At 38.0% G+C, this 57671-nt stretch carries 48 protein-coding genes, 1 pseudogene and 1 riboswitch (1 of these 50 running past the window's edge); of the genes and pseudogenes, 5 read left to right on the forward strand and 44 right to left on the reverse strand.

The window, feature by feature from the left end:
- Positions 1-296 (forward strand): hypothetical protein (locus RWN13_RS00005; RefSeq protein ID WP_314059189.1); only part of this gene is annotated, 296 nt, incomplete at its 5' end.
- A gap of 257 nt (positions 297-553) precedes the next feature.
- Here the strand turns inward: RWN13_RS00005 and RWN13_RS00010 are convergent.
- Positions 554-1765: an amidohydrolase gene (locus tag RWN13_RS00010; RefSeq protein WP_314059194.1), complete on the reverse strand. Its 1212-nt coding sequence runs from the start codon at positions 1763-1765 to the stop codon at positions 554-556.
- A gap of 24 nt (positions 1766-1789) precedes the next feature.
- Positions 1790-2404 (reverse strand): ankyrin repeat domain-containing protein, encoded by a 615-nt coding sequence (locus RWN13_RS00015; RefSeq protein WP_314059196.1) that lies wholly within the window; start codon positions 2402-2404, stop codon positions 1790-1792.
- Between the two features lie 251 nt (positions 2405-2655).
- Here RWN13_RS00015 and RWN13_RS00020 point away from each other — a divergent pair, with 251 nt between their 5' ends.
- Positions 2656-3528 carry a LysR family transcriptional regulator gene (locus RWN13_RS00020; RefSeq protein ID WP_314059197.1) on the forward strand — a complete coding sequence of 291 codons (873 nt, stop codon included), beginning with the start codon at positions 2656-2658 and terminating at the stop codon, positions 3526-3528.
- Positions 3529-3820: 292 nt separating this feature from the next.
- Here the strand turns inward: RWN13_RS00020 and RWN13_RS00025 are convergent, their stop codons facing one another.
- Together RWN13_RS00025 and glmS are read right to left on the reverse strand one after the other, a co-directional pair.
- Positions 3821-4786 carry an LD-carboxypeptidase gene (locus RWN13_RS00025; protein WP_314059198.1) on the reverse strand — a complete coding sequence of 322 codons (966 nt, stop codon included), beginning with the start codon at positions 4784-4786 and terminating at the stop codon, positions 3821-3823.
- Between the two features lie 72 nt (positions 4787-4858).
- Entirely contained in the window at positions 4859-6673 is a 1815-nt protein-coding gene (glmS, locus tag RWN13_RS00030; RefSeq protein WP_314059200.1) for a glutamine--fructose-6-phosphate transaminase (isomerizing), read from the reverse strand.
- Positions 6674-8144: 1471 nt separating this feature from the next.
- Between glmS and RWN13_RS00035 the strand changes: the two genes are divergently transcribed.
- On the forward strand, positions 8145-8603 hold the full coding sequence (locus RWN13_RS00035; RefSeq protein ID WP_314059202.1) for a GNAT family N-acetyltransferase: 459 nt from the start codon (positions 8145-8147) through the stop codon (positions 8601-8603).
- 525 nt (positions 8604-9128) lie between these two features.
- Here the strand turns inward: RWN13_RS00035 and RWN13_RS00040 are convergent.
- From RWN13_RS00040 to RWN13_RS00145, 22 genes are all read right to left on the reverse strand, one after another.
- Positions 9129-9635, reverse strand: coding sequence for a GNAT family N-acetyltransferase (locus tag RWN13_RS00040; RefSeq protein WP_314059902.1), 507 nt, complete (start codon positions 9633-9635; stop codon positions 9129-9131).
- A gap of 233 nt (positions 9636-9868) precedes the next feature.
- Positions 9869-10012 (reverse strand): hypothetical protein, encoded by a 144-nt coding sequence (locus tag RWN13_RS00045; RefSeq protein WP_314059204.1) that lies wholly within the window; start codon positions 10010-10012, stop codon positions 9869-9871.
- 621 nt (positions 10013-10633) lie between these two features.
- Positions 10634-10756: a hypothetical protein gene (locus RWN13_RS00050; protein ID WP_314059207.1), complete on the reverse strand. Its 123-nt coding sequence runs from the start codon at positions 10754-10756 to the stop codon at positions 10634-10636.
- A 673-nt stretch (positions 10757-11429) separates the two neighbouring features.
- Positions 11430-11909, reverse strand: a complete 480-nt coding sequence (locus RWN13_RS00055; protein WP_314059210.1) for a hypothetical protein — start codon at positions 11907-11909, stop codon at positions 11430-11432.
- A 10-nt stretch (positions 11910-11919) separates the two neighbouring features.
- Complete coding sequence (locus RWN13_RS00060) at positions 11920-12198, reverse strand: hypothetical protein (protein WP_314059212.1); 279 nt, start codon at positions 12196-12198, stop codon at positions 11920-11922.
- Positions 12199-12524: 326 nt separating this feature from the next.
- Entirely contained in the window at positions 12525-12824 is a 300-nt protein-coding gene (locus tag RWN13_RS00065) for a DUF4176 domain-containing protein (RefSeq protein WP_314059216.1), read from the reverse strand.
- Between the two features lie 35 nt (positions 12825-12859).
- The gene (locus RWN13_RS00070) at positions 12860-13507 is read right to left on the reverse strand and encodes a DUF443 family protein (protein WP_314059219.1); all 648 of its coding nucleotides are present in this window, start codon (positions 13505-13507) and stop codon (positions 12860-12862) included.
- A gap of 352 nt (positions 13508-13859) precedes the next feature.
- The gene (locus RWN13_RS00075) at positions 13860-14336 is read right to left on the reverse strand and encodes a hypothetical protein (protein ID WP_314059221.1); all 477 of its coding nucleotides are present in this window, start codon (positions 14334-14336) and stop codon (positions 13860-13862) included.
- On the reverse strand, positions 14320-15690 hold the full coding sequence (locus tag RWN13_RS00080) for a hypothetical protein (protein WP_314059224.1): 1371 nt from the start codon (positions 15688-15690) through the stop codon (positions 14320-14322). Before RWN13_RS00080 ends, RWN13_RS00075 begins: the two co-directional genes overlap by 17 nt.
- A complete protein-coding gene (locus RWN13_RS00085) occupies positions 15687-16043 on the reverse strand; it encodes a DUF3958 family protein (protein ID WP_314059225.1) in 357 nt (118 codons plus the stop codon). Before RWN13_RS00085 ends, RWN13_RS00080 begins: the two co-directional genes overlap by 4 nt.
- Positions 16040-16327, reverse strand: a complete 288-nt coding sequence (locus RWN13_RS00090; protein WP_314059227.1) for a TIGR04197 family type VII secretion effector — start codon at positions 16325-16327, stop codon at positions 16040-16042. Before RWN13_RS00090 ends, RWN13_RS00085 begins: the two co-directional genes overlap by 4 nt.
- A 2917-nt stretch (positions 16328-19244) precedes the next feature.
- Positions 19245-19463 carry a hypothetical protein gene (locus RWN13_RS00095; protein WP_314059230.1) on the reverse strand — a complete coding sequence of 73 codons (219 nt, stop codon included), beginning with the start codon at positions 19461-19463 and terminating at the stop codon, positions 19245-19247.
- A complete protein-coding gene (locus tag RWN13_RS00100) occupies positions 19444-19818 on the reverse strand; it encodes a helix-turn-helix transcriptional regulator (RefSeq protein WP_314059233.1) in 375 nt (124 codons plus the stop codon). Before RWN13_RS00100 ends, RWN13_RS00095 begins: the two co-directional genes overlap by 20 nt.
- Positions 19819-20853: 1035 nt before the next feature.
- Positions 20854-22212 (reverse strand): phosphoglucosamine mutase, encoded by a 1359-nt coding sequence (glmM, locus tag RWN13_RS00105; RefSeq protein ID WP_314059235.1) that lies wholly within the window; start codon positions 22210-22212, stop codon positions 20854-20856.
- Between the two features lie 46 nt (positions 22213-22258).
- Positions 22259-23326, reverse strand: coding sequence for a CdaR family protein (locus RWN13_RS00110; RefSeq protein WP_314059236.1), 1068 nt, complete (start codon positions 23324-23326; stop codon positions 22259-22261).
- Complete coding sequence (gene cdaA, locus RWN13_RS00115) at positions 23326-24207, reverse strand: diadenylate cyclase CdaA (RefSeq protein WP_314059239.1); 882 nt, start codon at positions 24205-24207, stop codon at positions 23326-23328. Before cdaA ends, RWN13_RS00110 begins: the two co-directional genes overlap by 1 nt.
- Positions 24208-24630: 423 nt before the next feature.
- On the reverse strand, positions 24631-25809 hold the full coding sequence (locus RWN13_RS00120; protein WP_314059242.1) for a glycosyltransferase family 4 protein: 1179 nt from the start codon (positions 25807-25809) through the stop codon (positions 24631-24633).
- A gap of 526 nt (positions 25810-26335) precedes the next feature.
- Positions 26336-27967, reverse strand: a complete 1632-nt coding sequence (locus RWN13_RS00125) for an alpha-glucosidase (protein WP_314059244.1) — start codon at positions 27965-27967, stop codon at positions 26336-26338.
- A gap of 45 nt (positions 27968-28012) precedes the next feature.
- Positions 28013-28834 (reverse strand): carbohydrate ABC transporter permease, encoded by an 822-nt coding sequence (locus RWN13_RS00130; protein WP_314059245.1) that lies wholly within the window; start codon positions 28832-28834, stop codon positions 28013-28015.
- Positions 28834-29703, reverse strand: coding sequence for a sugar ABC transporter permease (locus tag RWN13_RS00135; RefSeq protein ID WP_314059246.1), 870 nt, complete (start codon positions 29701-29703; stop codon positions 28834-28836). The genes RWN13_RS00130 and RWN13_RS00135 overlap by 1 nt, the downstream gene beginning before the upstream one ends.
- 4 nt (positions 29704-29707) lie before the next feature.
- Entirely contained in the window at positions 29708-30940 is a 1233-nt protein-coding gene (locus RWN13_RS00140) for an extracellular solute-binding protein (protein ID WP_314059247.1), read from the reverse strand.
- 57 nt (positions 30941-30997) lie between these two features.
- Positions 30998-32005 carry a LacI family DNA-binding transcriptional regulator gene (locus RWN13_RS00145; protein ID WP_314059249.1) on the reverse strand — a complete coding sequence of 336 codons (1008 nt, stop codon included), beginning with the start codon at positions 32003-32005 and terminating at the stop codon, positions 30998-31000.
- Between the two features lie 185 nt (positions 32006-32190).
- Between RWN13_RS00145 and RWN13_RS00150 the strand changes: the two genes are divergently transcribed.
- Positions 32191-32748, forward strand: a complete 558-nt coding sequence (locus RWN13_RS00150) for a bifunctional transcriptional activator/DNA repair enzyme AdaA (protein ID WP_314059251.1) — start codon at positions 32191-32193, stop codon at positions 32746-32748.
- Between the two features lie 82 nt (positions 32749-32830).
- Here the strand turns inward: RWN13_RS00150 and RWN13_RS00155 are convergent, their stop codons facing one another.
- The gene (locus tag RWN13_RS00155; RefSeq protein ID WP_314059253.1) at positions 32831-33352 is read right to left on the reverse strand and encodes a VanZ family protein; all 522 of its coding nucleotides are present in this window, start codon (positions 33350-33352) and stop codon (positions 32831-32833) included.
- 197 nt (positions 33353-33549) lie between these two features.
- Here RWN13_RS00155 and RWN13_RS00160 point away from each other — a divergent pair, with 197 nt between their 5' ends.
- The gene (locus RWN13_RS00160; protein ID WP_314059255.1) at positions 33550-34701 is read left to right on the forward strand and encodes an AI-2E family transporter; all 1152 of its coding nucleotides are present in this window, start codon (positions 33550-33552) and stop codon (positions 34699-34701) included.
- A gap of 113 nt (positions 34702-34814) precedes the next feature.
- Here RWN13_RS00160 and RWN13_RS00165 read toward each other — a convergent pair whose 3' ends face one another.
- From RWN13_RS00165 to rsfS, 17 genes and pseudogenes are all read right to left on the reverse strand, one after another.
- Positions 34815-36119 carry a hemolysin family protein gene (locus RWN13_RS00165; protein ID WP_399553616.1) on the reverse strand — a complete coding sequence of 435 codons (1305 nt, stop codon included), beginning with the start codon at positions 36117-36119 and terminating at the stop codon, positions 34815-34817.
- A gap of 192 nt (positions 36120-36311) precedes the next feature.
- The gene (locus tag RWN13_RS00170; RefSeq protein WP_314059257.1) at positions 36312-37439 is read right to left on the reverse strand and encodes a polysaccharide pyruvyl transferase family protein; all 1128 of its coding nucleotides are present in this window, start codon (positions 37437-37439) and stop codon (positions 36312-36314) included.
- A gap of 44 nt (positions 37440-37483) precedes the next feature.
- Positions 37484-38872: a polysaccharide biosynthesis C-terminal domain-containing protein gene (locus RWN13_RS00175; RefSeq protein WP_314059258.1), complete on the reverse strand. Its 1389-nt coding sequence runs from the start codon at positions 38870-38872 to the stop codon at positions 37484-37486.
- 14 nt (positions 38873-38886) lie between these two features.
- Positions 38887-39678 (reverse strand): GNVR domain-containing protein, encoded by a 792-nt coding sequence (locus RWN13_RS00180; protein ID WP_314059259.1) that lies wholly within the window; start codon positions 39676-39678, stop codon positions 38887-38889.
- 13 nt (positions 39679-39691) lie between these two features.
- The gene (locus RWN13_RS00185; RefSeq protein ID WP_314059262.1) at positions 39692-40468 is read right to left on the reverse strand and encodes a hypothetical protein; all 777 of its coding nucleotides are present in this window, start codon (positions 40466-40468) and stop codon (positions 39692-39694) included.
- Positions 40452-41690, reverse strand: a complete 1239-nt coding sequence (locus RWN13_RS00190; RefSeq protein WP_314059265.1) for a hypothetical protein — start codon at positions 41688-41690, stop codon at positions 40452-40454. Before RWN13_RS00190 ends, RWN13_RS00185 begins: the two co-directional genes overlap by 17 nt.
- A gap of 1 nt (position 41691) precedes the next feature.
- Entirely contained in the window at positions 41692-42750 is a 1059-nt protein-coding gene (locus RWN13_RS00195; protein ID WP_314059268.1) for a glycosyltransferase family 4 protein, read from the reverse strand.
- Positions 42751-42870: 120 nt separating this feature from the next.
- On the reverse strand, positions 42871-43614 hold the full coding sequence (locus RWN13_RS00200; RefSeq protein WP_314059270.1) for a WecB/TagA/CpsF family glycosyltransferase: 744 nt from the start codon (positions 43612-43614) through the stop codon (positions 42871-42873).
- Positions 43611-44291, reverse strand: coding sequence for a sugar transferase (locus RWN13_RS00205; RefSeq protein WP_314059272.1), 681 nt, complete (start codon positions 44289-44291; stop codon positions 43611-43613). The genes RWN13_RS00200 and RWN13_RS00205 overlap by 4 nt, the downstream gene beginning before the upstream one ends.
- Before the next feature lie 25 nt (positions 44292-44316).
- Positions 44317-45567, reverse strand: coding sequence for a nucleotide sugar dehydrogenase (locus RWN13_RS00210; RefSeq protein WP_314059273.1), 1251 nt, complete (start codon positions 45565-45567; stop codon positions 44317-44319).
- A gap of 11 nt (positions 45568-45578) precedes the next feature.
- The gene (locus tag RWN13_RS00215) at positions 45579-46046 is read right to left on the reverse strand and encodes a DUF4352 domain-containing protein (RefSeq protein WP_314059275.1); all 468 of its coding nucleotides are present in this window, start codon (positions 46044-46046) and stop codon (positions 45579-45581) included.
- Between the two features lie 159 nt (positions 46047-46205).
- Complete coding sequence (locus tag RWN13_RS00220) at positions 46206-49859, reverse strand: immunoglobulin-like domain-containing protein (protein ID WP_314059277.1); 3654 nt, start codon at positions 49857-49859, stop codon at positions 46206-46208.
- Positions 49860-50374: 515 nt separating this feature from the next.
- Complete coding sequence (locus tag RWN13_RS00225) at positions 50375-51532, reverse strand: FtsW/RodA/SpoVE family cell cycle protein (RefSeq protein WP_314059279.1); 1158 nt, start codon at positions 51530-51532, stop codon at positions 50375-50377.
- Entirely contained in the window at positions 51529-52455 is a 927-nt protein-coding gene (locus tag RWN13_RS00230) for an LCP family protein (protein ID WP_314059281.1), read from the reverse strand. Before RWN13_RS00230 ends, RWN13_RS00225 begins: the two co-directional genes overlap by 4 nt.
- Before the next feature lie 179 nt (positions 52456-52634).
- Positions 52635-52804, reverse strand: a riboswitch (M-box (ykoK) riboswitch).
- Between the two features lie 174 nt (positions 52805-52978).
- A pseudogene (gene nifJ, locus RWN13_RS00235) lies at positions 52979-56518 on the reverse strand (pyruvate:ferredoxin (flavodoxin) oxidoreductase); the annotation flags it as partial.
- Between the two features lie 388 nt (positions 56519-56906).
- Positions 56907-57644, reverse strand: a complete 738-nt coding sequence (locus tag RWN13_RS00240) for a class I SAM-dependent methyltransferase (RefSeq protein ID WP_314059282.1) — start codon at positions 57642-57644, stop codon at positions 56907-56909.
- Position 57645: 1 nt separating this feature from the next.
- Positions 57646-57671, reverse strand: partial view of a ribosome silencing factor gene (rsfS, locus tag RWN13_RS00245; RefSeq protein WP_314059905.1) — the 3' portion only. 334 nt of this gene lie beyond the right edge of the window; the window shows 26 of its 360 coding nt (coding positions 335-360); the start codon falls outside the window, past its right edge — the gene reads right to left on this strand; its stop codon occupies positions 57646-57648.

Below are 57671 nucleotides of genomic sequence, written 5' to 3' on the forward strand. Positions count from 1 at the left end.
CTGCATGTGAGACGCCAATCTCGTGTGCAGTAGCCAATGGTTTTATCTGTCATTTGGGGTTTATCTTAACGCTTATATTGTATAACCCCTTGAAAACGCTGTCAATCTTTTTTTTATTAAATAACATAAAAACAGGAGTTCTTTTAATGGCTGATTTAGGGCTGTTGGAGGAGCTCTTTTATATTGCAAGAAGTGTGCCAATGGGGGTTTGGTGGGGATTAAATAATTTTGGTTGGGGAACTGAGCAGTGTTTGAAGGCATTTAATTCAGTGATTTATCCCCTTTGTATTTATTAACACGACCTTGAACCTCTCTTTTGGACAACCTTTCTCGGTATTCCACTTCGTTCATCATTTCAATCAATGTAAGTTGTTCAACCTTCGAAAGATCAAAATAGGGTATCAACTTAGGATCAAGGCCTGCATTTTCACTATCCTTAATTTCATAAAAAAACAAAAAAGTCTACTTCCTTTTAGCTAGCATGTTGGATAGTTTCCAATATTCAAAAAACTCTGAGACATTAATCTCAGAGTCCCTTACTAATTATTCGCTTCTACAACTGACCGGCAGTTATTTTACCACCAGCCATCGTAGCCACTCGTCTTGAACGACGTGCTACGGCTTCCGCCGAACAACTTGCCTCTACAAAAACAAAGTCTGCTGCATCACCAACTGCTGGCCAAACCTTCTCCCCTTGATCGTTCAATGGCGTCAGACCTTCCGTGATAAAACCGAGAGTTCTGCTTAATTCGAATTCCGTCACTTGGTTGGTCATTTCACCTAAACGACCTACTCGTTCAAGAATATCGCCATTTCCGTAAGGTGACCAGTTATCAAAGATATTATCACAGCCCACATGAACCTTAACACCTGCTTCCTGCAAGGTTAAAACTGGCGGCATGCTTCCCAAAGGTGCACTAGTGATAATGCTGACACCTTGTTCAGCTAAGCGGCCGAACAGTTCCTTTTGTTGAGCCCCTTTGACATCTGCCAATGCAAAAGCATGACTGACAGCAGTTTTATTTTGCAGCTGGTATTTCTCGACTAACTCTAAGAAATAATCAAAAGTAGCTAGTCCCATTTCATCTCGCTCGTGCAAATGCAAATCAATTCCAGCCCCTTGTTCATAGGCTAATTCAAATGTGGCATCCAAAGATTTTTTCATGTCACCATCGACAGCAGTTGGATCGACGCCACCAACTAAAGAAGCCCCTTTTTTCAATGCTTGTCGGATTAAGTCACGGCTGTCATTCCGCAATAAACCATGCTGTGGGAATGCAACTATTTCCGATTTCAACTCAGAAGAATGAGCCCCCAAAGCATCCATCACTTGATCCAAATAGGCCAAATTAACCCGTGGGTGAACATCCACATGACTTCGTAAACTCGTCACACCAGCTTGCAGAGAGACTTGAATTAACTGTTCAGCGCGTTGAGCCACACTTAAAGGTAAACGGTTCAGCTCGCCAATTTCCATTTCAAAGCGCTCTACGATGGAATCCACCCGTTTAACCGCTTGCCAGTCCGTTCCTAAACGTGATTTATCTAAATGACAATGTTTTTCCGTAAAACCTGGCAGTAACAGGGCACCTTTAGCATCATATCTCTTGCCGACTAATTCAGCATCATCCTCTTTTAACACTTGACTGATGACACCTTCTTCAATAACTAACGTAACTAAATCCGTCACCGTTTCTGTCACAATCCCAGCCACTTTTTTTACACCTGTTTCAATCCGTACTTGTTGAATAATAATGCGGTTCATCTTTCCATCTCCTTCATTTTTCTATTATTCTCGTCCGCCAGCCTCAATTAAAGCTTGGGCAATTTGATCAAATCTCATATCTTTCGCATGTCTCAAAGGACTGACACCTTTTGCATCTTTCATATTGGGATTAGCACCATTGGCTAACAACAGATTGACAATCTCTTGCTGCGTATTACCACCATCACTGAGGATAATCGCTTCTAAAAGAGCGGTCCATCCAAGATTGTTAACATGGTTAACAACGACCTGAGTTTTTTCTAAAAGAAAACAAACTGTCTCTAAATGGCCTTTTTCGGCTGCCGGAATCAAGGCATTCCCCCCAAAACGATTGACTATTCGTTGATCCGGATCGTGTTTAGCCAATTCTTTCAGTACTGCTAAGCGACCTTCCGCTCCAGCAAATAAAAAGGGACTATCCTCTTTATTATCTTGTAAATTAACATTTGCGCCTTTGGCCAATAGTAATTTGACAATAGCTAAATCATCAAGTTCCGTGGCTACCAATAAAGCAGTGGCTTTTTTTTCGTTACGAGTCTCAACCTCAGCTCCAGCCGCTAAACTGGCCTTCACTCCTGCCATATTTTGTTGGGTGACTGCATCCATCAATTGTTGATTGACTTTCTTCTGATTAATCATTAGAACCTCCTAATTTGATAGTCGTTTCGCTCCCTCTATACTTCAAGAGCATGACCAAACAGCCCTTTACGCCAAAGATCACTTCTTTGGTCATTCATGGTTTATTAATTGATCAAACAATCCATAATCTCACAAAATATGAGTCACCTAGTTGCACTTCTCCTACCTTTACTTTATCATGATAGTATTCAGATGGAAAATATTAATAATGTTCGATTGCCATATTATATTTGTATAGGAGGTTTTGTTACATGGATTTACGCCAACTTAAATACTTTGTTGCTATCGCGGAAGCTAAAAATATCACCGAAGCTGCTAAAACCCTCCACATCGCTCAACCTCCTCTCAGCCAGATGTTAAAACAGCTGGAGTTAGAGCTGGAAACCACCCTGATTGAGCGTCAGGGACGTCAGAATAGTTTAACAGACTCTGGAAAGGTCCTGTATAGCGAGGCCCTTAAAATCATCAAACAATTGGAAGAAACGGAGTCACTTGTAAAGGACACATCCTCTGGGACAAAAGGAAATTTAGCCATGGGCATTAATACCTTGTCAGCCGAAGAACTAGTCCCTAGTTTAGTCTCATTTCAACAAAAATACCCAGCTGTCACCTTTGACCTTCATCAAAATGAATCACATGTCTTATGTCAAATGGTCAGAGATCGTCAAATAGATATAGCTCTTATCCGATTTCCTTTACAGGTTGACGATTTCGATGTTATTTACTTAAATAAGGAACCTTTTTACTTTATCTGTGACGGTTCCAGTAAAAAAGGCCCCAATCCTTCTGACTATATCGGGATCGCCAATAGTAAATTAGTCTTGCCAAGTACTAAGGGCCTAGGTGTCTACCATTCAATTATTGAATACTTGGCCAAATTCCAACTTAATCCTCAGTCAATTTCAAGTTGTTCTGATATTAATTTATTGTTTCAGCTGGTTGAAGCTGGCTTCGGAACGAGTATTGTTCCCAAATCTCTTTTAACTCAGCAAAAACACCGAAAGGTCGAAGCACATCGTCTCGACGACCCACTCTTTCATTCTTCTTACGGTCTAATCACCCTGAAAGGTGCCTACCATAGTTCTGTTATGACAAAATTTATTGACGAAGTAACCTCACTCTAATAAAAAAAACAGGGCAGTCACACCATTCATCAGTTGAATGATTTGACTGCCCTTTAACGTCGGCGCTCTATTCTTGATCTAGATTTATTTTAGCTTACGTTCAACATTTACTCAAAAATAAGAGGCTAGGCTTTAACACCTGCCAATTAAAATACTCAACGTCAATCTTGCCGATCCATTAGGATTAGAAATAAAAGACATCGAAACTCGCTCCCCTTACAGTATCTGGTTCCCTGTCTAATTCGTCCTATGAAGAAATAAAACCACTTTTCCCCCAGTTTACTAACAGAGATTAAAACTCAATTAATTTAAGATTAGCTAAAGACGTGTTGAGACTTATCATCCCACCGATAGGCAGGGTCATCATTGGTTGCGTGTGCCCAAAATCCAAATCGTAATAGACAGGAATTGTCTTCAAAATGGGATGCTTATCTAAAATAAAGTGTAACTGTTCTTCCGTCATTTCAGAGGTTTCCTGAAATCGTCCAATTAGCAACCCCTTTAAGTCCTCTGTCACCTGCAGCAATGAGGCTAGATCCCGAGCAAATGTTTCAGGAATGGTTAACTCATCATCTTCCACAAACAAGATGGACCGGCGAACATCAGGCATAAAGTCTGTGCCTTGAAGTAAATTCAAGGTACACAAATTGCCACCAAATAACGTGCCTAGGGCGCTACCATGATTATAAACCTTCCAACTAGTCTTATGATAGACTCGTTTATCCTGATTTAAAAACCATTTATCATCACTCCAATAACTGGATGCCACTAAATCAAAAGGTTCCTCTTGAAAGAAAGACTGCTTAAAATTCGTCGATTGGTAGGATTGTAATTCTGTCATTTGAAAACTGGAGAAATGAGGCCCCGAGTAGGTGACAAAGTCACATTTTGCGGTAATAGCGTTAGCCAGTGCCGTAATATCACTGTAACCACAAAGAATTTTCGGATTAGCCTTAATCAGCTCATAGTCTAAATACGGCAGCAATTCATTGCTATTAAATCCACCAATCACCGTTAAAATCCCTTTGACCTTTTGATCGGCAAAGGCCTCATGCAAATCTGATACTCGTTCCGCAATTGGCGATGAATGCTGTAAATCACAGGTTTCGACATGTTTCCCAAAGGTGACTTTTAAACCAAGAGCTTCTAATCGTTGTGTTGCTAAACTCACGCCTTCATCAGATAAGATTTTTAAGCTGCGACTCGGGGCAATTACTCTCACTTCATCCCCTTGTTTCAATTTATCAGGTATTTTCATTATTCCTCTTCCCTTCTACAAAAAATAACCTCTTATGGTTATGATACCTAAGAGGTTATTATTTAGCAAGGATTATTCAACTGTCACACTCTTAGCTAAATTACGCGGTTTATCAACGTCAAGCCCTCGTTGTAAACTAGCGAAATAAGCAATCAACTGTGTTGGAATGACACTAACTAAGGGACTTAACAGTATATCCACCTGAGGCAAGATGATAGCATCTCCCGGTTTCTCTAAGCCTTCCATCGCAATCACCATCGTTTTGGCTCCACGACTCTCGACTTCTTTCAAGTTGCCCCGTGTATGTGAGCCCATGATTTCTTCGGTAATAATACCGAACACCGGTGTCCCTTCTTCAACTAAAGCAATTGTCCCGTGCTTAAGTTCTCCCGCAGCAAAGCCTTCAGCTTGAATATAAGAAATTTCTTTTAGTTTGAGGGAAGCTTCCATCGACACGTAATAATCAACACCACGTCCAATATAAAAAGCATTACGCGTAGTCCTTAAATTATCCTCTACTAATTGAGCAATGGCTTCTTTCTCATCAATCAGCACGTCCATCCCATTAGCAACAAGTCCCAACTGATGAATTAAATCAAATGTCACCGCTTGTTCCAGACCACGACCTTCTCCTCCTACTTTAGCTAAAATCGCCAGAACAGCAATTTGCGCTGTATAAGCTTTTGTTGAGGCCACAGCAATCTCAGGTCCAGCATGTAATAACATCGTGTGCTTGGCTTCTCTCGAAAGGGTTGAACCAGGTACGTTGGTCAAAGTTAAAGATGGGTACCCTAAATCATTGATTTTAACCAACACTTGACGACTGTCCGCCGTCTCTCCACTTTGACTTAAAAAGATAAAAAATGGTTTTTTGGCTAAGATTGGCATGTTATAACCAAACTCACTCGCTAGGTGAACTTCGACAGGGATTTCAACTAACTGTTCCAATAATTGTTTGCCAACCCACCCCGCATGCCAACTAGTACCACAAGCAACAATATATATTCGTTCGCTAGCAATAAGTTCCTCCACAATCTTTGAATCAACGACTAACTGTTCCTGTTCATCAGTGTAGCGCTGAATTATGCGACGCATAACGGCAGGTTGCTCATCAACTTCTTTCAACATATAGTGAGCATAGGTGCCTTTTTCCATATCTTCCAAATCTAATTGAGCTTCATAAGGTTCACGACGAATTAGGTTGCCCTTTTCATCTTCTATTTCTACTTTATCGGCCCAGATCGTCACTAATTCACCATCAACAATCTCAACAAAGTGTTTCGTTTCTTGAATCATTGCCATAGCATCGCTGCAAATCACGTTAAAATCGGCGCCTAAACCGACTAATAAAGGACTTTTGTTTTTAGCGACATAAATTTGTTCTGGATTTTCTTTATCGACTAAAGCAAAAGCGTAAGACCCTTTGATTATGGTCAGTGCTTTTTTAAAGGCGTCTTTCGCAGACATTTCATCTTGACTCACAAAATAGCTAATCAACTGGACCGCAATTTCTGTATCAGTTTCACCTTTTAATGGGGCTTCATTGATGAAATGAGTGCGGATTTCTTCAAAATTTTCAATGACGCCATTATGTACCAAAACAAAACGGCCATCATTTGATGTATGTGGGTGTGCGTTTGTTTCTGACGGTTTTCCATGTGTCGCCCAACGTGTATGACCAATGCCAATATCACCTTGAACCTCATCCTTTAATTTTGCTTTTAAATCTGCAATTCGCCCCTGTGATTTAACAAGATAGTCCTGATAATCATGACCTGTTACAAAAATACCAGCAGAGTCATACCCCCGATATTCTAATTTTTCTAACCCTTGAATTAAAATCTCTGTTGTATTTTTTTTGCCAATTACGCCTACTATTCCACACATAATGAAATACCTACTTTCTCTTTTTAAACTCATTATATGTTTCTATCTGCCTGACTAAGTTTCTGTTATAACCTCACAGCTATTTTTTAGACTCAATCTTTAGAGTGCAGTCCCTAGAGTCACCCGCCGAAATTTCGATAAACTCTGTCCTCGTCACCTATACAACTAAAATCGCCGAATAGGTCTGGCGCTATCCATTAAAATTGGTATAGTTCACCCTTTCAATTAATTATTCATAGAAACATTATAAATCATAATATTAATAAGATTATTTGTCAACACTTATTTCATTGGTCTATCAGAAGTGAAACCAAAAACCACTAATGGTATACATCCTTAGTAATCGAAGACATAATGAATTAACATCAATAAAACTAGTTTTCAAATGAAAGACAAAACTTTCGTGATGGTTTAACTCGCAATCACCAGCAAACTGATGACACCGTTTGTAAGTATGTAATAATAGCTTTCAACTTAAAAAGGTAACGCTAAAAAACCTTCTCTCACAATGAAGAAACGGTCCCGATCTAAACACCTCATTTTTCTTTTTATACCTCAACTAAAGTGGTTGATTGTCTTAATTTCTTAATAGTTATGAATGGCCATGCTACTTCAGCAACTGCTTGTTTCACAATATAATCATTACTCTAATATAAAAAGTTACTTCTTGGCCCGCATAGTTAACTCTTACCGTTGAGGTAGAGTTTAATATTAAATTTTTCGCATTAGTCTCAAAAACCGAAAAGTCTTCAAATAGGAATATCGATTGAATATGTGGATTAAACATACACGCTCCTCCTTAGATCGAATAATATCTCAATTAATACAGCTAGCATGAGCCTCGTCACTCATTTCGAGCTAGGATTTAATATAGATATAAACTGTTGAAAAAGCAAAAAAATGATATGCTCGCATACCTACTATTCCATTTTTTAAACATTTTAGTATGCCAGTAGATACAACAGATAAAGAAAGCGTGGTTACATTTCTATTTTTTAGATCTATTACCATCCTGTACTCCACTTCCCTTTCACTTTTACGTTAAATACTTTTCCAGATTTACTTTCAAAGTAATGAATAGATACTTTTTTTCCTGATTGATCGTAGCCATCCTTATAAACCTTTTTCCATTCACCAGGTTCAACATTTCTTAATCCATCTAAAACTGACGTATTATTTACTTTTACTTTTTTGTACCATTCTTAACGCCTTCAAAACCTTCTGGATATTGAGGTACATCCTTTTTAAAATTATAAGTATTTTTTATTTCTACGTCATTATAATTATTCCCCCCCTTTTTTTACCAGCCAATTCATCTCTAGTTGACTAATAAAATGCATACCTTCGCTCGCGAGTCAATAATAACACGGGGTTGACATCCTCCCATTACATAGGTTAATTTTAAAACATAAGCTTTCTGACATTGCCATGAACGGTTAGCAAATTTATTTTATACAGGAGAGACGATTTTATGAATATTACCATTACAAAGGGAAGTTTGAAAAATTTAAGCGATTGTGAAGAGGCCCTACTCAATTCAGATTTAGGTCAGAGATATTTTCCAAGCATTGAGAGTGCTTCAAAAGCTGTGAGAGAGGGACTGACCCAAGAAACTTTGTATATTGCCTCGCATCATGATGACTGTGTTGGATTTATTTATTATATACCTGCAGGTGCCTTTCACAGTTTTCCTTATATTCACCTTATCTCAATTAAAAAGGGATACAGAGGTAAAGGGATAGGGACAAAAATGATGACTTTTTTAGAAAAACTGGTTTTTGAAGAGTTTGATAAATTATTTTTAGTTGTCGCAGACTTTAATCTCGCCGCAAAACGTTTCTACGAAAAAATGGGTTATCAACAAGTAGGAGAAATCCCTGATCTCTATAGAGTCGGAATTACTGAATACTTGATGATGAAAAAAAAATAATGAAAGATATTGGGTTCATTCCCTACTGTGTCTAGTTGCAGACTAGCATGTACCTGAAAAATTCTCGAATTGAATCCATCAGTTCGTTTACAAATTTGACCATTTTAGTAGAAAATAAATTGTTCCTAACCCTAATTGTCGCGATGACGAGCCGGAATATATCAGTCAATTCACCCGGTATTTCTCACTCAGTAATTTCGAAGCCACTTTGATTTGAAGATGGTGTCTACTCTGAGTCTTTTGGTAAATGAAAGGATCTTTTTCTAGTTAATACTAAACTACTTGCTAGAACGAGACTTGTAAGTATTATTAATTATTTAGAAAGCTTTCGTTAATACTTACATATACTACACTCTATGTAACTTTACTTGATTTTATTTGGGGCAATATTTTTCTCCTTTTCATAATAATAACTGACCTCTCTTTTATTATGTTTAGCTATATTATGACTAAATAATTGGCTTATTTACTCTTTCTTCACCTTGTTAACTATTATTTACTTTACCTTCTTTTCTTCAAAGAATATTAGCATTCCATAACAAGATCGATGTAATCACCACTAAACTTGGCCTCACCATCATTTTTTCTCATTTGATATTTTATAAACCCGACACTCTGATACATCCGTTGTGCAGGCAACAATTCAACATTGGTTGTCACAATTATTTTTTTCACTTCCTTCTCCTTTATTCTGCCAATAGCTTCTTCTAATTGCTGTTTTCCATATCCTTTCCCTTTGTAGGTTGAACGCAAACAATTGTGTCCGATCTGAACGTAATCTGGTCGCTCCCTTGGATCCCACGAAACTAAACCGATTGGCACACTATCTACCACGGTGATTAAGCCGGCTTTATCTGCAATATCAAGGTTATCAAAGAAAAAATCATCAAAACTCTTCCAATCTGTTCCCCAGACTAACTGATATCGCTCATCATAAGCATATGCATCTGTTAGTAATTCCTTAAGTATCCCACGACTAAAGTCACTAATTTTCTTAAACTCAATCGTCTTTTTAAAAACCTCCTTTATTATATGGCCTCACTTATTCTTTATAAAAAAAAGTGCTACCCATTTTTAATAGCTGGTAGCCTAATTTGTACGATTATCTCATTCTATGTTGAACTTATAGGATAGTATTCATCCCTTTTACAAAAAAAACATCGTAATGAAAGCCAACATCATCATTAAACAAATAACCCAATGCCTTAATCCACGAATATGACAAATCATCCTCCCAACGACGTGGCAACCTTTCATGAGTCAATTCAAAAGACACCCATCTTTGCAATAGCCTCCTGAATAATTGAAACAGCTTTTTGATAGATAGCTGAGGTTTTGTCTGCTGTCTTTATGATAAAACCAACTAAGGTGGCGGTTGGATTATCTCCTTTTTCACCGTGAAATCCCATTTCCTTTCTTTTGAACAATCCCACCAAATATCGTGTGGAGACTCATTATTGATAGGTATTTTTAGAAGCCATCCCTTTTCATTTTGAAACGGTGTGTTTTCTAAATAACTCAAGATTCCTTGGATTATTTCTTGGGGGCAATCAAAAAACACCATGCTTTTGTAATTCAATAGCTCAAGATGTGGCAAGTGGCGACGAATAGTCACTCCATAAATCAGACTCTACTCCATGTAAAACTCGCCATCTTCATCCGATACCACACTAATGCGTTTAGAACTGTTTCTTTGTTATCGCCTTCATTATGATAGTCCCATAATGCTAGATCGAGTGGTTTGACAATCCTTTAATTAAATTTTTTTGCTCGATCAAATGCCTTTACTATCTTATCCCTTCTTTTTTTCAAAATTTATCGCTAATATTATTTGTTCTAATTAGTACCAATTCTTTCATTTTGTTAATTATATAATGAAATACCTAAATTTTCTATCATGTATCGATTTATTGTAACAGTTTGCGAACGAGTTATTATCACTACCCTTATTTCTTAATAGCCCTCCCATAGTTTATTAATAGTCTCTATCAATCTGAAAATGCCATAAACATCTAGTATCATTTTTAGATCTAATTAAACCAAAACATGCTTAGAATTACCCAGCGAGATGAACTAAAAATAGTAAAAATCTCACCGTATTTTTTTTGTTCTGATTCATTTAAATAAATATCTAAGCTTTCTTGAATTGACATAAAAGCCTCCTATAGTTAGTCTAATATTTCTGTATAACCTAGGTACTTTTCCTGTAATAATTCATTTTGTGTCATTTAATTTTTCCTCTTAATTCCAATTCATATAATCTTTAAACTATATTGAAATTGCTATTTTTCTTCTAATGTCAATCTCGACTAGCGATTACCATTACTTCTTTTTTGCAAATAACTTTTTGAAACATTATTCATAGTTGCTACTATTTCAATAATATGGACTCTTACAAATACACCATCACCGAAGTTATCGCAAAGAGCTCATATGACAGATGACGAAATGGGAGCTATGAGGGTACTTGTCATAAAACAATTTCCAAAAGCAGCAGAAGAAAAAGAGAAAGATTAAAATGAAGAGTCTAATCTAAAAACACTATAAAGAAAGTCAATAGACCGCTAGGCTCACCTAACATCGCTATTGACTTTCTTTATTGAGCATGTATTTTGTCAGTTCCCGAGGAAGTCACGAAATGGCTAATACCCTGGTTTGTCCCTCGAGCTTTTTCAGCATAACATGCCCGCCGTTTGCTTTAGTATTTGAATTTGTTCTTTCAAACCTTTTTACTTCACCCTCAGAATCTAATAAAATAGTTTTGGAAAACTGGAGCATTCTTTATACTTTACTAATATACAATCTGCTTCCACACTCATAAATCTATTATTTTTCCAACAAAATTTTTATTTGTCTTTTTGTTGCGGGTATCATTTCTTTCGGTCTTTCAACATACTTATCGTTTTCTATTGTAATTAAGCAATTATCGCAAGTTTTGTAAACAATCGTTTGATCTGTGGAAGATGAAATTTTTAAATTAGCATCTTGACAACTTGGACATAACTCTTCTGTCATAAATGTAGCAACATCCCATACCATATGAATTACATTGCCACAAATCTCTTTTTCAGTTGCTTCGAGCATCTCTTTTGCATAAAATGATGCCAATCCTTCTAAATTATCATCTGTAGTCCCTAAATAAAATTCTTCTTCTTTAAATTTTTCAATGCTATTTAAACTGTTTTCAAAAACAAAATTTCTAAAATTGAAGTCATACTTGTTGATATATTCAATCAATTTTCCGAAAAATATTGAAAGTTCATTTTTTGAAAAATTTTTATACAATTGTACAATTTCTTCGTTCATGTTTATCCTCCTATGGCTTTGGTATCGGATACGTAGTGACTAAATTACCTGCTTTATCTGTTATAATACGAATGTCAATATGGTCTGTTACAATATATATAAGCTTCTCCTTTTTCAAATACTCCATGTCTAAGGTTTCTTTATTAAAATCACTTTTATTCTCTCGCCATCTTTCATCATTTAGCCATTTATCTAAACTAATCGCTAAACCAAACTCTCTTTGAAGAGTCTCTTCGTTGCCAGCGTGGGAAATTTCTATCGACTTGCTATTTTCACCTTTAAACCACATTTTTTCAGCTAACTCTCTATAACCAAACGATATTTTTTTTATTCATATTTTCTTTTATATAAATTTGCACACTAACACCCTCCTTATTTAGTCTTAAGCCAGATATAAGCGTTCCAAATATTGTCAACTAATTCATCCAGTTTACCTTTTGAAACACCTTACTTAACTGACTTAGAAATTAAATCATATATACTATTCTTATCTGTGATTTTTCAATTATTATTCTTTCATCTAGCGGTGAACTTTTCCCTCCACCAGTACTCTTTATTACTGAACAATATTGATAATATTATTCAATAAATTATTTTAGTTATCACTCTTCAACATTATAGTTGATGAGGTACGATGCCTTTGACAACCTTTTTTTCATTTTTTACTAACCATTCTCTGTAGATTTCTTCAAATCTAGTTTCCTCTTCATCAGAAAAGCCGTTAAATATTGCTTTATCGATATTTTCTTCATTAAAATATAATATTTCATCGCTTACTAACCCAAGGGGATAAATACAGCCTGAATAGTCAAACATCGTTTTTTGATTTTCAATAACTACCAAGGGACCTCTATTTAAAATCATAATTTTTTTTGAACCTTCATTTAAATAAACAATACTTCCAATTGCTAACACACTATCACTCCTTTCATTGAACGTTAATAACAGGCTTATTTTGACTTAATGAATTGCACCTTATAATCTTCTCCTAAAATAGAAAAAACGTTTAAAAATAAAATCATTAAAAAAAAGATTAACCAACAAATTAGCATAAGCCAATTTCCATTATTCAAAAACATTGCAGTTGTTGCCCAACATACCAAAACTGTTAATAGATAGCCACCAAAGCATTTAAACATATACGCTATCGAACTAGGAATTATCCTTATTTTTTGTTCACCCATTGCTTCTAGACTCATGATACTTGTCACCATTTTTTTTGCCCGTATGGACATCTGAATTCTAAACGTAATTGCCAAAATTATGAAGACACATAATACAACCCCATTTGCCTTTATAGTTAAATTATTATCAAAATACACGTCAATTCTATTTAAAAATGAACTTATTGCTATGGCAATTGCAGCATAGATAGTCAAAAATGCTGGTTTTTTTTGATAATCATTATATAATACTACTAACTTTTTTTCGTTTTCTTTTGATAATTTCATCATTTTTTTAGGTATAAACCAATCTAAGAACGGGAAAAAATAACTGATACAACCTGATTCCGAGTCCACTAAAAAGCATTCGCCTTCAAAGTAAATTAGACGATACCTTATATTTCTTGTAACACCTTTCACTTTAACATTTTTCATTTTTACCACGCCCAATTCATTGGATTTATTGCATTACCAATATTACACAATACATCTCCTATCAAGTAAAAAAGTACTTATTTTTTATCATTTATAAAAGTGACATTATAAGTCCCATCGAGATCGAAAAAATGCTAAAGTATAATCAAACCAATAACGTTATCATTGAAACGTTTAACATAATGTCATTTCCTTCTAAAAGAAGTGATTCCACTACAATCTATATAACTAAAAAATAAGCTGATCGTCACATTTAGTAGTCTGCGACAACCAGCTTTGCCTATATAATATAGACGCTTATTTTTATTTCTGCACCGCCTATGAACTGTTAAGCCAATAATTTGCTAATAAATTACCTTATTATATATTCAGTAGGCTCTTCAAATGTTTCTAAGTCTGTCTCTATCCAGACTCCTTCACTTTCTCTAAATACATGAAATCTTAGGGTGAGTATCCCCTCATTAAAAGACAAAATGAAACAGATATTATCTACTTCAAATTTTGTCATGATTTTGTCAGATAGAATTTCTATAATGATCTGCCCTAGCATATACTGTCTTTCTTCCGTCAGGCTTCCTTCATTAGCAAAATAATCCACCACACGGATTTCATTATTCGCCGCTTCATATCCAGTTTTATCACCATACATTTTTAGTACTCTTCCAAAGTCCTTTTCACTTATGATGACTGGTTCATCAGATAGTATAATGCATTCATTAATTTCAATAATTCCTATTTTCAGAATTTTTTTTACTAATTTCGGATAATCATACAACGTATCTTCAAATTTTTCTTTAATTTGAAGCATTTTTTTATTTTGTTTTATCATGTCCTAACACATCCAATCCCTTGTTTATTCCATCTTTAATACGTTTATCGTTAAGTTTCTTTTGAATTCTATTTGGAGCTATTTCACCTGTTTTCGGATTAACGAATTCCCCAGTATCTGGTTCATATCTCCACTTTATATTATTACCTTCATGATAGTGTACATCTCCCGGTCGTTTGCCCGGTGCGGGATTTTCGACATCAACCCTTTCGGTCTTACCATTTTTCCAAGTAGTCTTACTTGTTACTTGTGTCCCGTTTTCTCCCAACATGTAGTCATTCTCTTGATCCTGATTTGACTTTATCAAAGTAGGCGCATTACCTATTGTTTTCAATGCTTCTGATCCTGCATGTAAATTATTAATTCCTCTAACAATTTTCCAGGTTTTATCGATAAATTGAGGAAACCCACTGACCCCTGGAAGGATTAGTACTTCACGACGACTGATTTTCATATTAACAATCTTATATAAGCCTTTGTCTAATTGGTCTCCGTACTCGCCCAAAATAGAATAAAGCTCTTCATATTCATTTCTGCTTAAATACTTTCCATCTTTTTTTAGCAACCATTCTTTTTCTATTTTCTCTAAATCTGAATGATATTCTATTTCATATCCTTTTATTATTTTTAGAGCCTTTTCGGCTTTTAGTTTTTGATGTTCTTCTAAACATAGTTCACGCTTCATCCATGATTCATTAATTACCGTTGCCCAATCCATACTATTACCTCTCGGCAATACAAAACTCCCGCTACCAGAATCCCATGATATATTAACCTGTGTAGCGCCTAAAGAAACGGCACTCTTCAAACCATCGATCTCGGCAAAAATATCAGGCGACCGACCATTAAACTCCAACAGTTTATCTAGTTTCTCTTGTAACTTTTGCTTCGCCCTTCCATAAGTTGCCATCAACGAATGAGCGCCAGACATCCGAGACGCGATGGACCCATCTAAGGCACCCTCCTGTTGCTGACGAAACAACATGCTCTGTAAACGACCCTGAAGATCAGACAGTTCTGACATCTGACGATTCAATTGTTCAATTTTTTCTCTCAGGTCTGATTCTCTCAAATCACCACTGTCAACTGCCGCCATATATTCTTCTGGGAATTTCTGGCAAGCTTCCATGACCGCTTCTGATAAAAGTATACCACCTTTTGATAAGGGAATTAAGACCGTACTGAAAAATTGTTTAGCCGAATCGTAAGCCGCTCCCTGCAGTTGTGGGCTACCAACGACAAAGTCATTAATCGCTCGTTGTAACTGCTCGTACCCTTGTTTCTGTTGACGGCAAATAGCCGCGACACTTGAGGCTTGGCTTTGGGAGGATGAGACATACATATCCACACTCATGATAGTTGTTCCTCCTCTTCTCTCATTATTGTTTGTTTGTCTTTGTAAAGGTCATCTAGTTGCTTTTGAAGGGATTGATGTTGGTGTTTCACATCTTTTCTCACACTTGAAAGTGTTTCTTCCATCTTTCGTGAGTCTTGATAGACTTCATGAGATAGTTCTTCAAAAAACGGAGAATCATCTGTCCCACTAAACAAATAACGCATATCACTGAACAAGTGATTAGCTTTTGAAAAATGTCCGAAACAATCCTCTTCCAATCGTTCTAATTTGGTTTCCTCACGATATAAATCGACTTCTCGTTCATTGAGTTGCTGTTCTTGCTTCATCAACACCAATTGTCTATCGGTCATTTAAGGATACCTAATGGATTGATTAAGGAATCCCGCACACCTTTATCCACCGCTTCAAAGCCTTGAGCCACGCTATGAAGATTACTGGTTGCCAGTTGAACTGCGTCTGAAATACTTTTACCGCTATCTAGGGTGGCGTTAACTGCTTCTCGGGCATTTGTATTCCCTTTAACAGTCGTTTGGCTGTCCAAGGATGGTTTGCCTATTCCCGAAAGGGTTCCTAAGGCACTGGCAATTGCCGTCGCTTTTTGTTGTGCTATCCCCAAATCACTTGATATTGTCATTGTCGATCCCCTTTTTTATTGTTATGCCTTAACAATATCGAATAACGGACTAAAAGTATACAGAAAATCATTTATTAATTTTTATTATTAAATTTGAGCAATAATTAACGAGGAAACTGTGTGAAGCGGAGCTTAAATCATGAATTTCAAACACCTATATAGTAAAATACAGTTCAACACTTTCACAACGTAAGGAACGGCGATTTTAAGAGGTAATATTCATAAAATTTATAGATGGTGAAACAGCTGCAGCTCATTTTTAAAAATTTAATACTAAGCTTGCTATTCAGAAAAAGAAGTCAATCCCAATGCAAAAAAAATAGCATTGGGATTGACTTCTTTTTAACATCTACTGATTTTGTTTAAGTCCGAGGGGACCATAAAACAGCCGAACCATAAACTAGTTTCAGATATTTCACCTCTCCTTAGATTTGGCAATTTGTTTTTGCAACTCGTAATCTTAATTATTCAAGTTATTAAAGCAGCCTATAACAGTTACCTTTCTCAAGTAATCTTCTTTGCTAGAAGTATCACGTTCTGATACCTGATAACTTTTTACTTGAGCAAAGAGACTGATACTAAGTAATTCCGAATCTTCAATCAATAAACATACGTTTTTTGATTTTAAGCCCTTGACTACTTTCTTAAAAGTAACACGTCTTGATACCCTTGGTCGTTTTATTGCCGCGCTGGACAATGATATAATCGTATTCTGCTCTTTTCTTTCTATAATATCCCACCATCATACTCAGCAGTGATCCATAACTCTAAATGTGACACATTCTGACATCTCTAAACAATTTATTAACGCTCAAATTTGCATTCTTAAATGATTCCACATCATTAATCACTTAATTTCTGTTGCCCCTTTTAAATAGTTGACTATCTTCTTAAAAGTATCAAGTCTTGATACCTTTGTTCATTTTATTGCCGTGCTGAGCATTGCTATAATCGTATTCTCACCTTTTCATTATATATACGACTGTCGTTGACACATAACTCTAATCGTAACACGTTCTGATACCTCTAAACTATTTATTGTGGCTCAAATATGCATTCTCAAGCCACTCCTAATCTTTAACCAAATAATTTCCGTTGCCCCTTTTAAATAGTCGACTATCTTCTTAAAAGTAACAAATCTTGATACCTTTGATGGTTTTATTACTGCGCTGAGCAGTGCTATAATCGTATTCTCACCTTTTCATTATATATGACTGTCGTTGCTCCCATAACTCCAAACGTGACATGTTCTGATACCTCGAAACTATTTATTGTGGCTCAAATATGCATTCTCAAGCCATTCCCTATCTTTACCCAATAATTTCCGTTACCTCTTTTAAATAGTTGACTACTTACTTAAAAGTAACAACTCTTGGTACCTTTGATTGTTTTATTACTACGTTAGGTTTTGATATAACAGCATTCTGACTTTTTCGTTTGACGTATGACTATCATCTTACTGATTGGTTAATCATAACTCTAAACGTGACACTTTCTGATCCCTTAAAAATATTTAGCGACGCTCCAAGCAAAATTCCTAAGCCACTTCTCTTCTTTTCCCATTAATTGACGTCTCTCATTTTAAGCAGGGACTGCATTCTAAAAGTAACAGCTCTTGATACCTTTGATTATTTTATTGTTGCGCTGAGCATTGATAGAATAGGATTCTAAATTTTTATTTTTAAATATGGTCGTCATCTTGCTCAGCAGATATCGTAACTATAAACGTAACATTTCCTGATACCTCAAACTATTTATTATCGCTCAAAACTTTAGTCCAAAGCCATTAAACATCTTTAGCCTATTTAACTTCAATTTCTCATTTTAAGCAATGGACTATTTTCTTAAAAGTAACAAGTCTTGATACCTGTGATCATTTTATTGCCGTGCTGAGCATTGCTGTAATCGTATTCTCACCTTTTCATTATATATGACTGTCGTTGCTCCCATAACTCCAAACGTGACACTTTCTGATCCCTCAAACTATTTATTAAGACTCAAAGGACTACTACAAAGCTACTTCCTGTCTTTTCCCTACTAACTTTACATTTCTCATTTTAAATATTGGACTCCTTCCTTAAAAGTAACAAGTTTTGACACCCTTAATTTTTTTTTGCGCCGCTAAGCATTGATATAACAGCATTCCACCTTTAACATTTTATTGGATAATGAACCATAATTATACAGGTGACACTTTTTGATACCGTTGATGGTTTTATTGCAACACTGGGCTTTGATAAAATGGTCTTTAATATTTTACATAGAACCATCATCTCAATGAGCAGTGAATCGTGGCTATAAAGGTAACAAGTTCTGATACCTTATCACAATTTTCTATGGCCTGAGCTCTTATTTGACGGTCAATTGCGTGTCTCACCATTGCCTTACCTAGATTTGAAGGAACAGATTTTGATCCCCTATAAATAATTTTATCGATTCTATTCCCCATCTGTCGCGATTCACTCATATTTTGATGGCTATATTTGCCCATCTAACCTTTTGGTCGTGCCTTCAACGTGACAAATGATGATACCTGTCACCTATTTTCTGCCTCCCAACAGCTTGATACAACACGGTTTAACACTATTATTGCATTTGCCAAACATTACCAAATCCTTCACAATATTCTCCGCAATTTCTACCAGAGATTCATAAAGACTGTCTTTCGTAAAATAGTAATACGACGAGCTGCCGTAAACTTTGTCAAATATCGATCGTACGCTCTATGATCTAAAAGTAATTTCATGTCGAGAATCTCGTTCATTTGCTCAACAAGGTAATCTGTATCAACTTCGTCAAAATAGAGTGGCAGATTGACTTTGAATGTTGACCCTATCTGATTCTGGAACTCTAATTGAAGTTTTTTAACGTAGTTCTTGTTTTCATTAAACATGACGCTTCCCCCTTTTATGATTGACTATTGGCCAAGCTTTTCCCTTTTAAGCAATGCCTTTTCGGCCATTTCAATAGCGTCTAGATACATCTCTTGATATGTAACAGCTTTGTCTTTGTAACCGCTCAAGGCTAACCCCAATAACATTTTATTCAGTCGCGATACACTGGCACCTTGTTTTCCAGCAAAATAAAGACTAAGTGCGACTCCAACTTCATGTAAACTACGCCCATCCACTTCCAAAATTGTGTACTCCCATTTTTTCAACTTCTCCAATTGTTTGTTTGCTTCCTTCCTCTATGTCGCCCCTTTGAAAACTAAGAATAATCTGTTGTTCCACTGCCACTGCGGTATAATGTGGAAGCTTCTTTGATTTTTTACTAACAACTAAGCGTTCACCACAGGCTTCTAGTGCCTTCGAAAGCTTCCCTAAATCTAAATTTGCCCCTTCACCTCGCTCCATCCGCTTAACTGTTTGACAACTCACGCCCATTTTTTCCGCCAGGTTTTCTTGCGTCAACTTGTTGTCACGTCTTACCTGAACTAACAATTGTGAAGCTGACTCAAGTAGTTCTTTTTGCGGTTGATTTTTGGCCATCTGACCGTCTCCTTTCCTTTATCCCCTTTACTTCACTCTATCCAAACCTTAAAGGTGGTTTGATAAAATAACAAAAATAACTATTACCCTAAAATTGAAATTTTAGTAAAAAAAGTTTTTTTCGATTAAAATAACACGATATTTCAACAAAATTTTTAGTATTTGCCCCTTTTATCATCTCCATGATTCATGGCGGACACGACTGATACAATCATCTTTGATTATATTTTTTTACTCATTTTTTTGAATTTAACTACCTGTTTTTTCTCATCTCTCACCTTATCTTTGCATTAAGAACAAGGGGCAATAGTGGATTATGAGAAAATTCTTATTATTCTTTTTTTTAGGCTTTTTTAATAACAAAAAAATCGTAGAGTCTTTTTACGGCCGAGGTATTGGTCACTCTTCGAAATACAAAGGACCTAAGACACATTAAGTTTCAAGTGGAAAGCTAGATATGAGGTTAATCCTATCATCTCTTGTTACGAGCATATAATGAGTGGTTTCTCCAACAATTCCTAATCTTTCTTGAGCCATTCAATTTAGATAGACTCCGATGTTTGTTAGATAGGACTGCCATAACCTTTTTCTCTATACTCTTGAAGCTCTTCCAGACTATTATAAGTGTCAATTCTTCGACTCTCGTCAGCCATACAAATAGACTCGATGAAATTTAACAGAACAGTTAATTGACTTCTGAAAATTCAAAACTTTTTATACTAGCACTATCCTCCAGCGTATTACCGTCGCTTTAAATACCATGCAAAACCAATATATTGACTATGACGGTTCCAACGATACGACGGACCAAAGTCTTCAATTACCTGCCTATCACACTCCTAAGGTTATTTGATAACCTTAGGTTCGATTGAAGAAGAACCTCGCCAATCCGTTGAGTATTACGCACCTACCACCTTTTGCCTACAATTTTTCATTAGTTGTCAGCCTACCCTATGTGAACGTGCCATACTTTCCAAATTATTGCCTCAAAAAAAAAACAGTACAACCAATAGTTGGTCATACTGTTCTTAACTGTTAGTCTATTCCAATTTCAGCACGAACCACATCTGCAATTTTATCGACATAGTAGTTCACTTTTTCTTGAGTTGGCGCTTCTGCCATGACTCGCAATAAAGGCTCTGTTCCAGAAGGTCGGACAAGAATCCGTCCATCACCGTTCATTTCAGCTTCAGCTTTATCGATTGCTTCTTTAATCGCAGGAACATCCATAGCGCCATGCTTATCAGAGACTTTAATATTGACTAATTTTTGCGGGTATTCTTCTATTTCACTGGCCAACTCAGATAATTTTTTACCTGTCTCACGCATAACATTAATCAACTGAATTCCAGATAAAAGACCATCACCCGTTGTGTTGTAATCAAGGAAAATCATGTGACCCGATTGCTCGCCACCAAAGTTATAGCCATTTTTGCGCATTTCTTCTACCACATAACGGTCACCCACTTGTGTTGCTAAAGCAACCATGCCTTCAGCTTCAACCGCTTTATGGAATCCTAAGTTACTCATCACCGTTGAGACGATGGTATTTTTCTTCAAACGTCCTTGTTCAAACAAGTACTTGCCACAGATAAACATAATTTTGTCGCCATCAATAATATTTCCTAGTTCATCTACAGCAATCACACGGTCGCCATCACCATCGAAAGCTAAGCCTAAATCAGCTTGTTTTTCGACCACTAATTTAGCTAAAGCTTCTGGATGAGTCGATCCAACACCATCATTGATATTTAAGCCATTTGGGCTGGTTCCCATCGTATAAAAATCTGTTTCCAAGTCAGCAAAAACACGATTAACAAGTGGCGTTGTCGCACCATTAGCGCCATCTAAGCAGACACGAATATTATCAAAATCACCTTCAACTGTATCCGTTAAAAATTGTGAATATTTTAAAATACCTTCTGGAAATTCGTCAACCGTTCCTAAACCAGCTGCCGACGGGCGCGGTAAGGTGTCTACTTCGGCATCTAACAGGGCTTCGATTTCCAACTCTTGGGCATCGACTAATTTGAAGCCATCAGGACCAAAAAATTTAATCCCATTATCCAAAGCAGGATTGTGTGAGGCAGAAATCATCACACCTGCTGCTGCTTTTTGCAGACGAGTTAAATAAGAAACACCTGGCGTAGAAATAACTCCTAACTGGAAGACTTCAATCCCAACAGACAACAATCCAGAAATTAACGCATGTTCCAAAAGTTGACCAGAAATTCGCGTGTCACGTCCAACTAATACTCGAGGTTGTTTATCTGATTCCTGATTATGCTGACATAAGACATAGCCGCCGTAACGCCCTAATTTAAATGCTAATTCCGGTGTAAGCTCTTGATTCGCAATCCCTCTGACACCGTCTGTTCCAAAATATTTTCCCATTTTTTAATACCTCTCCATTACTTCAAAATTTTAACAAGGTTGTTATTTATTGATTAGAATCATCTGTCATTTGACTGTTAGATGAACTGGTTGAACTAGATGAATTTTTCGTACTGCTTGGTTTTGTACTTGACTTCGTTGTTGATTCCGACACTTTCGGCTTATCACTCTTGACTGCGGTGATATTAACTTCAACAGCTACTGGATCGACTTTGACATTTTCTGGCGCAGTGATCGTATACGTATCTGTTTTGCTTTCGGTAATTTTACTGGTATCGATGTATACCTCTAAGCTTTCGATTTGGTCAATAGCCTCACGGGGCCCACTAATTTTCACATTTTCATAGCTAGTGTCAAATTTAAAGGAAGCGATCCCTGATGGAATTGAGCCCGACTGTTTTAGGGTCAGTGGCACTGACTTACTCGGCGCATCCACGGTGACTTTCATGATGACATTTGTTGGATCAATAATCACACTTAATACATTACCATCTTTATCTAAAGCAACCACATCGACGCGTTTCGATAAATCATCCGATAAATCACGATCATCATCTAGTGAAGCCACTACTTGGTCGATTTGATCAAGGGTGGTTGTGCCTGATGTGATAGCAACTTGTGAAGGATCGACACTAATGTTTTCCAGAGAATAACCATTTTTCAATAAATTATCATTGACCTTCGTGGTGACATTAAAATTACGAGTTTCTCGCTTTTCAATTCTTACTTGGATATTTTTATCCTTTAATGTGGCACGAACAGCTTGATTCAATCCCGTTACTTTAAGAGGCACTTCATAGACGCCCACTGAGTAAGAGGTCAAATCAGCCTCGACCTTAAAATTACGAGTTTGACTATTGGACTCAATATCCAATAAAAGTTGGTTGGAACTTTTTAGATAGACTGTCGTAGTCGCTTCGTAACCAGCAACATAGAATTTATTCTCGTCGTACTTCAATTTGATTGGCACATCGTCCACAGATGTTGTCAGTCCCGTATCGCTTGTGGGGCTTTTCAGAGGCTGATTAATCGCCGTTGCATTGAAAAAGAGCAGTAAGGCAAAAAACAGAGCTAAAATCCTAGTAAACCACTTACTATCAGTTATTTTATCCATTATTTGCCACCTCCTTTAGAGATACCATCTAAAAAGGTTTGGAACAAATTCTCTTTTTCCTCATTTTTTTCTTTGACCAATTCTCGTTTCAGCACTTTCAAATACTGTTCCTGCGTTAAATGAGTATCCAAATAATTATTCTGAGCAATGCTAACATCTCCAGTTTCTTCCGATACGATAATCGTCAAGGAATCACTGACTTCACTAATTCCCACTGCAGCCCGATGTCGCGTTCCAAATTCTTTGGGAATCGACTCATTTTCAGATAAAGGTAAGTAAGCTGAGGCTGCCGCAATTTTATCATCACGAATAATCACAGCACCATCGTGGAGTGGTGTGTTGGGAATAAAGATGTTAATTAGCAATTCCCCCGTTATTTCCGCATTAATTGGAATCCCGGTTTCAATGTACTCTTCAAGACCGGTCGTCTTTTGGATCGTAATCAAGGCGCCAATTTTCCGCTTCGCCATGTATTGAATGGCTTTATCAAAGGCATTTACCATCGCTAAATCTTTTCGCTCACTCTTACTGGTTTTTCTAAAAAGAGCACCACGACCTAGATGCTCTAAGCCACGCCGGACTTCTGGTTGAAAAATAATGATGGCTGCTATTACGCCATAAGTGATGACCTGGTCCATCAGCCAAGAGACCGTCATCAATCCAAGAAGGGCGCTGACAATTCTGACAACAATAATCACCGCAATCCCTTTAAGCAACTGGACCGCTTTGGTTCCTTTAACTAAACTAAACAATTTATAAATTAAATACCACACCACTAATATATCTAAGATGTTTATTAAAAAACTTGTTGTAAAAATATAATTGTTAAATAAATCATTCCAGCTATCAAATTTAAAAAGATTCATAAACTGACTCCACATAAGTCTCACTCCTAATCCATAATAGGTTTGTCTTAAATCACCAATCACTGGGCTTATGGTAACAATCCTATTCCCATGGGTCCGTTATTCCCTATTTTCTTGTTACATAGGGCTATCGATAAAAAAGTTATCCAACTAAGTATACCATATTCTCAAAAAGCTGGAAACAAAACAATCAGTCAAATCCTTTTAGATCCTTTCAAAAGAAAAACTATAATTGTCAAACTGATAGACAAAGGTTATAGATAACTCATACTCGTAATTGTAAGACAGATACAACAATAATGACTGACATTAAAAAAACTTAATAATCCTCCTCAAATTACTTAAGGCAAGCCCTATTATGATAGACATCTCATCATAACAGGTGATTTAGCTTATATAAAAAGCAATAGACCTAACGTGCAGGCCTATTGCTTGATATTAAAATACTTTTATTCGATGGTCATAATAGACTGGTTGAATACTTTGGTCACAATCGTGGTAAAAACTCACGATTTTTTGTGCAAACGTATCGCCAGAAATCTCCTCTAACACCTTAGCTCTGACATCTTCAGTCTGGTGGCTGTCACTTGGTTGCAGTTCCTTTAATACCCCTTGGGCAAGCTCTTCATCTGCCACAATTAAGGTACCAAGTTCACTATTGGGACCAACTAATGTGTCGGTATAAGCATTTTTCTTGGCCACAATCGCTGTTTTACAAGCTATTGCTTCTATATAAGTTAAACCTTGGGATTCAGATTCAGACGCACTGACAAAAACATCCGCCTGAGTATAATAATTCGGAACGTCGTAACTTTGCTTCTCACCAGTAAAAATCACAGCCTCTGAAATAGCCAAATCGGAGACAGCTTTTTCCAGTTCTTCCCGCTGAGGACCATCGCCAACAATCACTAAGCGAGCGTCTGGCCGCGACACTAAGACATATGGCATGGCATTAATCACTGCCATAATATTTTTTTCTTCTGACAAACGACTTAATGATAAAATAATTGGCTGGTCCTCTGCCAATTGAAGTTCTTGGCGAATATCATGCCCATCAGTAACAGGCTTAAACTTACTCAAATTCACCCCTGTTGGAATAATGCCGATTTTCGAATAAACCTCATATCCCCTTAACTGATCTTCCACTCGTTTGCTAGGAGCAACAACACCATCAGCTTGATTACAGAAATAACGAGATAAGGCCGCAACGTGACTAGGTCGCAATAACTTTCCACCCGCAATATAATGTAAATAATCCTCATACATGGTGTGATACGTGTGAATATGAGGGATTCCCATCTGTTTTGCTACATGTTTCCCTATAAACCCTAAACTAAACTCGGTTTGTGTATGAATGACATCTAACTTCAACTGGCGGGCAATTCGCAAGGCTTTATAATTGCCGCTAATAGCAATTCGACGATCCTTAAAGGACATAAAGGCGATACTCGGCAATCGAACGATGTTTTCTTCCATTTCATCTGCCTTAGGATCTGTGGTTGTAAAAATATAGACATGATGACCTTGGTCCTCCAAGCTATCTTTTAATGTTTTAATTGAGGTTGATACACCACTAACTTGTGGGAAATAAGTGTCTGAAAAAATTCCAATACGCATAATAATAATCTCCTTTTGATAAAAACAACAGGTTTAAAAGCACCCTAACGCTTCTAACTTCGACGTGTTTTAGTTGATAAGTTAATAATATAAGAATTTTCAGATTTTTGTATCCAACTTAAGTAGGAGTTTTCTTTAAACTATAGTCTGATTTTTTTCTACTTCCTAAAAATTCATTGTTTTTAGAATGATAATTGCTACTCTATAATTGTCACATAGGAGAATTGGTCTATTTATCTCCACTAAACATCTCACTGTCACAAAAATAACATCTTATTGATAAATAAATCCCTCTTTGTGACAAATCTGTTAGATTCAAAGGGCTTATTCCATGTTATACTATTTATATAGTCAAAAGACCACTCACGTTTTTTGGAATGATAAAGGAGGAGATTCGATGACCGGTCTAGCATTGTTCGCTACCTTATTTTTATCAGTTGTACTTATCTGGTTTATCTACACCACCATAAAGAGCTGTAATCCAAAATAAAGAGTCCCCATTTTAATTAAAATGAGGACTCTTTTCTTACTGACATTTATAGACGATGGCTTCATACGGCCGTAATGTTAAATCTTTGAGATCTAATTTTGAGTCGGGATAATTGCTAATAATAATCTCTGTGGCAACGTAAGACTCCGTTTGAAAGCTAGTGGGCTGCTCATAAAAGTTAGCCACCACTAACCAGCGCTCACTCCCCAACGCTCTCTCATAAACGTATAATTGTTCATCATCAGGCAACAATTCCTTGTAAGTCCCCAAGACAACAATTGGCTGTTCTTTCCGCAAGGCAATCAACCGTTGGTAATGATAAAAAAGCGAGTTCGAATCCGCCAAGGCATTTTCGACGTTTAATGTATCATAATGGGGATTCAACGCTAACCAAGGCGTTCCCTCGGTAAATCCCCCATTTAGTTGATGACTCCAATGCATCGGACGTCGAGCATTGTCACGACCTTTTTTATTAATCGACAAAAGGATCTCCTCTTTTGTATAGCCAGCTGCCAGACGCTCCTCATACATGTTTAGACTCTCAATATCATCTAACTGATGACGGTCAGTGACTGGTGTGTTAATCATGCCAATTTCTTCTCCCTGATAAATATATGGGGTTCCTTGTTGCATGTGTAAAATAGTTGCCAGCATTTTACCGCTTAAGATGCGAAATTCTGGCTTATCGTTCCCCCAGCGAGAAATAATTCGTGGGGTATCGTGATTATTCCAAAACAAACTGTTCCAACCATCACCTTTAAAACAGGTTTGCCATTTAGTGAAAATTTGCTTAAGCCGTTTAAAATCAAGTTCTTGCCAATCCCATTTTGCTTTCCCGGGAATTTCATCTAAACCAATGTGTTCAAATTGAAAAACCATTGAGAGTTCATCCCGCTTAGGATCTGAGTATAATTTAGCAATCTCAGGTGTGGCTCCCCAAGTCTCACCGACGGTCATGACATCGTAGTTGCCAAAGGTTTCTCGATTCATTTCATGTAAATAGTCATGAAGTTTCGGACCATTACCCGTCACGTTTAAATCTGGCTGCTTGCCAATTAAATCAATCACGTCCATCCGAAAGCCACCAATGTCTTTTTCTAGCCAAAAATTCATCATCTGCCAAACTTCTTGCCTCACCTTTTTATTTTCCCAGTTTAAGTCAGGCTGTTTCTTACTGAACAGGTGAAGGTAATACTGACCTGTTCGTTCGTCTAGCTCCCATGCCGGGCCACTAAACGTGGAAACCAAGTCATTAGGCATCTCACCCTTGACTGGGTCACGCCATATATAATAATCCCGATACGGATTCTCTTTTGACTGTTGGGATTCAATGAACCAAGGGTGTTCATCTGATGTGTGATTGACCACTAAATCCATAATCAAGCGGATGCCTCGTTCATGACACTGGGCAATCAGTTCCTCCATGTCAGCCATTGTGCCAAACTCCGCCATAATCCCTTGATAATTACTAATATCATAACCATTATCATCATTTGGTGATTCAAAAACCGGGCTTAACCAGAGTGCATCAATGCCTAGTTCTTTTAAATAGTCCAATCGGCTGATAATCCCTTGAATATCGCCAATACCATCATTGTTGCTATCTTGAAAACTTCTTGGGTATATTTGATAGACAACAGAGTCATGCCACCATTTCTTTTTTATCATCTCTAACGCTCCTCACACGTTTTATCTAGGGGCTCTCTTTGAAACTTATTTAATTGATCCCCGTGTCACACCGCCGATAATATATTTTTGGGCAAAAACATACACAATAATCATCGGTAACATGGCCATCAAATAAGATGAAAAAGCCAAGTTAAAATCCGTCCCGAATTCTGATTGGAAAACATATTGTACCAATGGTAATGTATTATTTTTTTGGTCATTTAAAATCAATAAGGGTAGCATAAAATCATTCCAAGCCCACAGACACGTCAGTATCCCTACGGTCGCATTCATCGGTTTGAGCATCGGGAAAATAACTTTCCAATAGGTAGTCCATTGACTTGCCCCATCAATGCTAGCTGCCTCTTCTAACTCATAAGGAATTGATTTTATGTAACCAACGTACAACATCGTGTTAAAGGCCATACCGTATACGACATAAAGGACAACTAAGCCAACTGGGTTATCCATGTGAAAAAAAGAGGTTTGTTTTACAATTGGTAACATGATAATTGGAAACGGGATAAACATCGCTGCAATAAAATAATAGTACAAGGCTTTAAAAAATTTAGAGCGTTTCATCCCTCGTGCTATGGCATAGGCCACCATTGAATTAGTCAGTATGGTTAGAACAACAGCGAAAAACGAAATAATCGCACTGTTCCTAAAAGCGTGAAAAAAATTCGTTTGTTTAATGGCATTGCTAAAATTTTCAAAATGAAACTGACTAGGAATCGCCAAAATAGAATCCGCCATCTGTTGGGGAGATTTAATGGCAATAATAATCACCATATAAAGTGGAAATAAGACAAATATAGAGCCAATTACTATCAAAATAGTTGAGGGAACATTTATTTTTTTTCCCATTACGCATCATCTCCTTCACGGCGTTGTAAGATTCTTAATTGAAATAGTGAGATACCTGTTATCACAATGAAGTAAATCACTGAGTTAGCCGATTGATAAGCCATTTCGCCACCTTTGAACCCACCATTGTAAATCAAAAAAGCAATTGATTCAGTTGATTTAGCTGGACCGCCACCTGTTAACGCAATGATCTGGTCAAACACTTGTAAAAAGTTCTTAAGGGACAGCACCATATTGATGGTAAAGAAAGGCGCAATTGATGGAAAAGTGATTTTCCAAAAATTTTGCCAAGTATTGGCACCATCGATTGCGGAAGCTTCATACAACTCTTCCGGTACTGTTTGCAGTCCTGACAAATAGAGGATAATATTCATGGCACACCCTTGCCAGACGGCAACAATAATGATCCCAATCCAAGCTAAATCGACACTTCCCAATATATTATTTTCTAGAAATGGCACATGGAGAGTGGTTCCCCAGGTCGGCAAGATATTAGCGAAAAAATAATTGAAAATATAGCCGACAATGAGTGTTCCCAATACGTTAGGCAAAAAATAAACAGCTCTGAAAAAATTCTTAAATTTAATCCGTGAGTTTAGCCCAATCGCCACTAGTAAACTAATAATATTGACCAATATAGTGGAAATTATTGCAAATTTAAAGGTAAACAAGTAAGAGCTTAAGACATTACTGTCTTTAAATAAATTCAAATAATTCTTGAGTCCCACCATATCAAAGGTTTTGTTCAGTCCGTTCCAATTGGTAAACGAATAAAACACGCCTTGCAGAAATGGGAATGTGTGAAACACAAAAAATAAAATAACTGCGGGAATTGTCATCATATACATCGTCTTACGATAGTTTCTCATAGTGTTATTCCTTTCTGTTCATGACTTTTGTCCATTCGCGATCCATAGTCGTTAAAAAAGCTGCCTTGTCTTGATTGATCACATAGGTCTGAACTTGAGCATCGAAGGCCACACCGCTGGGAATTAAATGATCGGCAAAATCAACGACTTGATTGTTTTGAATGTAAGGACTCAATGGAAGAAGATTTTTATTTTGAATGGCCATTCCTTTAATAGCCGGGATAGCATCTTGTTCTTCTAAGTAAAGAGAAACATTTTCTTCTTGGTAAAGAAATTTAATCAATTGATCGGCTGCTTCTTCTTTTTTCTTATTCGTGATTTCTGCTGACTGAGCTAACATTAAATCCACGCCTGATACTAAGCGGTTATTTGTGGGGTCATTGTTCACCGGCATGGCAAAGACGCCAATGTTAACTTCCGGATTGGCTTTCTTGATTTCCGGAATGGCCCATATCCCTTGAAGATACATGGCCGACTTCCCATTTGCAAAAGCCAGATTACCATCTGCGTATCCTTGACCATAACCATTTTTTTGGATAAAAGGGAAAAGTTGTGCTAATTTATCAGCGGCTTCGTCGTAGCCCTCAACAAACGTAATCTCTTGATTGCGACGCTTTTCAAAAAAATCAGTCCCCTGTGTATTAGCAACAATTGGATTCATGGCGCCTAATGTCGTCCAGGCATCTTTAATCGTAAAATAAAAGGGGTCAATTTTAAGCTTTTGAAAGGTCTCAGCTGCTGCTATAAATTCATCCCAGGTTTCCGGAACTTTTACCTGATGGTCCTTAAAGAGATCCTGATTGTATAGAACACCACTGGCATTAGCCACGAAAGGCAGTCCATACAAATGCTCCGTTAGGCCAACGTCTTTCAAAATTTGGACATACCCTTCCTGAGATTTAGCCGCCAAATCCGTATGATCAAAATTTTTAAGCTGTTCCGCGCCAATTAATTCTGAAAATAAATAACTGCCACCAATGCCAATGACTTCTGGCATTTGCCGTTTAAAGACTCGTGTGCGCAAAACTGTTTCAGCGTCTGGCGGGTAACTTTCAATGACCTTAATATCTGGATGTTCCTCTTGAAATTTTGCGATTAATTTACGAAAGGTCGGAATTGCCTCGGATTTTGTTTGGAAAAATTCAATCTCTACCTGATGGCTATCCTCTTTCCCACAAGCCGCCATCATGGCCGTAAGACCGATTAAACAGATGATCAACCACGCTTTCTTTTTCATTAATTCATCTCCTTTATATTTTACGTAAACGTTTAACTTAATTCGTAAAGCAAATCATTATTTGCTTTTATGTGCCACCGACCCTCTTTCAACTAGTTTATAAGGAACCATTTGGCTGACTATCTCATAATCTGATTCGCATTTCTTGATAATTTCTGTCACAGCCATATCGCCCATTTGGTACAAGGGTTGATGGATCGTTGTTAATTCTGGAAAGCTCAAAAGCGCTGTCATAGAATCGTCAAACCCACTGACAGAAATATCTTGAGGCACTCTTAACCCGCGTTTGCCACAGGCCTTAATCGCGCCGATAGCCGCCTCATCGCTGCCGCCAAAAATGGCTGTCAAATCAGGGTAACGCGTTAACAAATAGTTAGCACCTACTTCACCCATTTCCACACCGAAATCACCATGTCTGATCCAATCGGGCTTTACACTGAGCTCATGAGCCATCATCGCCTGCTGATACCCTTTAATTCGTGGAATACCAGCCACAGCATCTTTTTTATCGATTCCCACCATCCCTATTTTTTGATGACCCCGTTCAATCAAATAGGTTGTGGCATCATAAGCAGCTTGATAGTCGTCAATTTTAATATACGGATAATTAAAATCAGTGGATTGAGACGAGATAAAGATATGAGCGATGTTAGTCTTGATTAAATGATCGAACTGTAACTGATTGGGTTGAATCGACACGAAGATAATGCCTTCCACACGGCGTTCTGCTAAAGACTGTAAGGAGCGCTCAAAGTACTCCCCATTTTCACCACTATGGGAAAGTAAGACAGAATAACCTAACTCCTGGGCTTTACTTTCAATCCCTTCAACAATTAAGCCATGGTAATTCGTGACAACACTCGGAATAATCACACCGATTGATTGACTAAAATTTTTCTTCAAGCTACTTGCCATTTCATTTTTTTGATACCCTAGCTCTGCAATCACCTCTTCAACTTTTCTTCGGGTTTTCTCGCTAAAGCCTCCTTTGCCATTAATCACACGTGAGACGGTGGCTATGGACACCCCTGCTCCTTTGGCAACTTCCACCATTGATATTGACATTTTTTCACCTCGCTTTACGTAAACGTTTACTGTTTATATGTAGAACTTTATCATTGATTGTATCCGTTGTCAATCACTTTTCAGCAACTGCTCTCATTAAAAAGCAAGATATTGACTCACAACTATTGTATACTTTAAGTGAGCTTGAATTATTTAGCCTACACCTTTTAGAGAGGAGCATAGTCATGACTCAGTTAGACTTAACCGAAGAGCGGTGGCAAGCCATTTTAACCAATGACAGCCAAGCTGATGACCAGTTTTTCTATGCTGTTAAAACCACCCATATTTTTTGTAAACCCAGTTGTGCTTCCCGTCCGCCTAAACGAGAAAACGTCGCTGTTTATTCTGATGAACTAGGCCCATTAGAAGCTGGCTATCGCCCCTGTAAAAGGTGCCAACCACTTGGTAAAGCAGTCTCCTTAGACGCTTGGATAGCGGATATAAAAAACTATTTACAGCTTAATTACCAACGAAAGGTAACACTGGAAAAGATTGCCAATGATATTCACAGTAGCCCCTATTATCTCCATCATGTCTTTAAAGCACAGACTGGCCTTACGCCTTTGGACTACTTAACCAGTCTTCGGATCAACAAAGCCAAAGAACTACTCAAAACAACTTCCTACTCCATTGCGATTATTGCTCGCTATGTGGGAATTTCAAATCCCCCCTACTTTTCAGTGGTCTTTAAAAAAATCACTAAGGAGACTCCTAGTCATTATCGTAAAAAACATGAGACCTAAAACAAGTATTTTTCTTGTTTTAGGTCTCTCTATCATAAGGCACCAGACAATCACTTTCATGATGATCGTACTCTTGACATTCTCAGCTATTAGCAAATTTCAGCAGGCTATATATTATGATAACAGGTACCCCAATCATGGTTGTGGCAATTGCCATAAACGTTTTTAGGCGCTCTTTATTTTTTAAAAATAGAGACAGAATCCCCATAACGATCATCCCAAATAGCCCACCGGTTACATTTAAAATAACATCATCAACGTCCAGCGCCCCGATGTTGAAAATGAACTGAGTCGCCTCAAACCCCACACTTAGAACAAACATTAGGAAAAGTCCTGTCCATTTTCTTTTAAGTAAGATCCTTAGATACATGCCTAAGGGGATAAACAACAAGAGATTGCCCACAACATTAATGTCTGTTAAATCATTCATAAAATAAAAGGGCTCTAAATTAACCCGCCTTGGTCCCACTCTTGAATCGCTTAACATCTCCAGAGGTGATTCCCCTTTAAATAAGATCATCGAGCCCAAAAAATATAAGTATACAACGAACATCAGCCAAAATAGCAACGTGATTACTCGGCTTGTCTTGTTTTTTCTCATCATTAGCGCCCTCCTTCTAGTTTGTCTTTAGTGTACCATCTTTTCTGTCAGTCCTGCTGAGTCTTAAGAAGTAGTTTTGAAACTTTTAAGAACTTAACTCGCTATTAACGCCCTTCCTTAATCATTTGTTTGGAGATAGCTTCTTTAAAATGCTATAATCTAAGATGGAAGTAGTAAAAATAACGTTAGGAATAGATAGAATGAAAAAATTAACCATTGATTGGAATTATTGGATTGTCCGCTTCATCTTTGTTTTGGCTGTAATTGTTGGGTTTAAAGCCATTTCAAACTTTCACCTTTTTACCGATGGTGTCAAAAATATGTTAAGTGTCTTATCACCTTTTATTATCGGCTTTATTGTGGCTTACCTATTAAGTGGTCCCCAAAAGAAGATTCAACAACTCATCTCTAAATTTGAAATTCCCTTTATTCAAAAAAAGAGCCGTGGACTTAGTATTTTGATTCTCTATGTAGTTGCCTTACTTTTTATTTTTTTGACCCTTAATTATGTGGTCCCTTTAATTATCAAAAACTTAATGGATTTATTGAATTTATTGCCCTCTTTTTATGCCTATTTAACTGATTTAGCTAACAGCTTAGAAGATAATGGGATTATTGAACTGATAAAATTGGAAGAATTGTTAAAATCAGTGACTGCTAGCTATTCACCTGAAAAACTTATTTCCCAAGGAACGGCTTCATTAGCATCCATTGGCCTTTTTGCCAAAAGCATCTCCTCCATGGTTCTTAATACGTTCCTAGCTTTTATCATTTCGATTTATGTCTTGATATTTAAAGATGCTATTGCAACCTTTTTTACTCAGTTTTTTAAAAAGTTTCTGTCAGAAACTACCTTCAACCGTACCAAAAGATTTATCCAACATTCAAATGATATTTTTTATAAATTTATTGCCTGCCAGTTTCTTGATGCTTGTATTTTAGGCGTATTAGCTACTCTTTTACTTTCGGTTCTGGGGGTACGTTTCTCTATTACCTTAGGTATTTTACTAGGGCTTTGTAATATGATTCCTTATTTTGGTTCGATATTTGCTTCTATCGTCACAATGATTATTACCTTCTTTACAGGAGGGCTGAATCTTGCTTTAGTGACCGTTGTTTCGCTATTAATTCTTCAACAAATTGATGGAAACATCATCGGTCCCCGCATTATGGGTGGGGCTTTAAACCTTAACCCGATTTTAATTATTGTCTCAATTACTGTCGGTGGGGCTTACTTTGGTATTTTGGGCATGTTTTTATCGGTGCCCGTGGCCGCTATTTTAAAGATTATTGTGATGGAATGGCTTGAAACTCCTAAAAAAAATGACACTGATTTACTGTCTGCAGAATAAATACAGCCTCGAGACTGTACCGACTTCACTAAAGCTAGATTCTTGGTCTAACTTTTGAAGTCACTACAGACATCTCGAGGCTGTTTTTGTGTAAATCAACTTGAGGTGGGAGGCTACTCTTCAGACGGGATTCGTTTCCGATCTTTAATTTTTATTTTGGCAATGGTCACTTTATCCATCTCCATCACTTCCATCTCAAGCCCTTCGTGAACGCAACGGAAACCAACTCGAACGGCTTGTTTATAAGTATCCGTAATTACACCACTCAAACTAATACTTTCAAGAGACTCGGGAAAATCAACGTGGAAAAAGTCTTCAATTTCTGCTAATGGGGTTTTCCCATTTACCATAAATTCTTGCTCTGTTAGGGGCCTAATATTTTCTTCTTCACGGTCTTGTTCGTCTTGGATGTCGCCAACAATTTCTTCCAAAATATCTTCAATGGTGACCATGCCACTTGTCCCGCCATACTCATCAGCTAAGATTGCAAAATGTTTATGGCTTGTTTGCATTTCAGCCAATAAATGTTTAACGGGGATGGTTTCGAAGGCTATAATTGGCTCATTCACCAGATTGGCAATACTTCCTTCTGGTCCAACTAAATACGCTTTGATTAAATCTTGCATGGTGATGTAACCAATGATGTCATCTTTTGTTTTACGAATTACTGGAAAGCGGCTATGGCCCGTTTCAATCGTGAATGTTAAGGCCTCAGCAACGGTGTATTCTTCGGGGATAGCTTCCATATCAAGACGGGTCACCATGATTTCTTTGGCGATTAACTCGTCAAAATCAAACACATTGTTGATGAATTCATATTCATCCTTGTTAATTTCACCGTGTTTCAGACTCTCATTGGCGATCAACAGTAGCTCTTCTTCTGAGTGAGTTTCATCCCCTTCCCCTAGCTTAAGCCCAAACAGTTTTCCAATGCCATTGGCTGAAGTATTTAACAGCCAAATAAACGGATAGGTTGTTTTATAAAAATAATGCAGAGGGGTTACCACCCATAAAACAACCGGTTCCGTTTTGGTAATGCTCAGCGATTTGGGAATTAATTCACCTATTACCACATGAACAAACGTAATTAGTAAGAAGGATAAGGCTAAGGAGATGACTTGCAAAACGGCGTTGGGTATCGGTAAATACGCTAATAAAGGATGCAACAATTCCCTGACCGTCCCCTCGCCTAACCACCCAATGGCTAAAGAGGTTAGGGTAATCCCCAGCTGACAGGCACTTAAATACTCATCTAAATGACCGACAATTTGCAGTGCTAAGACGGCTTTCTTATCGCCAGTTTGAGCCAATCCTTCTAGACGGCTCTTTCTGATTTTAACCAGACCAAATTCCGCTGCCACGAAAAATGCCGTCAAGATAATCATGACAACCAATATCAATAACTTTCCTGCTATCATTTTAAAACTCCTTTTTCTATCAATACATATCGTCTATAATATACCATATTAATAGAAACACGCCTAGAAATCTATCATCAAACTTAATTCTTCTTCCTTTTCTTACCAATTATCAGCTACAGAGAGGTCTTTACAGTTTCCCAAGCCGCTCTTAGTCAGATTTTTTTATGTTATATCAATCGGAATCTCCCTTCATTCTCCTTCTTGGCCAACTTTTCCTAAGAACTCTTCTTGATCTTCGTGAATCCTAGCCACTTTGGCAAAAATTTGATTCTTTTTAGTTTCAGTTAGAGTGAGGAATTGAGTTAAATTGTGACTGAAATCTTTTTCCTCATTATAATCAATAGAAAATTCCTCTAACCCTAAATAATCGTAACAGGCTTTGCCCTTTTCTTCATACGAAATGTTAAAGGCTGGCACACCACTGAGCAACGCCAAAATGCACATGTGTAAACGTGTGGCGATCGCAAAATCAAACTCAGTGAGCCGATTTCTCAAAGAATCCAATGAATAGAAATTAGCATCAACTGATATGTTTAAGTTTCCTTGATAGTACGTCTCGATAAATTTTTGGGCCACCTCACTGTCATCAACATATTCTTTCATCCCTTGGCATGTTGATAGGAAACAAACCTGATAGCCTCGTGCCAGTAGCTGATTGACAATAAGTTGAAGATTGTTAAAATAAGTCTCTTCTTTTCGTTGGTCGAAATGCCATGACCTCACTGACACCACAACTTGTTTTTTTGACGTTTTTTTTAAAAGATTAGGTGTCAATAAAAAAGCCGCATCTTTAGTCAAAACTACGTTATCGAAGGGGTGCATCGACATCAGTCGATCGTATGAAAGTTGATCACGGACATAAATAAAATCCAGTCTTTGTCCATATTTTATTAATAGTCGTTGATCCTTCACTGTTAGAGGGCCAATCGATTGAGAGTATATGCCGACTCTTTTTTTTAACCAACGCTTGCATATATATAAAATAAACATCTTATCCCCAATCGCATAATAAGAATTAATGTATCCACCTGGAGCCGAAATAACCGTGTCTACTGATTTATAAACACTCTTTCTGATCACTATCAAGAACAAAATAAGGCTCCGACTCAGAAGTGGTATTCTTTTTAAAAGTTTCATTATGGGATAATCCAGTAAATGTCGATGCCATTTTTTATCAGGATAAAGTTTTTTCACTTGCTTAAAATAATAGGTGTGGTACGCAACCTCTCCGTACTTTGACAAACTTTCACCTACCCCAAAAACCAGTGCTGCATCACCATTATTCAACGGCACACAATTATCAATTAAGAATTTCATTATTTACTCCTCAACATGCATTTTTATGATGACATCCGCTACAGCTAACCTAATTCTTTTCTGGATGTCACCTGGTGATATAAAGGCCACACGCAACATAACATAAGCAGGACAAAAAGCAACTGATAACAACCGCTGCCTCCACTTGTATAAACCATTGCTTGCCCCCCACCTAGGATAATTGGAACGATCAAATACCGCCACTTAATGGCTAATAGTAACTCGTCAGTGTTTTCTTTGTTTAAGTTTAACCTCAAAAAAAGGACAATAAGATAAGACACAAAGGTTGATATGCCTGTCCCTATCATGCCCAATGGCTGAATTAATACTAAATTGAGGGCCAGATTAACAATGGCTCCGACCAATGACGTGATAAATAGCTGGTTAGTGCGTTTTGAAACAAGATACTTCGCACCCACAAAAGTTGATAAAGAGGACATAATAACACTCAATAACAGCCACGGAACGTACTTAATGCTCTCAAAAAAAGCTGGATGAATTAAACTCCGCACCACTGGTTCCAAAACGAGTAAACTGACTGAATACACTACCATCAATAAACAAAAGATGATACCAAATAATTGGTTATAATAAACTTGACGCTCTTTTTCATGGGTCATCTCAATAATTGACAGTTGCCAAGCTTGATTAAATACTTGATAAAACATTGAAATCACAATTGGAATTTTATTGGCTACTACATACATCCCTGCCGCACTTAAACCAATATAATGAATAATAAGAAAACGATCCGATACACTAATTACCCACCATAACAATGAGTTAGGAATTAGTGGCAAACAATACCTAAGCATTTCTTTAGCTAATGCCAGCGAGAAAGATGTTTGGAAAACTATTTGCAAGATATTTTCTTTGACTATTAACATAACGAGAATGATCATATAGGCTGAAATATAGGCATATAGATATCCCTTTACTCCTAAATGATAGTGAGCGAGAAAGAGATAGTTCGTTCCAAATAACAACACAGAAAAGAACAACCCTGAACCAGCAAATAACGTTAGTTTGTTAAGAGCCCTAATATACTGTAAAATAATTTGATAATAGCCTTGGACAACAACCATCCCAACTATCAACAGGATGTATGTCTTTCCAGTAATAATCGCACTCCCACTGCTTATAATGAGTACCGTAATGACAATCATCCCGTAAATTTTCATGGCTGTCGCCAAGTACTCTCTCTTGAGATATCTTTCACTTATAGTAAAACGAAGAAGTGCCTCAAATATGTTAACCGTGACAATAGGCACGATTAAATTAACTAAGGTTCCATAATAATCGGCTTCTCCCAACTGTTTGGGGGTTAAATAAAGGGTGAAAAAGGGGGTTAAGAAAAAACTGATAAATTTACTGCCAAAATTCCCAATCGAAAAAATCAGTGTATTTGATGCTAATTTCTTATACTTCTCCATAATAGCCCTGCTTACTAAAGTCTTTCACGTTGTCGTTTCCTCCGTCTATGCTTTTTCTTCCGTAATGTTTCATCGAAATTGGCAAAGATAGGCTTTTTAGACAATTCTTCACTAGACATCAAGTTAATCGTTCCGATAACTGGCACACTAAAAATAGTTTCCACTTCATTAATAGATGTGACTCTTTGATCACTAACTTCCAAAATAAACGCGACCACTAGTGCCAGAATCATACCGGCGATCATGCCAATTAAAAGCATCACCGTATGTTTAGGAGATACAGGCTCAATGTTCAATTGAGCTTCTTCTAAAACAGAGACCTTTGCTATTGTTCCCACTTTGGCCGCTTGTTCTTGAAAAACAATTGCGACCATATTGGCAATCTCTCTTGCATCATAGGCATTTTCAGCAGTGGCAGAAATTGAAAACATTTGGGATTCGGCCTCCTGATTAAAACGAATCATCGCTTTAATGTCTGCTGCTGTTCCCTTAAATTCACCACTTTTTCTCAGACGCTTGTAGGTCTCATTTGAGACTGTATTTGATTTCGTAATAATGTCTTTATACGTGTTAATCATTTGTAAGTTAAAATTGACATTACTGACGCCTGAGTTGCCGTCACCACTTTCTGGTATTTCCGCAATTAATCGAGTTGATGAAGAAAATTTTAGTGGCATCACAACGTACGTCATAATAGCGGATAACCCGATTGAAATAAATACAATGCTCATGCCAAAGAGCAGTCTTTTTTTTATTATGCGGCTTAACATGTTCATCACATCGCCCACATTTATCCATTGGTTCATAACACCCTCCTGACTAGTTTCTTTCTGCCATTTCTTCAAGTTTATTTAAGACAGTCAACGCATACTTAGGAAAATACTGACCGACACTGCTGTGATTAGAATAACTTCCTAAATTCAATTCTTTTATGTGACAGACGTCTAGTAAAGGTAAAATGTGATCACCATATGTGTGTTCTTCTTTACTCACATGTACGAATAATTGAGTCTTCGTTTGTTTGTCCTTAATCGCTTGAAATAAAAGCTCATTTAAATAGTGATGATTGACGGCATTAGCTTGCCCCATAATAAAGGTAAAAATAGGTAAATGAATGGGTCGGTTCAAATAATTGCCTAAAAGGGTCTGAGGTGCACCTGAAATAGAGGCCAAATAATTACCTTTTGCCTCGAAATACATAGCCGCATAACCGCCTTTGCTTGATCCGCATGTTATCACCTCTTCTTTTTCAAGTCCTAATTCAATTCGACGACTTTCAATAAGAGCTAAGACTGCTTTGCTAATGTAAAAATCTGATTTCTGACCTAAATAGTAAGCCCCTTTATTTTCTGGCCCAAAGTCATCTAAAATATAGAGTCGATGATAATTTAACCGTCTAAACGTCATGATATAATTGTAACGGGCTTGTTGTTTAAACCCCGGGTATGCTGAAAAAACAACTAATAATTTTCGACTCCCCTTCTTTTTGAAAAATAAATACCTCAATGTACATTTAGCTGTCACAAATTTCTTTTCGTAATAAATAACTGAAAACATGTAAAGTTTTATGCACATTCGTTTAACCCAAAATAGCACGTTTATGACCTCCTTGGTAATATTGATTTAGGTTCAACAATAAACAGACCGTAAAGAGAACTAAGATGATATTATTCGATACTAGTACGGTATCTACTGGACTAGTAACTAAGGCATAGGCCAGGGGTAATAAAATATAGGTGCTTTCTTTTCCCTTGTTTGGGCCACTAATCTGCTGATACAAGTCGCTAACTATCAATATGACTAAAACAGCTATTAGCACAACTCCTCCCCATCCTGTTTCGCCTAGGATCATTGCCCAATAGGAGTCGGTTATAAAGCGTGGTCTTTCTGGACTCATCCCCCAAATATTGGATATTTTATAGTCATAATATAATTGGGAATACTGCATTCTCGATGCTTCGGATCCAAATCTCCCTAAGCCACTTCCCAAAGGCAAATACGTATTCGCAATCTTCATGCTTGTTCTAAGCAAAACACCGCGGGCTTCAGTTGTATCCCCTAGTAGTTGCTGAATGAGACGCTCTCTGGCAAAAAAAAGGGCGCTGGCAAACGTACTCAAATATAACCATAAGGGAAGGCGTTCTAGATAAGGCCTCACTGTTAACATCGTTAACATCACTAAAAAAAAGGCAATTGAGGTGGTTCGCCCTGCAATTAGCACTAACATCAAATTGAGTACAAATAAAGCAATTGGTTGAGGTTTATTTTCTAAATAATAAACATAGGCTACCAAAGTTGTCAGCATGATGATCGCCAGCGAAAATTGAGCGGGATGTTCATAACCAAAGGAATAACTACTTATTCCCAAACGTCGATCAAAAGGCGTCAAAAGCTTAACAAAAAAATTAGCACCGTAAATGAGTAAACACCCCATCGGATAAAGATGGCCCACTGCTACTATGAGCACTGGCATTTTCGTAAGATCTTCTGCCAAAATAGATCGTTGAGCGAAAAAATAGAACAACATCATTTTGGAAATCCCAAAGAGTGAGAAAAGTTGCATCGCCGCTGTCGCTTGTCCTAGAATTCCTAAATTAGGCAGATAGGACCATAGACAAAATACCAATAACCATAGCAATAAAAAGAGATGGTTTTGACTAATGCCTGCTTTTCCTTGATTAAATAACAATAAAATAATCACAGCAATATAGATGACAGCAAAGAATACAACTAGCAATTCGTCCCAGTAAGACATAAAAGATACGTTCACTTTAAGTATATTTGAAAAAAAAGTAATAAAATAAAAAATGATTAACATGCTATTTCTTCTTTCTAATAATTAGGTTCTTATAGAGCTGGTCCCATTTGCCATAATAAGACTCCAAGCTGTAACATTTTTCAATTATTTTAGATGCTTCCTGACTCAGTTTACTGCGCTTTGCTGAATCTAACATCAAGTCTTCAATTTCCTTTACAATCTGCTGGATATTTCCCGCTTCAATTAAGATACCATTTCCACCTGAATCAATGACTTGTGGTATACCTCCTACTGAAGAGATCACATTAGGAATACCGTATGCCATCGTTTCCAGCATGGCCATTGGCATTCCTTCATGATACGAGGGCAACAAATGGATGGCGGCATCCTCATAAAGACGAGGTAAATCTTCCGTTTTCATCCACTCACTTAAGCTGACATTTGTTAGCTTCAATGCATTAAGTTGACGTTGTATTTCTTCATGATCGCCATCACCATACAAATGGAACACAACATCAGGTAAACTGTTTTTTAAGGATAGTGCTACATTCAATATATCGTAGCTGCCTTTTCGATGTCCGATACGCCCTAATGTAATTATTTTCCGAGAGTTGACATTGTAGGCGATTTTCTCCGGCAGTTGGACGGCATTCTCCATAATAATGACACGAATTGGAACTATTTCTTCAATGAAATTGGCCCATTCTCGACTCAAGACAACTACTTGAGATACTTCCACTAAAACGTCTCGAATTTTGGCCTGTCCCTTTCTGCTCTCGTTGTTATAAAATTTGTCGAACTGAGAGCCATGGAGATGAAGAATAACTTTCGCTCCCTTTTTGATCGCCGACTTACTTAATAGTCTCTTGCGAAAAAAACTGCCATCTTGAGCTAAATGGATATGAACGATCCCTTCAGGACTTTTTTTTAGCCATTCATTCAATTTCAACAGACTCTTTAGAAAAACAATTAACCGCTTTGACTTACTTCCTGCTACCCATGAGTCTAAATAGACCATTTGACCTTTAGATAAGGGATAATACTCTTTAAAATTTTTTATGACTGTTGCAATACCACCTTTTTCATCACTTCCAGGCCCAATCATGATAATCTTTATCATTTTCGTTCCATCCTCTCTTGAATAAGTCTGATAATTGACTATATGCCTTAAGAATCTCGATAAATCAGACTTCATCATGATTCGGCCTGAAAGTCATTCCGATTAATTTGACAACCTTATTTACTTTTCACTCATCGAGCTTAGTTTAGCTTTTAGCAAATGGAACAAAAAGATTGTATTCCCAATAAAATATCGTTTAAACATCCTTTTTGGTTCTTGAATAAAACGATACAACCATTCCAAGCCTAACTTTTGAACCGTTTTAGGTGCCCGTTTGACCACCCCAGCATATACATCGAAGCTACCTCCTACCCCAATAACAATCGAGGCGTTCATCATCTCCAAGTATTCCTTAATCCAATATTCCTTTTGCGGGCTCGAAAATGCCACAAACACAATGTCAGCCCCTGATTGACAAATACTTTTTGCAATATTATTCGATTCTTTTTCTGAAAAATAACCATGTTGATGACCAGCTACCTTCAAGTTTGGTAGTTCGTTATTAATTCGTGCCAATAGTAACTTTAAGGTTTGTTGAGTCGCGCCTAAAAAATAAACCTTGTATCCTTTTTTTTCTGCTACACCTAATAAATTTAAAAAGAGATCAATCCCTGTCACTCTTTCTATCTCTGGAAGCCCTAAAAAACGATGACCTAATACGACTGATACTCCATCAGCATTAATTAACGGGCACTCATTGACAATTTGACGCAACTGAGGATCTTGATACATCAAATTAATCTTATTCGCATTCACAACCACATGTTGCGTTGGGACTCCTAATCGAATAATGTCATCAATTTTATTAAGGGTTTCCGTCATACTAAGAATATCAACTGAGGTGGATAAAAACGTTACTCTCACATGCCACCTCCCCAAATAGTTAATTCTTTAAAGGTCTTAAAGATAATCATCATATTTAATCGTATGGACCGCTGCTCAATGTACAGTAAATCCAGTCTTATCATTTCTCTAAACCCTAATTTATTCCGACCGCTAACTTGCCATAACCCTGTACATCCCGGTTTAATAGCCAATCGCTTCCAGTCTCTTTGGGTATACTCAGCAACTTCGACTGGCAATGGCGGTCTTGGCCCAACAATTGACATGTCTCCTTTTATCACATTCCACAATTGGGGGAACTCATCTATACTTGTCTTACGAATAAAGCGACCAATTTTAGTAATCCGTGGATCATTTGCTATTTTAAACATCGGTCCCTGCATTTCATTCTGTTTCCCTAACTTGGCCTGTTGAGTCTCAGCTCCCACTTCCATTGAACGAAATTTATACATATAAAAGGGTTGGCCATCCTTTTTCACTCGTAATTGCTTAAATATTGCTGCCGATCTTGGATTTTCCCATTTTATCAAGAGAAAGATCACCGTTAATACCGGCATGGCAACGACGAGACCTACACTCCCAATTACTAAATCAACTATCCTGAATCCCCATTCCCGATACATTGTTCTTTTGACTTGTGCACCTTCACTGGCTTCCATGACTGATACGCCTTTGATCTCTGGAATTGATTGTTTCACTTTGGTTTCCTCCTGACCTTCCCAACTACCTTCCCTCAGCAAATTGATTTCCAAAACTATGATAAGCAACCGATTCAGGGACTATTTCCACACAGTTTTTCGTATCAAATATTTGAGGATTCGCCATTGCATTGGTTTGACTTTCAAAAATTTCTTTAAACTCATCGTGGTCCGTTAAGACAACCAGTAATGAGCTTCCGCGACATGCTCCTTCAAAATCAGTCGCATAGTCGTCAATGCAAGGGTCATAAATGGCTACTTGGTAACCATTTTGTTGAAGTTGATTCACAATTGTAAGGGAGGGGCTTTCCCGCATATCATTGACATTGCCCTTATAAGCCATTCCCAAAATTGTTAACTTGTTGGTTGGCCCTTTAGCCATCAATTCTTCAATTCGTGACACGACAAATTCCGGCATGCTGTTATTTATTCTTCGAGCTGTCTGGATTAATGGACTTACCATCGGCGCACTCGCTACGATGAAATTAGGATCAACGGCTAAACAATGCCCGCCAACACCTGGTCCTGGTGAATGGATATTAACTCTGGGATGCTGATTGGCTAGTCCAATCACTTGATGGACATCAACACCTAAGTGATGGCAAATTTTAACCAATTCATTCCCATAGGCAATATTAATATCACGATAGGTATTTTCAACTAATTTAATTAGCTCTGCTTCTGGCGCTGTCGTCAGATGTATGTCACCCGTCACGACTGTCTCATAAATTTTTTTGACCTTTGCTTGACAATTAGGTGTTATGCCACCAATGATTCGCGAATTGTTCACAATTTCCTGAATAATATTACCTGGTAATACCCGTTCAGGACAATGTGCCACAAAAAAATCCTTCCCTACGTGAAACCCTTGAGCTTCAATTAATGGCAGCACGACGTCAGTCATGACACCTGGCGCAATAGTTGATTCAATAATCAGCGTATTGCCTTTTTCAAGAAATGGAATGATCCCGGTGATTGCTGATATAATGGCTGAAACGTCGCAAGACCTATCCTTATCTGATCTATATGGTGTCGGTACAGCAATCAAAAATACGTCGGCTTTTTCAGGTACGCTCTCCGCTCTAAACAACTTGTTTTTAAGAGCTTGTTTTAATAAATGTTCTAACCCCTTTTCCTTCATGTGAATAACGCCTTGATTTAAGGTGTTCACCACATTTACGGCTAAATCCACACCGACCACGTCAATTCCTTGATCTGCAAATATTAAGGCAGTTGGTAAGCCAATATATCCCAATCCAATTACTTCAAGTTTCACAAAATCCATCCTTACTTTCGTTTTTGATTTGGCACTTTAAATGTCCATTCCCCTAGAGGCTCTGACTCGATCTGGTAAACTAATACTGCGTTTTTGGTGTCTTTTGGTAGTTCATAATAAGCAGCGCCTGTCAATTCTTTTCCTGGCTCGACTACTTCACCAAAATTATCAGGCTCAAGACCGTATATTTCATAGATTTCCCCATCTTGATCACGAATTTTAAAATCATTGGCTCCCACTGGGATACTCTCTTTTGATGTGTTCTTAAAGCTCATTTCCGCCACCAACATCACTTGCGTTGTATCTTTCGATTGATTATTTGTGGTCACGACTTGATTTAACGTCATGTCCATCTTATTAATTCGCTGCGTCATCCCAATATCCTTGTCATTTTTTGATGCTTTTTTGACTTTAGCGCTACATCCAATCAGTAAACTGGCCACTAACACTAGTCCGATTAAAAATATTATTTTTTTCATTTTTTTGTTTTCCTTTTCCTTTTAGTTAAAATGAAGAGGGTGAGACCACTGTCTCATCCTCTTCTCTTTTTACGAAAAACGTCTCATTTGGCTTATCTCCACGCCTTCGTCGAATTGAGAGACAGCCTCCTTGACGATTGATAAACCCTTCAGCAATCCTTACTGTGTAATGGTCACCTTACTCTCATTTAGCTTTAATCCATTGGCATCATAGCCGGTCACTTTAACATCATCTGTCAAAGCCGTTATTTTACGGAAAATATAAAAACTATAGGTCCCATCTTTTACTGTGCCACCTGAATAAATGGTGCCATTAATGGATACTTTAATCGATTTTACATCGCCTGTGTATTCACCCGTTAAATTACTCGTGCCAATTTTATAAGTGGTTGCCTTTAAACCACCTGTTCCAATTGTCGACGCTTTGATTGTCACATTTTTACGTGAGAGCTCCTTGCCCTGTTTATCATAAGCCACGACTTGAACAATATCCCGAACTGATTTCACTTTACCCCAGATATAAATCGATAATTGTCCATTGCTTAAGGTACCACCTTTTTGTTCGACCCCATTGATAATGGTCGCAACTGATGCGACATCCCCGGTATAAGACCCTTTAATATGGGTATCTCCTGGCATGACCAGCTCAGACAAAATCAGATTTCCCACCGTTGGACCTGAGATGTCACTCAAATTTTTCACAACAACGGCAGAGGTTGCCACATGATTGCCATTCTTATCGTAGCCATCCACTGTCACTGGTACTTTAGCTTTTATCTTGTCCCAAGCATAGAATTTAAAGGTGCCGTCACTGTTAAGGGTTCCTCCTTTGTATTCAACGCCATTGATGGTCACAATAAGTGAGTGGACATCTCCTGTATACGTACCCGTTAATTGTGAATCACGACCAATCACAAACTCATTGCCTTTAACTGTTCCTTTGCCAATTTGAGTATCCGTCGTATCTTTGACTACCACTGGTTTAGAGCTGATTTTATTGCCATTTTTATCATAAGCTTCTATAACAACCGTCTGATTTTTACTGGTAATAGTTCTCAACGCATAAAACTTAAAGGTTCCATCCCCATTTAAGGTTCCCCCATTAAAAGGTGTTCCATCAACTACCAAACGAATGGAGGTCACGCCTCCTGTGACTGTCCCCGTTAAATAAGTGTCTTTTTTCACCGTAAATACATTAGGGGTGATGCTACCTGTCCCAACGGACGTGTCATTTTTATCAACGATTTTAACTGATACTTGGCTTATTTGCTTGCCGTATTGGTCATAGCCAAAAACAATCACTTTATCCTCTTTGGATTTGATTTTGTTTAAGATATAGATCTTGAATGTTCCATCACTATTGAGTGTGCCACCTGTGGCTAGCACGCCATTAATGCTGTAACCAAGTGACTTAATATCCCCTGTCACTTTCCCTGTTAAGTTGGACTCTTTTGTGGGTAAAAGGATGTAATCATTGGCTGTTAGGGTGCCAGCCGTCACCACTTTAATCACCGTCGTTTGGTTTGTCGGACTTTGATTTCCATTCTGATCCGTTGCGGTGACTACTACAACCGTATTTGCGGCCTGTTTCGGTATCGTCACATGATAATTACCAGAAGAATCTACCTTGCCACTTCCAATGACTTGTCCATTCACTTTAAGGGTAACCGTTGAATTTGCTTCAGCCTTTCCTTTGACTGCGGTCGATTGATCATTCAGTGCCTCAATCGTTGGCTTAGCCGGCGCCGTTTTATCTATGACGGTCAGACTCACTGTCCCGCTGGTCTTACCTCCCAAGGTTGCGACACCATTAATCGTTGTCCCTGCTGCTTGTTTGGCAATCGGAATAGAAAAATTGCCCATGCTGTCAGCTGTTCCACTATAGCTCATGGTTCCACCTGCGGCTTGAGGAATGGAGAGGGTCACCAAGGCATTCGCTGGCGCTTTTCCGGTTACTAGACCATCATTATCACTCACGGCATTAAAGACCGGATCAGCCAGTTTGGTTCCTGTCACAACGACTGTCGACTCTGTGCTTTTATTGCCACTTTCGTCTATAACGGTGGCTGTTAGCTTAGTTCCTTCTGTCTGAGCAGGAATTGTAATAAGGAAGTTCCCATTACCATCTGCCACTCCTTCGCCAAGTACCGTTTCACCCTGTTTAATCACAACGGTTGCACCTGCTTCTGCTTTTCCTGAAACTTCCCTAGACTGGTCATTTAGTGAATTCAAACTTGGCTTTGCTGGTGGGGTTAAATCTTTGATGACCAGAACCGTGTCTTTGCTAATCCCATTAAGAGTCCCATTGACCTTAACTTCTGTATTGGCAGGATAGGTTTTGCCAATATTAATTTGGAATTTGCCATTAGAATCTGCTTGGCCAGTGTATTTATCTGATCCAATTACAACCGTAAGGTCTGCACCAGGCGTCGCAGTTCCCGTAATGACTTTATCCTGATCAGTGATCGTATTAACCGAAACAGTTACTTCCGAGATATAGCCGCTTCCCACCCCGTTAATTTTACGAAATAAATTATATTTAATTTTAGTTTTAGCATCTTCATTGTTACTGCTAATTAGTGTTGTCGTAGCAGCTTTAATCGTTGATTTATGATCGAGACTTTCCCAAATCAAATTAGGCGGTGCGGTCGGATTCGTTGCTCTATTCCATGCGGATAAATCGACTTGAGTAAAGGTAACCTCTAAGGCACTAAGAGCTGCATTACTTCGAACTACCTCATTCCCACCCGTACTTTCAATCAAAAACTCTTTTGGTTGATTGAGATTCACTTTACCATGACCAGAAATCCCTTGAGTGCCGCCACTCGCTCGTAAAGTCGTACCAGGACTAAAATAAAAACTACCACCTGTTAGATATAAGCCGTATGATTTTGAAACGGCGTCGATGACCGATCCTGGTTCCGCCACCAGATTTGCTTTCGATCTGATGCCAATATCAGTCGTTCGTAACTTCACTAAAGATCCCGTTGCTAAACTGATCGACGTAAAGTCACCAATAGCCTCTGAGGTTCCGGTAGTCGGCAAGTCGGCATCCTGGCCGATTAATAATTGGGCATTTCCTTCTAAAGCCAAGCCAGTTACCCCTGTGATGACTTTCCCGGCTGAAGGTGTTGGAATTTTAATCGCTAAGGTGCTACCTTGTTCAATCGTGAGATTGGTCACGGAAAGTCCAATCAGAGCGCCAGACAAGGCAACAGACATGTTCATCTTATTCGTGCCAGCAAAAAACACACTGCTTTTAGATAAATTCAAACGAGCATAATCAATCGTGACATTGTTAAAATTGATATTCCATGTTTGGGCAACATTCATAATGACTGGATCGCCACCAGGAACACCTCGAAAGGTCATATTTTCAAAGCTAAGTGACCCAGTGCCGACAAAGAAATTAGTCATGGTATAAGTCCCCATGGTTAAGGTCTTTTGATTCCCATAAATTTTGATATCTCTTACTGGTAAATTATCAATATTTGAGGTAGCTGTTATATTGTTTGTTAGCATTATCTCAGTCACTGAGGCCGTCCTTAAGGCTGATAATAATTCGGCAAATGTCCCTACTTCTTTAACTGCCCTTGTTTCACCTCTAGTTCCCACTTCCGATTCATCTTCCGAACTCCTTGACACATCTGGGGTCAGAATCAGATCCTCGATTCCATTTTCAGAAAACTCAGTGATCGTTTCAATTGTTGCCTCACTTGTTTGTTCATCTTCAACTGCCAGAGCAGGTAATGGCCCTAAAACCGTTGTACTGATTAGCATTAAATTCAATACCGTTAATTTAAATTTTTTCATGTCCTATTCCTCCTAATGTTGGTCACCAAATCATTTTCTTCCAAAAGTTAAACCTATATCCTCCCTTATTCCACTCTAAATCTAAAATGAGATCAGTCATAAGATTAGCTCAATTTAAGAACAAAATCATTTCTTTTTTCAAAAAAACAACCCTTCTTTTTGGTTAAAAAAAATGAGATTTTATCCCCAAATCCAGATACCTTAAGCTGTTCATAAATGAATATATAAAATACAGAAAAACCAGCGTCAACTCACCCTAAATAAAACTATGTTTTTTGAACTGGAAATACTTTTCACTATTTTATTGTCATGGTTTCACCAAAATAATTGATCGATTTTAACCGTACCAACAAGCGTCACACGCAAAAAAGCTATCAATATGGGGGTTAATAGCTTTTTTGTGTGAATGAGTTTGCTGTTTGCCATGAATGACGGTTGGTCAATTTGGAACTTAGCCTAAACATCCTTTCGATCCTTACTACAGTTAAGTTTAGCACTAATCAATCTAGCTACAGCTAGATCGAACGAAGCTCTAATCGTTCCCCTTCGCTGTGACTAATATTCAAGGCAATCCCAACTAACAGTGATAAGATAATCAGACTAGAGCCACCATAACTAACAAAGGGAAAAGTAACCCCTGTCATGGGAATATATCCCAGCAAACTTCCCACATTAACTGAGACTTGTAAAAAAATGACGCAAGCGATGCCAAAACAAGTCAGGGCTTTTCGTGAGTCCAGACAGTGAATACCAATGTAAATAATCCGCAAAACCATGATAAAAGGCATCACCAAAACCACTATTCCACCAATTAAACCAAGCTCTTCTATTATAATAGAAAAAATAAAGTCGGTGTCAGCTGCTGGCAAATAACTTTTTTTCTGTAAACTTTGGCCATAACCGCGGCCAAAAAAACCGCCATTGTACATGGCATAATATGAATTTGAAGTTTGGTAGCCCTTGCCATACTCATCTAAAAACGGATTATTCATCAGCTGAAAACGTACGATTAGATAGCGAAATTTAAGCGGAACGCGCTGTTCATCGATCATCAACGCTATATGAGTCAGAAGGTATCTCAAAATAAAGGCGATTCCCCCAATGCCAGCGGTAATGATCACCGGCACCCCACTAGCCAAAAATAAGACAGTCGCTAAAATAATCAGCATCAATGCGCCGCCCATATTTGGCTGAATTAACACCAATAAGACGTAGGCTGAACAAATGGCCAGAGGTTTTTTATAACGGTATTTTGCTGGTTCAGATATGGGATGGTGGCTAAAATAATTCGCCAAGTATAAGACAAAAACCACATTCACTATTTCAGACGGCTGGATGTTAATTCCTCCGAGGGGAATCCAGCGTTGAGCGCCACCGACACTAACACCTAACGGGGTAAACCCCACTAGGATTAGCAACATAAATGATAGCAACATATAAAATCTCAGCATATTTTTAGTGAAGAGCAATTCAAAGCGAAAGCGATAAAAGAAATAGGCTGTCGCCATTCCAATCAGTACAAAGACTAATTGTTTGATTGCTTTTCCACCAATAAATTGATTTTGACGCATTAATTCAAAGGAGCTGGTGCTATAAATCATCAAGACCCCTGTGGCACATAAAAAAAGGTAAGGAAAAACAATTAACCAATCAATAGTTTTTATTTTTTTCACGGCTCTTCCTCGACTTTTTGGCCTAAAAATCGATGCATTTCATCGCTATTAGCTTGAAAATCCAATCGTATAACACTTCCCGACTCAGTATTGTCATCAAATTCCCAGGTGTCTTCCATAGGAATGGCTAAAGATTGCAGGTCTTTTTGCTGACCGAGGACAAAATCACTAGCAATTGACATTATGCTTGTGGCTGTTAGATTCGTATCCAAATAGCCTAAAGAAAGACCTAAAACTTTTGGTAGACGTGCAATATTAGCTACATCGACTGCTTGTTTAGATAATTCGCCTATGGCTTGATCTTGTCGTCTCACACGGCCAAAGTCGCTTTCTTCATCTTTTCTAAAACGAACGTATTGCAACAAGGTATTGCCATCCATCCTTTGATTCCCGGTTTTTATTGATACTCCATCTAACTCAATATCCTTTTCTGCGTCGATTTCCACCCCTTTTGGAAATAGTTCGTTAATTAAATCTGTAAACTCCGAAAAAGTTAAGGCAGCATAATATTCGATTGGTAAATCAAAATTTGCTTTTAAGGTTTCTCGCATTAATTCCGGTCCACCATAGGAATATGCCGCATTGATCTTATCCTCTCCATAACCAGGAATGTCCACGTAACAATCACGCATAATCGAAATCAACTTCGGTACCTTCGTCTTTTTATCATATTGGGCAATCATCAAGGTGTCGGCACGCCCCAATTCATCATTGGAACGCGCATCAGATCCTACTAACATAATATTGACTTTACCTTCTTCGGCCTGCTCACCTTTAAACACCGGCAACTCTGACACTGGCGAAGGGTTCTCAGCCTGTTTAAACCCTTGGTACATGGTAATAGCCCCATAGGATACTACCCCAAGAACCATCACTAATAAAATAATGACAATGGTCTTAAAAATTTTCATTCCTTTGTTCATATTCATCTTTCCTTCCACATCTCAGCGCGTCATTAGTTTCATACGCGTTTTTTTAATTAGATGCAAATCATTGATGAGACTATCTTCTGACGTCGTGATGCCCTTTCGTTTAAGAAAATTGATCACAAAAACCCTCACTAAAATAATAGTGAGGGTTTCGAAGAAAGCACACGAAATAAACGAAATACTCTTCGTTGAGTTTTAGCACTATACAACGTAAAAAGCCATGCTTTTAGCTACTTGGGGAAAAGCCTTATTTCGACCAATCCTGTCCTACTCATTGGCGTCTCTCGACATTTTTGAGCAGTAGCCTGTGTTTGTATAGGAGCCTCACCTAACAATTATTATCTACGTTCAAACTATAACAATCTCGTTATTTAATTGCAAATTTATTAAGAACCATTAATACATTACTATAGTTATTTAAACTTCCTTATAGATGACAAGATACAATCAAAAGAAGCTCTCTCTTAATAAGAAAAAACAGTCACTAACACGTCATTAGTAACTGCCTCATTCTTTATTTTTCTAACTTTTCACGAATCTTCTCTTCTTGGCCTGCAATGCGAGCATAACGATAAAAACGTGATTTAGCACTTTCAATGGTTAAATCGAAAAGTTCTTCGGAAAGCTCTGGGGCAATCCCAGATAAAGTTGAAAAACGAGTTTCCGATTTCATGAACTCTTTCATTCCAGCAAAATTAGGTTTCTTAAAATCCAAGGTCATTGGATTCTTGCCTTTTTCAAGTAATAAAGGGTTGTAACGATAGAGTGACCAGTAGCCAGTGTCAACAGCTTCCTTCGTATGTTCCAGTGTAATTCCTCCCGAAATCCCGTGAGCGATACATGGTGTATAAGCGATAATTAGAGAAGGTCCCGGGAATTTTTCAGCCTCTTCGATGGCTCGAATCGTTTGAACTTGATTAGCACCAGAAGCAATTTGAGCGACATAGACATGACCATAACTCATGGCGATAACGCCTAAATCTTTTTTTGCTCCCCGTTTACCATCAGAAGCAAACTTTGCCACCGCAGATGTAGGCGTTGCTTTTGATTTCTGACCACCCGTATTGGAATAGACTTCATTGTCCATCACCAAAATATTGACGTCTTCTCCACTGGCAATAATATGATCGATCCCACCAAACCCAATATCATAAGCCCAACCGTCGCCTCCAATCATCCATTGACTCGGTTTGGCAAACAAATCATGATTAGCGTATATATCTTGTAACAATGGACTTAAGCTCGCTTCAGCTAAGGCAGCTTTAAGCTTCTGAGCTCTCTGTTGCGTTCCTTCACCCTGATTTTTATGGGTCAACCAGGCTTGTAATAACTGGCGAAGTCCCTCTTCAAGATCCTCACTTAAAACATCTGTCACTTTAGCCGCTAAATAGTCCCGACGCGAATTGTTGGCTAAGTACATGCCATAGCCGTACTCCGCATTGTCCTCAAATAAGGAATTAGACCAAGCTGGACCTTGTCCCAGCTCATTGGTCGTATAAGGCGTGGTGGGAGCTGCTCCGCCAAAAATAGACGAACATCCTGTTGCATTAGCCATCATTAAACGATCCCCATACAACTGTGTTAACAATTTAATATAAGGTGTTTCGCCACAGCCTGAACAAGCTCCGGAAAACTCAATTAAAGGTTGCTCAAACTGAGAGCCCTTAACCGAATTTTTCTTAACAGGATTTTCTTTTGTTTTTAAGGTCATGGCAAATGCCCAATTAACGGCTTCTTCTTTTTGCTCGCCATAAGGTTTCATTTCCAATGCTTTGCCTTTGGCGGGACAAGCTTCTACGCATAAGCCGCACCCTGTACAATCCTCTAAAGAAACTTGAATGCGATACATCAACCCGTCTGCGCCTCTCATTTCTCGCATGATAAACCCTTCCGGTGCCTCTGCTACTTCCCCCTCGTCAGCCAAAAAGGGCCGAATTGCCGCATGGGGACAAACAAATGCACACTCATTACACATGGTACAACGATCCACCTGCCACTCAGGCACCTCCAAAGCGACGCCTCTTTTTTCAAAGGCCGCAGTTCCTAATGGCATCCGACCATCTGTCATATTATTAGCTTTTAAGTCGCCTACACTTAGAGAATCGCCTTCTTGCCGATTGACTGGCTCGACTATGTTAAAAACAAAGGACGGCATATTATCTCGTTTTTTCTTCGGTTTTTCCTGAGAGTCCAGCCAAGTTGCCGGCACCGCTATTTTTTGCAGTCGCGGAACCGTCTGGTCGATGGCTTCATTATTTTTTTCAACTATTCGTTGAGATTTTTTTCCATAATTCTTTTGAACTTCAGCTTTCATCAAGGCCACTGCTTCCTCATATGGCATTATTGCCATTAACTTAAAGAAAGCCGCTTGCATCACCGTGTTAATCCGTTGACCCAATCCAATCTCTTGAGCGATATCAACTGCATTGATAATAAAAAAATTGATTTCTTTTTCAGCTAACTGCCGTTTTAATTTTGCAGGTAGATTGGTTGCCAATTGAGTCTCATTCCAACTCGTGTTCAGTAAGAAGGTTCCCCCTTGTTTCAACCCTTTTATCAAGTCATACTTGTAAATATAAGAAGGATTGTGACAGGCTACAAAATCAGGATTTTCCACTAAATAGGTCGATTGAATCGGCTCTTTACCAAAACGTAAATGCGACAAAGTTAAACCACCTGATTTTTTAGAATCATAAGAGAAATAACCTTGAGCGTATAAGTCCGTGTGATCTCCGATTATCTTAATAGCAGATTTATTGGCCCCGACTGTCCCATCAGATCCAAATCCCCAAAACTTGGCTTGAAAGGTCCCCTGAGGTGTTAAATCTAACTTCTCAGTCTCGGGCAGCGATAGCCCTGTAACGTCATCTACGATTCCGATAGTAAAGCGTGGGGTCATCTTCTCTTTTGGTAACAATAAATGGTCATAGACACTGACTAATTGATCTGGCGTCACGTCTTTTGAGCCTAAACCATAGCGGCCACCAATAATCTTCGGACGGCTGTCGCTGTCATACATCACACTTTGCACATCTAATAAGAGTGGCTCACCACCGGCACCAGGCTCTTTCGTTCGATCAAGAACGGCCATGCTTGTCACCGATTTGGGCAGCGCTTCAAGAAAGGCCTCAACAGGAAATGGTCGATACAAATGAATATTTAGATGACCGACTTTTCTGCCTTGCTGAATTAAATAATCAACGGTTTGTTGGACAACTGGTGCCACACTCCCCATTGACACAATCACTTCTGTGGCATCCTCAGCACCATAATAATTAACTAAATCATAGTCCGTTCCCCGTAATTGATTAATCTCCTTCATGTACTTCTTAACAATCCCTGGAACATCTAGATAATGATTGTTAACCGTCTCTCGTTGTTGGAAATGAATGTCTGCATTTTGATTAGTCCCGCTGACATGAGGGTGATTGGGATTCATGCTTTTCGCTCTAAATTCAGCCAGCTTTTCCTGGTTAACAAGAGCTGTCAATTTATCATACTCAATTACTTCTATCTTTTGGATTTCATGGCTCGTTCTAAAGCCATCAAAAAAATTAATAAAAGGTAAGCTCGCTTCAATCGCTGCTAAATGCGCCACAGGCGATAGATCCATCACCTCTTGAACCGTGCTTTCTGCCAGCATGACTACTCCTGTTTGGCGAGCGGCCATCACATCTCCGTGATCTCCAAAAATACTCAGCGCATTGGTTGCCACAGCACGGCTTGCCACATGGAAGACTGCGGGCAATAACTCACCTGCAATTTTATACATATTGGGAATCATTAATAATAAACCTTGAGAGGCCGTATACGTCGTCGTGAGTGCCCCTGTTTTTAACGAGCCATGGACCACTCCAGCGGCCCCAGCTTCTGATTGCATTTCCACTACTTTTACTGGATGGCCAAAGATATTTTTTTGGCCTTTAGCCGCCCACTCGTCGACTAACTCAGCCATTGTTGAGCTTGGTGTAATCGGATAAATGGCTGCAAGTTCGGTAAAGGCATAGGAGATATAAGCGGCGGCAGTATTGCCGTCCATCGTTTGCTTGTTACGCATTTGATATTCCTTCTTTCTTAAACAGACTCTTTGACAGGAGACCGTCTGAAAGGTTCAGACACCGTTTAGCTAGAAACTAGAAGCTGCTTTCCCGGCTAATCCCAAATCTTCCTTATCTCGTAAAAGTCTATGGTTTTCACATCAACTCTCTCTCGCTCTCAGTTATGCCTTGCACCCATAACCAGAGCCATATCTAGAAGTGTCATTTTTGTGAAATACTGTTCAATGTTTTTTCAACATTATCATTATAACTCATTGGAAAGTAGCTTTCAACAATAAATAGAAACCTTTCATTTTCATTCACAATAACGTATGTCTTTCACAAACCTGTTTACTCCACAAAAAAAGCTTGAAATCATGAACTAAATCACGATCCCAAACTTCTTTGCTATTTTTTGCAAACAAAGAACCAACGAGTTGTATTTTCCTCTGGTACCTCATCTGTAAAATCAGCGAAAATTTGAATATTATAAAAATTAGCATTTTCTAACATCGTATAATAATTTTCCATGGAATAGGTCCGTTCCTGATGTAATTCATCGTGGCGAACAAACTGTTTATCCCCCTCATTTTCCTTCACAAAAAAGGTCAGAAAATGTTCCACACTATGGTCTTTTTCACCTGGGTAACTATCCCATAAAAAAGCAAACTCTTCCGTTTGATAGTGATAGCTATACTCAGGAAAAACCTCGTCCACTTGAAACAGAGAATGAACATCAAAGATAAAGGTGCCATCTTCTTCCAGGGCTTGATAAACTGAATCAAACACTTGCTGAACCGATTGGCGATCCGGCATATAGCACAAGGAATCAGAAAAACAAGTAATGGCTTCATAAGTGCCAACCTCTGACAAGTCCATCATATCTCCTTGTACAAATTGGACCTCAACCCCTTCTTCCTGAGCCCGTTCACTGGCTACTGAAAGCATCTGTTCCGATAAATCTAATGCCGTTACTTCATAACCTTCACGAGCAAAATCACACGCTAAGGCACCTGTTCCACAAGCTAATTCTAGTATCCGTTTTGTATCCTTTGGTAGATGACGTCTTGAAAAATTTAACCACTCCATATAAAGAAAAGGGTCCATCACTTCGTCATATACAAAGGCAAATGTCTTGTATAACATCTTAGTCAACCAATGACGTCAAATTAA

Source organism: uncultured Vagococcus sp. (genome assembly GCF_963518325.1).
GTDB lineage: Bacteria > Bacillota > Bacilli > Lactobacillales > Vagococcaceae > Vagococcus_D.

What these genes read in the sequence shown, in the direction of transcription:
- RWN13_RS00060 (WP_314059212.1), bottom strand. Translation starts at nt 12,198, where the DNA reads ATGTGGTTTAAAGGTGAAAATAGCAAGTCGATAGAAATTTCCCACGCT.
- RWN13_RS00080 (WP_314059224.1), bottom strand. Translation starts at nt 15,690, where the DNA reads ATGAGTGTGGATATGTATGTCTCATCCTCCCAAAGCCAAGCCTCAAGT.
- RWN13_RS00090 (WP_314059227.1), bottom strand. Translation starts at nt 16,327, where the DNA reads ATGACAATATCAAGTGATTTGGGGATAGCACAACAAAAAGCGACGGCA.
- RWN13_RS00195 (WP_314059268.1), bottom strand. Translation starts at nt 42,750, where the DNA reads ATGATAAAGATTATCATGATTGGGCCTGGAAGTGATGAAAAAGGTGGT.
- RWN13_RS00155 (WP_314059253.1), bottom strand. Translation starts at nt 33,352, where the DNA reads ATGATGAGAAAAAACAAGACAAGCCGAGTAATCACGTTGCTATTTTGG.
- RWN13_RS00125 (WP_314059244.1), bottom strand. Translation starts at nt 27,967, where the DNA reads ATGATAAAAAAGAAATGGTGGCATGACTCTGTTGTCTATCAAATATAC.
- RWN13_RS00110 (WP_314059236.1), bottom strand. Translation starts at nt 23,326, where the DNA reads ATGGATAAAATAACTGATAGTAAGTGGTTTACTAGGATTTTAGCTCTG.
- RWN13_RS00010 (WP_314059194.1), bottom strand. Translation starts at nt 1,765, where the DNA reads ATGAACCGCATTATTATTCAACAAGTACGGATTGAAACAGGTGTAAAA.
- RWN13_RS00215 (WP_314059275.1), bottom strand. Translation starts at nt 46,046, where the DNA reads ATGAAAAAAATAATATTTTTAATCGGACTAGTGTTAGTGGCCAGTTTA.
- RWN13_RS00100 (WP_314059233.1), bottom strand. Translation starts at nt 19,818, where the DNA reads ATGGCCAAAAATCAACCGCAAAAAGAACTACTTGAGTCAGCTTCACAA.
- RWN13_RS00130 (WP_314059245.1), bottom strand. Translation starts at nt 28,834, where the DNA reads ATGGGAAAAAAAATAAATGTTCCCTCAACTATTTTGATAGTAATTGGC.
- RWN13_RS00135 (WP_314059246.1), bottom strand. Translation starts at nt 29,703, where the DNA reads ATGAGAAACTATCGTAAGACGATGTATATGATGACAATTCCCGCAGTT.
- RWN13_RS00220 (WP_314059277.1), bottom strand. Translation starts at nt 49,859, where the DNA reads ATGAAAAAATTTAAATTAACGGTATTGAATTTAATGCTAATCAGTACA.
- RWN13_RS00120 (WP_314059242.1), bottom strand. Translation starts at nt 25,809, where the DNA reads ATGCGTATTGGAATTTTTTCAGACACTTATTTCCCACAAGTTAGTGGT.
- RWN13_RS00015 (WP_314059196.1), bottom strand. Translation starts at nt 2,404, where the DNA reads ATGATTAATCAGAAGAAAGTCAATCAACAATTGATGGATGCAGTCACC.
- RWN13_RS00230 (WP_314059281.1), bottom strand. Translation starts at nt 52,455, where the DNA reads ATGAACAAAGGAATGAAAATTTTTAAGACCATTGTCATTATTTTATTA.
- RWN13_RS00025 (WP_314059198.1), bottom strand. Translation starts at nt 4,786, where the DNA reads ATGAAAATACCTGATAAATTGAAACAAGGGGATGAAGTGAGAGTAATT.
- RWN13_RS00175 (WP_314059258.1), bottom strand. Translation starts at nt 38,872, where the DNA reads ATGGAGAAGTATAAGAAATTAGCATCAAATACACTGATTTTTTCGATT.
- RWN13_RS00070 (WP_314059219.1), bottom strand. Translation starts at nt 13,507, where the DNA reads ATGAAAAATGTTAAAGTGAAAGGTGTTACAAGAAATATAAGGTATCGT.
- RWN13_RS00035 (WP_314059202.1), top strand. Translation starts at nt 8,145, where the DNA reads ATGAATATTACCATTACAAAGGGAAGTTTGAAAAATTTAAGCGATTGT.
- glmM (WP_314059235.1), bottom strand. Translation starts at nt 22,212, where the DNA reads ATGGGAAAATATTTTGGAACAGACGGTGTCAGAGGGATTGCGAATCAA.
- RWN13_RS00190 (WP_314059265.1), bottom strand. Translation starts at nt 41,690, where the DNA reads ATGTTAATCATTTTTTATTTTATTACTTTTTTTTCAAATATACTTAAA.
- RWN13_RS00020 (WP_314059197.1), top strand. Translation starts at nt 2,656, where the DNA reads ATGGATTTACGCCAACTTAAATACTTTGTTGCTATCGCGGAAGCTAAA.
- RWN13_RS00045 (WP_314059204.1), bottom strand. Translation starts at nt 10,012, where the DNA reads ATGGGATTTCACGGTGAAAAAGGAGATAATCCAACCGCCACCTTAGTT.
- RWN13_RS00050 (WP_314059207.1), bottom strand. Translation starts at nt 10,756, where the DNA reads ATGTCAATTCAAGAAAGCTTAGATATTTATTTAAATGAATCAGAACAA.
- glmS (WP_314059200.1), bottom strand. Translation starts at nt 6,673, where the DNA reads ATGTGTGGAATAGTAGGCGTAATTGGCAAAAAAAATACAACAGAGATT.
- RWN13_RS00240 (WP_314059282.1), bottom strand. Translation starts at nt 57,644, where the DNA reads ATGTTATACAAGACATTTGCCTTTGTATATGACGAAGTGATGGACCCT.
- RWN13_RS00170 (WP_314059257.1), bottom strand. Translation starts at nt 37,439, where the DNA reads ATGAAATTCTTAATTGATAATTGTGTGCCGTTGAATAATGGTGATGCA.
- cdaA (WP_314059239.1), bottom strand. Translation starts at nt 24,207, where the DNA reads ATGTGGAGTCAGTTTATGAATCTTTTTAAATTTGATAGCTGGAATGAT.
- RWN13_RS00150 (WP_314059251.1), top strand. Translation starts at nt 32,191, where the DNA reads ATGACTCAGTTAGACTTAACCGAAGAGCGGTGGCAAGCCATTTTAACC.
- RWN13_RS00145 (WP_314059249.1), bottom strand. Translation starts at nt 32,005, where the DNA reads ATGTCAATATCAATGGTGGAAGTTGCCAAAGGAGCAGGGGTGTCCATA.
- RWN13_RS00075 (WP_314059221.1), bottom strand. Translation starts at nt 14,336, where the DNA reads ATGATAAAACAAAATAAAAAAATGCTTCAAATTAAAGAAAAATTTGAA.
- RWN13_RS00140 (WP_314059247.1), bottom strand. Translation starts at nt 30,940, where the DNA reads ATGAAAAAGAAAGCGTGGTTGATCATCTGTTTAATCGGTCTTACGGCC.
- RWN13_RS00180 (WP_314059259.1), bottom strand. Translation starts at nt 39,678, where the DNA reads ATGAACCAATGGATAAATGTGGGCGATGTGATGAACATGTTAAGCCGC.
- RWN13_RS00085 (WP_314059225.1), bottom strand. Translation starts at nt 16,043, where the DNA reads ATGACCGATAGACAATTGGTGTTGATGAAGCAAGAACAGCAACTCAAT.
- RWN13_RS00165 (WP_399553616.1), bottom strand. Translation starts at nt 36,119, where the DNA reads ATGATAGCAGGAAAGTTATTGATATTGGTTGTCATGATTATCTTGACG.
- RWN13_RS00160 (WP_314059255.1), top strand. Translation starts at nt 33,550, where the DNA reads ATGAAAAAATTAACCATTGATTGGAATTATTGGATTGTCCGCTTCATC.
- RWN13_RS00055 (WP_314059210.1), bottom strand. Translation starts at nt 11,909, where the DNA reads ATGAACGAAGAAATTGTACAATTGTATAAAAATTTTTCAAAAAATGAA.